The organism is Massilia sp. FBCC-B171, assembly GCF_059134155.1.
The window spans coordinates 3,189,620-3,245,693 of the sequence record NZ_CP101443.1; the positions used below are offsets into that span (position 1 = coordinate 3,189,620).

Here is a 56,074-nt window from a genome sequence, read left to right on the forward strand (position 1 = left end):
TGCAGACCAGGGTGGCGACCACCAGGCGCCGGCGGCCCGAATAAGTGACCGTGCTCATGCGGCCAGGTCGCCGAGCCGGTAGCCTACCCCGCGGATGGTCTTGATCACCTCGGCGCCGAGCTTCTTGCGCAGGTGGTGCACGTGGACGTCGATGGTATTGCTTTCGGCGCCCTCGCCCCAGCCGTAAAGCGACTCCTCCAGCTGCGCGCGGTTGAACACGCGCTGCGGGTTTTCCGCCATCTGCTTGAGCAGCATGAATTCGAGCCGCTGCAGTTCGACCGCCTCGCCGCGCCAGGTCGCGCCCTGGCTGTCGAGGTCGAGTACCAGCGTGCCGAGCTCGATCCGGTTCACCGGACGCCCGCCGCGGCGCCGTGTCAGCACGCGCAGGCGCGCCAGCAATTCGTCGAGCTCGAAGGGTTTCACCAGGTAGTCGTCCGCCCCCAGGTCGAGGCCGTCGATGCGGTCGCGGATCGCGTCGCGCGCCGACAGGATCAGGATCGGGATCCCGTCGCCGGCGGCGCGCACGGCCTTGAGCACCTCGGTACCGTCCATGGTCGGCAAGCCCAGGTCGAGCACCGCCAGTTCGAACGCATTGTCGCGCAGCGCAGCCAGCGCCGCGCCGCCGTCGCTCACATGTTCGACCGTGTAATGGGCGCGCCGCAGCGCGACTTGCAGTCCGCTGGCCAGCAAAGCATCGTCTTCGATCAGCAATAGTCTCAAGTGGTGTGCCTCCACCCGGAGCTTATCATTTCCGGCCCGCCGCGATCTTTTCGAGCAACTGGGCGATTTCAGCGCGGCGGCCGTCGTCGGCCAGCTTGCGCCCGGCGCGCGGGGCGGCCTGCAAGGCCTTGCGCAGGTAGCGCTCGGCATTGACGGCGTCACCCTTCCTCAGCAGGTAGTCGCCGTAGAAGAAGTTCGAGTCGATCCCGTCCGGATTGACCGCCAGGCCCTTCCTGAGGTATTCCTCGGCCCTGGCGTCGTTGCCGAAGCCGATGGGCCAGCCCGGCACCTGGTAGTACAGGGAACCCAGGCTGGTGTAGGCTGACCCGGCCAGGGCGCCCGGTTCGATCGACAGCGCACGCTCGAGCGTCGCCTTGGCGTTCTTGACGTATTTCAGCGCGCCGATGCCGCCCTTGGCGCCGGCATAGGTCGATTCGATGATCCCGTACCAGATCAGGGTGTCGGCATTGCCGGGATTGCGCTGCGCGGCCTGCTCGGCCTCGCCGAGAAGACGCTCGAACTGCGCCTCCTGGGCAGCGGGCGGCACCTCGTATTTGATGTGCGCCCAGCTTTGCTGCAGGCGTGCCACGTCGTCAGTGGGCGCGGCCAGTGCCGGGCCGGCGGCCAGCACCAGGCTGGCCGCCAGCGCGGCCAGGAAGCGAACGATCATACTCATGGGGGTCTCCTCGATTAAATGAAACAGCTTCAGCGCGGCAGGTGCTTGCGAATCTGCACCAGCTGCTTGCGGATGGCGTTGTCGGGCAGTCCCGGCAACAGCTTGTTGAGCAGCACGAAAAAGCGCTCCTTGGCACCGACCGTGTGCTGCCCCGCCCTGCCCGCCAGAAAGCGCATGAAGGCTTCGGCGACGGCCTCGGGCGTGTCCTCCGCCGTTTTGAGTTCGCGGTTCATGGCGTCGACCGCGGCGTTGTTGATCGCCGTGCGCGTGGCGCGCGGGGAAAAATGGCGCACGTCGACGCAGGTGTCGGCCAGCTCGCGCCGCAGCGACTGCGAAAATCCGGCCAGGCCGGCCTTGGCCGCGCCGTAGGCGGCAAACCCGGGAAAACCGAGCGCGCCGAACACGGAACCGATGTTGACCACTTGCGCGCTTGGGGCCAGGCCCAGCTGCGGCAGCAAGGCACGCGTGAGCAGCATGGGCGCCACCAGGTTGGTGTCGATCAGCCTGCGGATCGCTTGCGGGTCCTGGGTCTCGAAGGCGTGAAAGCCGCTCACGCCGGCATTGTTGACCAGCAGGTTGACGCCGCCCCGCTGCGCCGCGGCCGCGACCGCCGCCACGGTGGCGTCCTCGCACAGGTCGCCGCAGACGAGCTCGATTCGAGCGCCGTGCAGCTGGGCCGCCAGCGCTTCAAGCGGCGCGCGCTGGCGCCCGACCAGGATCAGCAGCTCGGCCTCGGGCGCCAGGCGGCGTGCGATGGCCGCCCCGATGCCGCCGCCGGCACCGGTCAACACGGCGCGGTAACGGCCGCTCATGCCGCTTCCCCGAAGAGCTGGTCGCCGCGCGGCAGGGTGCGGAACACGTTGCCGTACAGGCCGTACATCATGCGCGCCATGTGGATTACCGCCTGCTTGTCGCCCTCGTCGTCGAGCCGGTTCATCAGGCCCTCGAAGAAGGCGACGTGGTCGAGGTCGAGGCTGCCGTGCGAGCTGAGATAGGTGAACGCTTCCGGCGGCAGCGCCAGCGCCGAGCGCATGGTGTCGGCCGCATGGGTCGCGAGCGCCGTGCTGGTGCCTTCCAGCACATGCACCATGCCGAAGAAGCCGACCGGGTTGCCGCGGTCGACCTGGTGGTAGGCGTAGGCCACCATCAGCTCGGTGTTCGGGTGCGGCCGCGCATGGCGCACGCTCTCGGAGTCGCCGCCGCAGGCCTTGATGTCGGACAGGATCCATTCCTGGTGTCCGACTTCTTCTTCGATGTATTCCGCGATCGCCTCGCGCAGCCACTCGCGGCTGCCGTCGAGACGGCTGCCGCAGGCCATCAGGAGCGGCACGGTGTGCCTGACATGGTGATAGGCCTGGCTCAGGAAGGCGATGTACTGGGAAGTGACGACCTTGCCCTGCAGCGCGTCCTGGATGACCGGGATCGAAAACAATTCCTGGCGCTGGGCTTCGGTCGCGCTCTGCAACTCGTTAAAAAAATTCATTGATTGGTTTCCTGTTGGTCGAAAAGGGAGGCGATCCCGGCCGCATGCTCGGCCTGGATCTGGACGCGCTTCGGGCGTCCGTTGGCGGTGGCCAGGCCGTTGGCCGGGGTGAAGGGTGCGACCGGCAGCCAGCGCCGGATCTGCGCGTAGTCGGGCAGACCGGCGTTGGCGCGATCGACCGCGCCCTGCAGCGTGGCCGCGTCGAGGCCAGCACGGGCCGGGACGATCAGGGCCGCCAGGTAGGCTTGCGCCTCGCCCACCACCAGCGCTTGCGCGATGTATCCGGTGCCGGTCAGCGCCGCCTCGGGCCACTCGGGCGAGACGTTGCGCCCGTAGCCGGTGATCAGGATGTCCTTCTTGCGCCCGCTGACGAACAGGAAGCCGTCCGGATCGAGGTGGCCGAGGTCGCCCGTGGCGAGCCAGCCGTCGCCGTCGGGTGCCTGGCCCAGGTAGCGCGCCACCGTGTTGCCGACCAAAATTTCGCCATCCGGGGCGATGCGCACCGCGCGGTTGGCCAGCGGCCGGCCGACGCTGCCGGCGCGCTCGGCGCCGGGCAGGTTCAAGGCCACCACCGAAGCGCATTCCGACAGGCCATAGCCTTCGAAGACGGGCAGGCCGCGCGCCCTGGCCGCGTCCAGCAGGGCCGGGGCGGTCTTGCCGCCGCCGACGGCCACGAAGCGCAGGCTGCGCAGGCGTGCATCGTTCGGCGCGGCCGCGGCGACCAGCGCCTGCAGCATCTGCGGCACCAGGATGATGCTGTGCGGGGCGTAGCGCGCAATCGCCTCCATGCATACCTGCGGGTCGAAGCCGCTGGCCCCGGAGAGGCCCGTCTCGGCCAGCGGCGGGCAGATCGTCTCCGCCCCGCTCAGCAGGGCCGTATAGGGTCCGGCAATGTTTTCCAGCAAAATCGCGAAAGGCAGCAGGCACAGGTGGCGTTCCAGACGCAGCGGCGCCAGGGCGTCGCGCAGGGCGCCGGCCAGTTCCCATTGCTGGGCACTGCTGAGGCAGACCCCTTTCGGCGCCGAGGTGGTGCCCGAGGTGAAGGTGATTTTCTGGACGTCCGCGAGCGGGTCGGCGGGCGCCGCCTGCGCGCTCTGGTACAGGCCGAGCGAGCCGCCGCAGTCGAGCGCGCCGTCGAAGCCGAGCGAGCGGGCCTGGTGCGGGTCGGCGCAGAAGATCGCCTGCGCCCCGCTCTCGCGCATCACGTGCAGCCACTGCTCGGGCGTGAAGAACAGCGGCAACGGCACCAGGGTCAGGCCCAGCGCCTGGGTCGCCAGGTCGGCCACGAGCCACTCGGGGTCGTTGTCGGCGAGGATGGCGACGGCGCCGTCCGGGACGCGGCGCGCGCGCAGGGCGGCCTTGACGGCCTCGACGCGCTGCGCCAGGGCGGCTCGGCCGAGTTCGCGCTGGCCGTTACTCAGCAATACGGTGTTGTCGGGCAAAGAGTCGAGCAAGTTGTTCATGTCCATATCGGATATCGCCAAACATCACTTGTGGCTGGGTGTCGTAATAGGAGCCCCAGTGCCGTCCGCCGCCGGGCAGGCGGGCGGGATCGGCCGGGGCCAGGAGTTGCGGCCGCAGGCGTAGCCGGCCAAAGGAGTTGAGCAGGCTGGCAGTGGCCGTGAAGGCAACCACGTGCAAGCCCATCTCGTACAGGAAATGCGTGGTACGGATGATCAGTTCGCGCGCCGCGCCGGCGTGGTCGGCGGCCAGGTTGCCGACCTCGACGATCTGGGCGCGGTTTACAGGCCTTCCCAGCCGCGCGCCGATTTCCACCTCGAGCGGCGCATCGAGGTAATGCTCGAGGAACAGCGGCGCGTCCTCGGCCAGCGAGTAGCCGAGCGCAGCGCTCCAGGCGCCGTCGTCGCCGCGGCAGCCAACCAGGGTGTCGCAGAAATGGCTGATCCGGGCGCCGTAGGTCTTCAGGAAGGCGTCCGCGATGAAGGCCTCGATCGCGGCACGTTCGGGGTCGTTGGGGCCGACGTGTTCGAGGAGGCCGCCGCAAGCGCGCACCGGCGGCTGCGGGCGTGCTGCGATTGGCTGGGCGGTGGCGAGGTGGTGCGGCATGGGCTGTGCAATAAGGGAATCGACGAGCACAGCCTAGCGGCGCAAGATTAACTCCAGATTAACCGCGCTGATTCCCCTGAACGAACACAGCCGTTGTGTTTTGATCTGCATCAAGGACCGGAACCGCCCGGCGCAGGATCCTTAAGCCAATCGCAAGGCCAACCGCGCAAGCAGACAGTCCCCGCCTGCACGCGCCCCCTGCGTTTTCCCGCCCACCGGAGCCCCTATGCGCTACAACACCATCCTGGTGCACGTCGACGACACCCCGCAGGCCTCGATGACGATCGCGCTGGCCGCGCGGCTTGCGCTTGCGTTCGACGCCCACCTGCTCGGCCTGGCGACAAGCGGCGTGTCGCGCTACTTCTACCGCGACGCCGGCGCCGACCTCGCGCGCACGGTCCTTGCGCCTTACATGGACGAGCGCCTGCGCGCGGCCGAGGCCCTGCTCGATCGCTTCGAGGCACTTGCCGCAGGCGCCGGGGTACGCTCCTTCGAGCGCCGCCTGATCGACGACGAAACCGGGGCCGCCCTGGCGCTGGCCACGCGCTACGCAGACCTGGTCGTCCTCGGCCAGCCCGACCCGGATCGCCCCGCCCCGCCCGGCGCCGCCGGCCTGCCGGCCAGCATGCTCTTCGAGGGCGCCCATCCGGTGCTGATCGTGCCGTACATCCAGGCCGACGCCGTGGCCGGACGGCGCATCCTGGTGGCCTGGAACGGCAGCACGCAGGCGGCGCGCGCCGTCAGCGCCGCCCTGCCCCTGCTGCGCGCCGCCGACGCCGTCGTCGTCGCCATCGTCGGTTCGCCCGCCCAACCAGCGCAGCCGGACGACGAACTGCTGGCCTGGCTGGCGCGCCACGACGTGGATGCGGAACTGGTCGCCGATACAACGACCCTCGATGCCGGCGACTGCCTGCTGTCGCTGGCGGCCGACCGCGGCAGCGACCTGCTGGTCATGGGCGGCTACGGGCACGCGCGCCTGCGCGAGCTGCTGCTGGGGGGCGCCACGCGCACGGTCCTGCAGGCGATGACGATCCCCGTGCTGATGGCGCACTGAGCCGTGAAACCCCTCGCAGCGGGAGCGCGCTCGATGGCCGTCTCCTGGCGCGAACGGCTGCTGCCGCTGGCAGCCCGGCAGCGGCTCGCGCCCGGGGACGAGGCGGCCTTCGGCAAGGAAGTCGACGGCGGCATCGAGCAGCTGCTGCCGGTATTCGGTCCGGCCTTCGGCATCTTCGTGGTGCTGTTCGGCGCCTGGGACGCCTGGATCGATCCCGTCCACGCCGGCACCACGTTCAAGCTGCGCGCGGCTCTGGTGCTGGCCGGGGCGCTCGGCTACGCCCGCAACCGGCTCGGCTGGAGCGTACCGGCACGGTTGGCCTTCGTCTACGCCACCCATGTCGGAGCGATGACGATCGCCGCCGCCCTGCTCGACGGGGGCCTGATGCTGGCCTTGCCGGGCATCGCGGGGGCGATGTTTCCATTGGCCCTGATCGAGCCGCGCCTGCGGCGCTGCGGCGCCGTCATGCTCGCTCCGACCTTGCTGCTCGCCGCACTCGCCGCCTGGTCGCTGCCGCCGAAGCTCTTCCTCAACAGCCTGTTCCTGTACGCTCTGTCGCTGCTGCTGGGCGCCACCGTGGCGCTGACCCAGGGCCGCCTGCGGCGTGCCGCCTTCCTGGCTGAGCAGTCCCTGCGCTACGAGTTCCGCCACGACAGCCTGAGCGGCGCCCTGTCGCGTTCCTACCTGACCGAGACGGCCATGCGCGACCTGGCCCTGGCACGGCGCCATGGCCACCCGCTGGCCGTGGCGATGCTCGACATCGACCATTTCAAGGCCATCAACGATCGCTACGGACACGACGTGGGTGACGCGGCGATCCGGGCGCTGGGCGCCACCTGCGGCCGTGCCCTGCGCGGCAGCGACTACCTGGGCCGGGTCGGCGGCGAAGAATTCGTGTGCGTCATGCCGGAGACGGACGCCGCCGAGGCCTTGGCCTGCGCAGAACGCATCCGCGCACTGGTCGAGGCCATGCGTGTCCCGGCCGAAGGCGGGCCGGTGCACTTCACGGTCAGCCTCGGCGTGAGCGTGCTCGATGCGGGCCATGCGGACTGGGACGCGCTGCTGCGCGACGCGGACCAGGCCCTGTACCGGGCCAAGTCGGGCGGGCGCAACCGCGTGGTGCTGGCAGAGCGGCAGGCCGCACCTGGTTAAAGAAATTTTTTGAATATTTGATCTGCATCAGGCGTCCGGCTGACATCGCATGGGTCCGGGCGTAGAGTCATTCGCTGGGGACAGCATGCCAGCCATTTTTTAAAGGAAAACGTCATGTACAAGACCATCCTCGTGCACGTCGACCGGAGCCCGCGCATGGACGGCCGCCTCCAGGTCTCCGCCGCGCTTGCCACTGCCCACGGCGCCCGCCTGGTGGGCGCCGCCATGACCGGGATGTCCTGGTCCTCGTACGCCTTGCTGACAGGATCGATGGCGGTCGTGCCGGTCGAAGAATTCGATGCCTTGCGCAGCGCCGCACGCACCGCCCTGGCCGAATTCACGCAGGCGGCGCACCGGCTCGGCGTGGCCGCCCCTGAGGAACGCCTGATCGAGGACGAGGACCGCCAGGGACTGCTGCTGCAGTCGCGCTATGCCGACCTCGTCGTGGTCAGCCAGGAGAGCGGCGACGGCCTGCTCCTGCGCGGTCTGCCCGAATACGTCGCCGTGCACGGGGCGCGGCCGGTGCTGGTCCTCCCCCCGGACTGGGCCGGGCAGGCGCTTGCCGGCGACGCCGTCGTCGGCTGGGACGGCAGCCTGGCCGCGATCCGGGCCATCGACGGCGCCCTGCCCCTCTTGTGCCGCGCCCGCAACGTGCGCCTGGCGCTGGTCAACCCCGAGCGCGAACCCGGCCTGCTCGGGGAGGAGCCGGGGGCCGACATGGCGCTCTACCTGGCACGCCACGGCGTGCGCGTCGAGGTGGTGGTCGAACGCAGCGTACTGCCGACCGGCGAAGTGCTGCTTGGCATGGCGCGCGCCAGCAATGCCTGCCTGCTCGTTGCCGGCGCGTTCGGCCACAGCCGCTTCCGCGAGATCGTGCTCGGCGGCGTGACCCGCATCCTGCTGGCACGCGCGCCGCTCCCGGTGCTGTTCGCGCATTGAGGACCAGTCCATGAACGAACCCATGCCTCCCGCCATGCAAGCCCTTCCCGCATCGGACGTCCGTGACCGCGACGCCAGCGCCTGGCAGGGCACGCGCCACCCCTACAAGGACACCGACGTCGCGCATGCGGCGGCCGATCTGGCACTGAACGCCTGGATCGGGCGCTTCACCGGCCACGTCTCGCCCGCGGCGCTGGGCCTGGCCTGGTTCGACTGGTGCAGCCACCTGCTGTTCTCGCCCGACAAGCAGGCCGAACTGGCAAGCCACGGCGGCACCACGCTGGCGCGCTGGCTCCAGTATTGCGCCGGCGGCGCCATCGCCGGCGAACCGGGTCCGGTGACGCCGCTGGCCCAGGACAAGCGCTTCGACGACCCGGACTGGCAGCGCTGGCCCTTCAACATCCTCAGCCAGGGCTTCCTGATGCAGCAGCAGTGGTGGCACCGCGCCACCCGCAGCGTGCGCGGCATGTCGATGCACCACGCCGACGTCGTCACCTTCGTGGCGCGCCAGCTGCTCGACTGCGCGGCCCCCTCGAACTTCGTCGCCACCAATCCCGTCGTGCTGCGTACCACCTGCGAGCGCGGCGGCATGAACCTGGTCGAGGGCAGCGCGCGCGCCGCCGCCGACGCCATGCGCGCCGCGGCCGGCGAGGCGGCCGCGCCGGTGTTCCGCCCGGGGCGCGAAGTGGCCGTCACGCCCGGCAAGGTCGTGCTGCGCAACCGCCTGATGGAGTTGCTGCGCTACGAACCAGCCACGCCGCAGGTCCATGCGGCCCCGCTCCTGATCGTGCCGGCCTGGATCATGAAGTACTACATCCTCGACCTTTCGCCGCACAATTCGCTGGTGCGCTACCTGGTCGGCCAGGGCCACACCGTGTACGTCATTTCATGGAAGAACCCGGAGGCCGGCGACCGCGACCTCGGCCTGGAAGACTACCGCCGCTTCGGCGTCATGGAGGCGCTCGATGCCGTCGGGCGCGACAGCGGCGCGACGCGGATTAACGCCTGCGGCTATTGCCTGGGCGGCACCCTGCTGGCGATTGCGGCGGCGGCCATGGCGCGCGACCACGATGCGCGCCTTGCCAGCCTGACCCTGCTTGCGGCCCAGGTCGACTTTACCGAACCGGGCGAGCTGTCGCTCTTCATCGACGAAAGCGAAGTCAGTTTCCTCGAGGCGACCATGTGGAGCCAGGGCTATCTCGATACACGCCAGATGGCGGGCGCCTTCCAGCTGCTGCGTTCCAACGACCTGATCTGGTCGCGGCGGCTGCGCCACTACCTGCTCGATGTGCCGGACCAGCACACCGACCTGATGTCCTGGAATGCGGACGCCACCCGCATGCCCTACCGCATGCACTCGGACTACCTGCGCCGCCTGTTCCTGAACAACGACCTCGCCAGCGCCCGCTACCAGGTCGACGGCAGGCCGGTCGCGCTGGCCGACATCGAAGCACCCATCTTCGCCGTCGGCACCCGCATCGACCATGTCGCGCCCTGGCGCTCGGTCTACAAGATCGGCCTGCACAGCGATGTCGAAACGAGCTTCCTGCTCACCAGCGGCGGGCACAACGCCGGCGTGGTGGCGCCGCCCGGGGGCACCGGGCGCAGCTACCAGATCGCGACCCGGGCGCCGGACGCGCCCTACATCGATCCGGAACGCTGGCAGCAGGAAACGCCGGTCCACGAGGGCAGCTGGTGGACCGCCTGGGAACACTGGCTGGCGCGCCAGGCCGGGCCGCTGGTCGATCCGCCGCCGATGCCCGCCGGGCTGGGCGCCGCGCCCGGGGAGTACGTGCTGGCGCCCTAGGCGCAGCTCAGAGCGCGCGCATCGTGCGCCCGAAGCGCACCAGCGCCAGCGCGAACAGCAGGCTGCCGATCACCAGCAAGGCCAGGCAGGCGGGCCAGACGACGCCGATTCCCGCGCCGCGAAACAGGATTGCCTGGCTCAGTTCGACGAAGTGGGTGGTGGGCGCGGCCAGCATCAGTTCGCGCAGGACGGCCGGGATGCTCTCGCGCGGAGTGGTGGCGCCCGACAGCATCTCCAGCGGCAGCAGCGCCAGGATCACCAGCAGCGCGAACTGGGGCATGCCGCGCGCCAGTGTCGCCAGCAGGATGCCGAGCGAGGTGGTGGCAAACAGGTGCAGCAAGGCGCCGCCAAGGAACAGCGGGATCGAGCCCTGCACGCCGACCTGCAACAGGCCGCGCACCACCCCGAGCAGGGCCACCACGGTGGCCAGCATGACCACCGCGGCCATCGACCACAGCTTGGCCAGCAGGATCTCCAGTGGGCGCACCGGCATCACCAGGAGGTGCTCGACCGTGCCGTGCTCGCGCTCGCGGATCAGGGCAGCGCCGGCCAGGATCACCGAGAGCATGGTGATGTTGTTGACCAGCTCCATCACGGCGCCGAACCACGAGGGGACGAGCGCCGGGTTGAAGCGGGCGCGCAGCGCCAGCGCCACCTGTGGCGCCGCGCTGCTGCGCACGCCGTGCAGGAAGGCCGCCACTTCGCCCAGCGCGATCTGCTCCACGTACAGGCTGCCGGTGAATGCCTGGTTCATGCGGGTGGCGTCGACGTTGAGCTGCAGGCTGGCGGCGCGCCCGGCCAGCACACGGCGCTGGAAGCCAGCCGGAATGACCAGCACGAAGGTGGCATCGCCGCGGTCCAGGCGCTCGTCGGCCTGGTCCAGGTCGACCAGTTCGGGCAGCACGAACTGGGGCGGGACGTAGGCATTGCGGATGCGCAGCGACAGCTGCGACTGGTCCTCGTCGACGATCGCCAGTGCCGCGCGGCTCAGGGTGTCGGGCTGGGCCGTCGCGGCGACGTAGACGGCAAGCGTGAAGGTGTAGACGATCAGGCCCAGCAGCACCGGATCGCGCGCCAGGCTCCACCATTCCTTGATGCCGAGGCGCCAGACCTTGGACCAGGACAGGCGCATCGTCAGCGCTCCTGTTTCGGCAGGGCGGCAATGGCCAGCCCCAGGATCACGGGAATCGCCGCCAGCAGGGCCAGCAGTTCGCCGCCGAGGTCCGCAAGGCCGAGCGCCTTGGCGAACACGCCGCGGCTGATGGTAAGCATGTGCGAGGCCGGATAGGCTTCGCCGATAGTCCGCCCTGCCCCTTCCAGCGCCGCCACCGGGTTGATCAGGCCGGCGAACTGGATGGCAGGAACCATGGTGCCGATCATGGTCGAGAAGATCGCCGCGACCTGGCTGCGCGTGAAGGTGGAGGCCAGCAGGCCAATGCCGGTCGAGCAGATGCAGAACAGGAACACGGCCAGGGTCAGCGCCGCCACGCTGCCCTTCAGGGGTACGCCGAACAGGGTCACCGCCACCAGGGTCATCAGGACGTAGTTCACCATCGCCAGCAGCACGTAGGGCGCCTGCTTGCCGATCAAGAATTCGCTGCGCCGCAGCGGCGTTACGTAGAGGTTGACGATCGAGCCCATTTCCTTTTCGCGCACCACTGCCAGGGCCGCTTGCATCGCCGGCAGGTTCAGCAGCAGCAAGGCGATGATCGCCGGCACCATGGCCGGCACGCTGCGCACGTCGGGGTTGTAGCGAAACCGGGTTTCGACGGCGACCGGCCCGCTGCCCGGCACGGCGCCGCCCGGTGCGCGCGTGGCCAGCCAGTGCTGGTGCATGCCCTGGACATAGCCGGCCACGGTTTCGGCGCGCACCGGATTGGCGCCGTCGATCCAGGCCCCGATCTCGACCGGCCGTCCACGCGCCAGCGCGCGCGCGAAGCCCGGCGGGATCTCGAGCGCCAGCGCCAGCTCGCCCGAGCGCATGCGGCGCTCGAGCGCCGCGTCGTCCTGCAGGGGCGCCTGTTCGACGAAATAACGCGAGCCCGCCAGGTTGAGCGCGTAATCGCGGCTGAGCGCGCTCTGGTCGCGGTCGAGCACCGCGTAGCGCAGATCTTCCACGTCCATGGAGAGGCCATAGCCGATGACGATCATCAGGAGCAGCGAGCCGATCATGGCGAGCGCGGCGCGCACCGGATCGCGCCGCAGCTCGAGCACTTCGCGCCGGCTGGTGCCGGCCGTGCGCCGCCACCAGCCGCCGGCCGGATCCCGCGGCGCCGGTGCCGGCGCCGCTTGCAAGGCGCCCCCCTCAAGGCCGCCTTCGGCCTCCCGCAGCCAGGCGACAAAGGCCGCTTCCAGGCTGGCACAGCCGCGCTCCCGCGCCAGCGCGGCCGGGGCGCCGGTGGCGAGCACCCGGCCGGCGTGCATCAGGGCCACGCGGTCGCAACGCTCGGCCTCGTTCATGAAATGGGTCGACATGAAGATCGTCACGCCCTCGTCCCGCGACAGCGCCAGCATCTCGGCCCAGAAACCGTCGCGCGCGATCGGATCGACGCCCGAGGTCGGCTCGTCGAGGATCAGCAATTCGGGACGGTGCACCAGCGCCACGGCCAGCGACAGGCGCTGGCGCATCCCCAGCGGCAGCGTGCCCGGCAAGGCGTCGAGTATCGCTTCCAGGCCGAAGCGCTGCGCCAGCGCCGCGCAGCGCTGGGCCGCGGCAGCGTCCGGAAGGTCGAACAGGCGCGCATGCAGCAGCAGGTTCTGGCGCACGCTCAGCTCCTGGTAGAGCGAGAAGCCCTGCGACATGTAGCCGACACGGCGTCGTGCGGCCACGGCGTTCTCCCCGGCGCGCTCGCCCAGCACCCAGGCCTGCCCCTCGCTGGGCGCGAGCAGGCCGGCCAGCATTTTCATGGTCGTCGTCTTGCCGCAGCCGTTCGAGCCGATGAAGCCGAAGATTTCGCCGCGGGCGATCCGGAAACTGACGTCCTGCACCGCCACGAAGCCGTCGAAGCGGCGCCACAGCCCGTGCGCTTCGACCGCCGCCGGTCCTTCCGGGCCTGGCGCCGGAGTGCACGGTGCCAGGGCTCGCTGGCCGGCGCGCCGGGCTGCCGGCAGGAGCGCGACGAAGGCGCGCTCCAGGTCCGGCGCGCCGGCCTGCTCGCGCAAGCCCTGCGGCGTTCCCGACGCCAGCACCCGTCCCGCGTCAAGCGCAACGAGCCAGTCGAAGCGCTCGGCTTCATCCATGTAGGCGGTTGCCACCAGCACCGACAGGCCCGGCCGCGCCGCGCGGATGGACGCAATCAGGGACCAGAACTGGATCCGGGCCAGCGGATCGACCCCGGTGGTGGGTTCGTCCAGGATTAATAAGTCGGGGTCATGAATCAGGGCGCAGCATAAGCCCAGCTTCTGCTTCATGCCCCCCGAAAGCTGCCCGGCAGGACGCGCCAGGAAGGGAGCCAGGCCGGTGCTGCGCGTCAGCGACGCGATCCGCGCACGCCGTTCAGGCGCATCATGTCCGAACAGGCGCGCGAAAAAATCCAGGTTTTCCGCCACCGAGAGCGTCGGATACAGATTGCGCCCGAGCCCTTGCGGCATGTAGGCGATGCGCGGGCAAATGCGGGTCCGGTGCGCGGCGCGCCGCATGTCGCCGCCCAATACCTCGACCCGGCCCTGCTGGATGCGGCGCGCCCCCGCCAGCACCGCCAGCAGGCTCGACTTGCCAACCCCGTCCGGCCCGATGAGTCCTGTCACTGCGCCGGCCGGCAGGACCAGGTCGATGCCGTCCAGGGCCCGGGTATGCCGGTAGCGCAAGCCCAACCCCGCGACGCGCACGACCGGCGGCGCCTTCATTGCTCCCCCCGCAAGGCCAGTTCCGGCGGCCAGGGCTGGCGCGGGTCGAGCCGGACCCAGGCCACGCCCGGCACCCCGGCCTTCACGTAGCCGGCGTAGCGCTCGAGCACCTGGCGCTCGACCTGCGCCTTGACCCGGAACATGAGCTTCTGGCGCTCGCTCGCCGTCTCGACCGACTTGGGCGTGAACTGGGCGCTGCTGGCGACATAGGTGATGCGCGCCGGCACGATGAAGCCGGGCGCCGCGTCCAGGCGCAGGCGCACTTCGCTTCCCAGTTCCAGGCGGCCGGCCGCCGTTTCCGGCACAAAAAAGCTCATGTAGACGTCGGTCAGGTCGATCAGGTTCAGCACCGTGCCGCCGCTGGCCAGCACCTCCCCTGGCTGGGCCACGCGGTACTGAATGCGCCCGGCACGCGGCGCGCGCAGCACCGCATCGTTGAGCTCGGCATCGATGCGCGCGGTGGTGGCCACCGCAACGTCGACCGCCGAGCGCGCGCCGACCACCCGCGCCCGCGCCGCTTCTACCGCAGCCAGGGCCGCCGCGCGCTGGGCCCGGGCGGCATTCACGCCCGCCTCGGCGCCGCGCACGCGCGCCGTGTCGTCGTCGAGTTCCTGGGAGGCGGTGGCCCCGGCCGCGGCCAGGGTCGTGGAGCGGCGAAGGCGCCGGCCGGCCGCGTCCAGTTCGCTGATGCGCTGGGCCAGCACGGCGGCGGCGGCGGCAGCGTCGCTCAGGCGCATCGCCACCTCCACCTCGGCGGCGGCGACGGCGTCGCGCGCCTGGCGTTCACGCGCCAACGCTTCGCCGCGCTCGGCCCGCAGCGCCGGCAAGTCCATCGTCGCCAGCACCTGGCCGGCGCTCACCAGGTCGCCCTCATCGACCAGGATCCGGGCCACGCGTCCCGGCGCGCGGGCGGCGATATCGATTTCGGTCGCCTCTACCCGTCCGTTGCCGCTGACGAGACCGGCGTTCGTCTGCTGCGGCCGCCACACGCGCCAGCCCTGCACGGCGCCGAACGCGGCCAGCACGGCGAGCAGGAGCGCGGCCAGGCGCCACGACAGGGTTCTTCCTGGCGGCAGCTTCATGCGCGCCCCGCCGCGCGCCGGTAAAAACGCGCCTTCGTCGCTTCGGCCGCCGCCACATAGGCCAGCGTCATGCCGGCAACGGCCAGCACCAGCGGCGCCGGCAGCGGCACGAAGCCGAACAGCGCGCTCAACGGCAGGTAGGGCAAGGCCAGGGCGACGGCGATCACGCCCAGGCTTGCCGCCAGCAAGGCCGTGCCGGGCCGGCTGCGCCAGAACGGGCGGCGCGTGCGCACCACCAGCGCGATCACCAGCTCGGTCAGCAGCGACTCGAGGAACCAGCCGGTGCGAAACTCCGCCGGCGCCGCCTGGAACAGCCACAGCAGCACGCCGAAGGCGAGAAAGTCGAACGCCGAGCTGAGCAGACCGAATACGACCATGAAATCGCGGATGAACACGGTGTCCCAGCGATGCGGCGTGGCCAGCCATTCCGGATCGACACGGTCGCCGGCAATCGCCGCGGCCGGGATATCGGACAGCAGGTTGTTCAGCAATACCTGCGAGGCGAGCAGCGGCAGGAAAGGCAGGAAGGCCGACGCCGCCGCCATGCTGAACATGTTGCCGAAGTTGGCGCTGATGGTTGTCAGGATGTATTTCAGGGTGTTGGCGAAGGTCCGCCGGCCCTCGTCGATGCCGGTGCACAGGGTCTGCAGGTCCTTGCGCAGCAGGACGAAGTCGGCCGCCTCGCGCGCCACGTCCACGGCCGAGTCGACCGAGATGCCGACGTCGGCATTGTGCAAGGCCAGCGCGTCGTTGATGCCGTCGCCCATGTAGCCGACCACGTGTCCCCTGCGCTTCAGGGCCAGGATGACGCGCTCCTTCTGGTTCGGGTCGACCTCGGCGAACACTGCAGTGCGCTCCACGGCGTGCATGAGTGCCATGGCATCCATGGTGTTCATGGCACCCCCGGTCAGCACGGCGCCCGGCGCCAGCCCGACCGCATCGGCCACCTGGCGCGCGATCTTGCGGTTGTCGCCGGTCACGATCTTGATAACGACGCCCCGGCTGGCCAGGGCCGCGATCGTGGCGCGCGCGTCGTCCCTTGGCTGGTCCAGGAAGAGCAGGAAGCCGGCGAAGCAAAGCGCGCGCTCGGCAGCCACGGGGGGCGGCGCCTGGTCCTGCCCAAGCGCGCGCGTGGCCACGCCCAGGACCCGGTAGCCGCGCGCGCTCCAGGCGTCGAAGCGCGCCGCGAGCGCGGCGCGCGCCGCCGCGTCCAGCGCCTGGCCCGCGTCAAGGGTGGCGCAGCGCTCCAGCACGTTCTCGAATGCGCCTTTGGTGACCAGGATGCGCTGGCCGGCCACATCGTCGACGGCCACGCTGACCGCCTTGCGCACGAAATCCCAGGGCAGCTCGCCGGTTTTGGTCCAGCCCTCGGTGACGATGTTCGCCTGCGCGAGCGCCGCCAGGATCGCCGCGTCGAGCGGGCTGTCGAGTCCCGACTGGAAGCGCGCATTCAGGCCGGCCAGGCGCAGCACCTCGCTGCTCGGCCGGCCCTGGGTATCGACGGCGGCCTCGAGCGCAATCTCGCCGCGCGTGAGCGTGCCCGTCTTGTCGGTGCACAGGACATCCATGCTGCCGAGGTTTTCGATGGCCGCGAGGCGGCGCACGATCACGCCCAGTCCTGCCATGCGCCGGGCCCCATGCGACAGGGTGATGCTGACGATGGCGGGCAGCAGCTCGGGCGTCAGGCCCACGGCCAGGGCCAGCGCGAACAGCAGCGATTCGATGGCGGGCTTGTCGAGGAAGATATTGATCGACAATACCGCGAGCACCATCGCCAGGGTGATGCGGGTCAGCATGTATCCGAAGCGCGCGATACCGCGCTCGAATTCGGTGACCGGCGCGGCCGCGGCCAGCCTGCCGGCGATCTGGCCGATCACGCAATCCGGCCCGGTCTGCACGGCGAGCATGCGCGCGGCCCCGGAACTGACTGTGGTTCCCATGAAGACACAGTTGACACGCTCGGCGAGGCCGGCCGCGGCATTACACACGCCGGCGTTCTTTTCGACCGGAAAGGTCTCTCCGGTCAGCACCGCCTGGTTCACGAACAGGGCCTCGGCTTCCAGCACCACCCCATCGGCCGGGACCAGGCTGCCGGCCCCGAGCAGCACCACATCGCCGGCCACAACCTGCGCCGACGGCAGCTCGCAGGTGCGCCCGTTGCGCACGACGCGCGAACGCAGCCTCACCCTCGCGTGCAGGGCCTGGACGGCGTGGTCGGCCCGGTATTCCTGGGCGAAGCCGAGCACGGTACTTCCGAGCACGATCGCCAGCACCACGCCTGCATCCGCCCAGTCCGTCGCCGCCAGGGACACGGCGCACGCGGCCACCAGCAGCAGCACCAGCGGGCTGTTGAACTGGCGGGCGGCCAGGACGAAGGCGTGCGCGCCGCGTGAACGCCGCTGCGCGACTGGCCGCTTGCGCCGCAGGCGCCGCGCGGCCTCCTCGTCCGTCAATCCCTGCGGGGTAGACCCGAGCGTGGCGAGCAGGCGCGAGGCGGGCTCGCTCCAGTAGGCCGCGGGTAGCGGCACGGTGCCGGTGCGGGAATGCCGGACCTGCCCCACTGATTCGCGTATCTGGTGCAATCTGTCCTCCGCGCGCGAGCAGGCGCCGCGCAGCCAAACCGCCTGAGCGTCCCGACCCTGCATCCTGTTTCGAGCTTACGTCCGCACGGGCGGCGCTGCATGACCATGGTTTGATTTGCGTCAAGTCGCCACGAAAAGCCGGCGGCTGCGGCATGGATCGACGAGGACCGGGATCAATTTGATCCATATCAAAACTTCCGAGTCTGACAGCGTTCTAGATAGGGATAAGCCATATGGCGCGTAGTCCAGCGCGGCAGCCATCGTTGACAAGGAGGGCACCATGTATCAACGCATACTCGTTCCTACCGACGGCTCGCAGATTGCCGCCGTCGCCGCGCAGGCCGCAATCGCACTTGCCAAGGCCTTCGGCAGCGAAATCGTCGCGCTCTCGGTCGTGCAGCCGGAACCCGTGGTGCCCCTGGCCGAGGGGACGGGGGTGATCGCGGGCCGTGGCCCGGACGCCCTCATGGAGGAGGCGCGCAAGCAGGTCGAACAGGTTGCACGCGCGGCCACCGAAGCAGGCGTCAAGTGCACCAGCCTGACCTGCTATGGCGATTCCCCTGCCGACGAAATCGTCGATGCCGCCAAGCGCACCGGATGCGACCTGATCTACATTGCCTCGCATGGACGGCGCGGCCTGAGCCGCCTGATCGCGGGCAGCGTCACGCAACGCGTGCTCGCCTACGCGCCGGTGCCGGTCCTGGTGTACCGGCCGCAAGCGACTGCCGGCGGCCCGGCTGCATGAGCCGGTACCTCAGGCGAGATACTGGCCGCCATTGACGTCGAAGGTGGCGCCCGTGATGAAGCCGCTTTCCTCGGCGGCCAGGAAGGCGACCACACGGGCAATGTCTTGCGGCGTGCCAAGACGCCCGACCGGAATGGCCGCGACGATGGCCTGCATTGCCTCGGGCGGCACTGCCGCCACCATCGCCGTGTCGCAATAGCCGGGCGCGATCGCATTGACCGTGATCCTGCGCCCGGCATTCTCCAGAGCCAGCGCCTTGGTGAAACCGAGAATGCCGGCTTTGGCGGCCGCGTAGTTGCATTGTCCGGCCTGGCCCTTGCGGCCATTGACCGAGCTGATGTTCACGATCCGCCCGTACTGCCGGTCGCGCATCCCGGTAATCACCTGGCGCGTCATGTTGAACATGGCGCCGAGATTGGTCTGCAGGACGCGCCACCACGCGTCTTCGCTCATTCGGTGGCACATCGCGTCGGCCGTGATGCCGGCATTGTTGACCAGGATATCGACCGGGCCGAGCGCCGCCTCCACCTCCGCCACGCCGGCGCGGCAAGCGTTGAAATCGGCCACATCCCAGCGAAATACGGCAACGCCACGCTCCTGCACCGCTTGTGCCGCCTCCTCGTCGCTGTGATAGGCCGCCGCGACCCGATGGCCGGCCTCGTGAAGGGCAAACGTGATCGCTCGGCCGATGCCCCGCGTTCCACCAGTCACCAATGCAGTCCTGGTCATGCCCGCCCTCCGCATCACGTCCTGTTACTGGATTTGCAGCTGCTTCGGCGCGGTGCCGGGCTTCTTCGGCAGCGTCAGCTCGAGGATGCCGTCATTGTATTTGGCCACGGCCTGGGCATCGTCGACCTCCTGCGGCAAGGTGAAGCTGCGCGACTGCTGGCCGTAATAGCGCTCGCTGCGCAGCATGTTCTGGTCCTTGGTTTCCGATTCGCGCCTGATCTCGGCGCTGAGCGTGACCTGGTTGCCGTCGATCGCCACCTTGATGTCTTCCTTCTTGACACCGGGGATTTCCGCCTTCAGCGAATAGGCCTGGTCGCTTTCCGTCACCTCGATCCGGATCGGCGGCGCGGCTTCTGCGCCGCGCCATGCGGGCACCAGGCGATAGTCGCGCATCAGGTCTTCGATGTCGCGAAACGGGTCGAAGCGGGAAATAGCGTTGAAGGGGTCGTAACGCGTCAGGTTAGCCATGATTTCCTCCATTTCCATGAAAACGCCGGAATGACGAATGAAGTTTCAATGTAGGGCCGCATTCGGGCGTCTGTGTGAGATAGATCAATGTGGTGGAGGTCTGGCTTGGCAAAGCAGGATTGCCGCGTCAGGATCAAGCACGAACCCAGCCCGCAGGCGCACGCGCATCGTGATCCCACCCGCCCCCCATGTCACGCTCGAGTCGAAGCTCGCCTTCCTGCGCCAGCCCGGCAGCTACGCCGGGTGCGCCGAACGGGTCGAAGCGATCGAAACGCACATGTCCTGGGTGTTCCTCACGGACAGGCATGCGTACAAACTCAAGAAGCCGGTGCGCCAGGATTTGTTCGACTTTCGCAGCCTCGGCGCGCGCCGCCATTATTGCGAGGAAGAGTTGCGCCTGAACCGGCGCCTCGCTCCGGACGTCTACCTTGGCATCGACCCGCTGAGCGTCGACGCGCTGGGCCGTCTGCACCTCGGCCCGCACGGGACCGTGGTCGACTGGCTGGTCAGGATGCGGCGCCTGCCGCGCCAGCACATGCTCGACCATGCGCTTCGGCATGCCAGTGCCGGCGCCGAGGACATTCGCCGCGTCGCCGCCCGGCTGGCCCTCTTCTACCGCGGATGCGTCCCGGTGTTGCTCGACCCCGCCAGTTACCGCGCCGGCTTCCTGCGCTCGATCGCGCTCAACCTGCGCGAACTGAGCCGCCCCGCTTACGGCCTCCCCGCCGCGCGCGTGGCTGCCCTGTGCCGGGCCCAGCGCGCGGTGCTCGAGGACAGGCGCGACTGGTTCGACCAGCGCGCGCGAGCGGGAAAAATCGTCGAGGGGCATGGCGACCTGCGTCCCGAGCACGTCTTCCTGGGGCCGCCGGTGAGCATCATCGACTGCCTCGAGTTCTCGCGCGCGCTGCGCCTGATCGATCCGCTCGACGAACTCGGTTTCCTGGCCCTGGAATGCGAGCGCCTGCGCGCGCCCGCCGCGGGCGCCCTGCTGCTGCGCACGTATGGCGAGCTTTCCGGAGATGCGCCCGAAGCCGCGCTCGTGCACTTCTATCAGGGCTATCGCGCGAGCACGCGCGCCCGGATCGCGATCCGCCACCTTGACGAAGAACAGTTCCGCGATTCGCCCACCTGGCGGCGCCGCGCCCTGCGCTACCTGCGCCTGGCCGAACGCCATCAGGCTTCCAGCAATTCGGTGATCGAACCGCCGCCGTGAAGCCGTTCGATGGCCTGGCCGTACAGAGCGGCGCAGCTGAGCGTGCGCAGCTTGCCGGTGGCCATGGCCGCATCGAGCCCGGCCGGGGCCACCGTATCGGTGGTCACCAGTTCCTGCAAGGCGCTGCCCGCCAGCTGCGCCGCCGCGTCGCCCGTGAACAAACCATGCGTCGCGGCGCCGAACACGGCGTGCGCGCCGTGGCTGCGGCAGGCTTGTGCGGCGCGCGCCAGGGTCGCTGCGCTGCTGACCATGTCGTCGATAATGATCGCATCCTTGCCGCCGACGTCGCCGACCAGCAACTCGCCGCTCACGACGCCTGCGCTGCGGTGCTTCTCGCACAGGGCCGCAGCGACCGGTTTGCCGAGCGCGCGCGACAGACGTTGGCGAAAGCGCTCCATCCTGCCGAGTCCTCCCGCATCCGGCGCCACCACGACGATCTCGCGCTCGAGGCGCTGCGCCACAAAATAGTCCACGAACAGGGAGGTCGCCTCGAGGTGTTCGGTGCGGCAGCGAAACGCGTTCTGGAAAGCCGCCAGGTTGTGCACGTCGATCGTGACGACCACGTCGGTGCCCACCGCTTCGAACAGCCCGGCAACGTAGCGCGTCGTGACGGGATCGCGCGCCTTGGTCTTGCGGTCCTTGCGTGCGTAGGCCAGGTAGGGCACGAGCGCGGTGACCCGCGCCGCGGCCGCATCCTTGAGCGCGCCGATGAAAAACAGCAGGCGGCACAATTTTTCGTCGGCGCTGTGGCGCCGGTCGCCGTAGAGGGCATGAAGCACGTACACATCCCGGCCGCGCACGCTCTCCAGCGGCCGTGTCTTGTGCTCGCCGTCTTCGAATTCGCGCTCTTCATGCGCACTCAGGGCAAGGCCGATCCCATGCCCGACCCGTTCGGCGAATGCCCGGCTGCCTTCGAGCGCAAACAGCAGCGGCGCCGGGTCGCCTGCGGAGAAGCTGGCTGCGGAGGGTGGCGCCATCTGATCGTCCACTCAAGCGGTCGAAGCTGCGAGCCCGCTACCCGCTTTGGCGCTGCCCGGCCGGCACGACCAGGTGCAGGGGTTTGCCTTTGGCGCCGCGCCCGAGAAGCGCGGTACCCGATGTTGACCGCCCGTCGAATTTCCCACGGATGTGATAGCGCCCGCCCTTGGGCACATTCACCAGCATGATCGGTCCGTCGCAGGTGGTGTTCAACAGCGAACGACCGCGGGTGTCGGCGATATCGACCTCGACGTCGCTCAGGTAGTCTCCCTGCCTGGTTGCAAAGGTCACCATCAGATCGTACTTGCGTGCGGCCCGCTTCATCCTTTCGGCCTCGTCGCTACCGACCCCGCCGCAGACATAGGTGATGCCGTTCCGGGTATTTGCCTGGGGCAGTTCGCCCGTTTCTCCCGGGTTCGCTTGCTGGGCATGCGCGCCTGAAACCGAGCACATCAGGCTCACCAGGGCAGCGGAAATGTACCTGTGGTTCATGGCCAATCTCCCAAAAATCCGAGCGTATCGACGACCCAGCGCTCATCGCTCGCCTGGCTGTCGTTCCGGATGCTTATACGATGAACGACTACATGCACAAGTTTAGAATCTGGCCGTCGGATTTCAAGCAGGCTGTCATGCGACAAGCCTGCAAGACTGGCCGCCACACTGGTAATGAAGCCGGCGGCCATTCCGGTTACACTCGGCGCATAGCGCGGGCCGGCCGCCACGGCCAGGCCCGGCGGACCTGGGAGCGGACATGAAAAAACTGCTTGTACCATGCGACGGTTCGGAAAGCGCATTGCGCGCTGTCCGCCATGCCGCCGCCGAGGCCGCACTCGCGGGGCCGGCGGCGGAAATCCACCTGCTGCACGTGATCGAACCGATGACGCCGGTAACGCTGTCCGAGGCATTCTCGGCGCGGCGGCTCGACGAGCGCTTCCCGCCGCAGGCAGCGCAGGCCCTGGAGCCGGCCATCGCCATCCTGGCGCAGGCCGGTGCCAGGTATTCGCTCCATTGCCTCTTCGGCGAGCCTGCGGAGCAGATCGCCGCCCATGCGCGCGACGCCGGCTGCGACGCCATCATCATGGGTACACGCGGCAGGGGCGCCTTTGCCAGGCTCGTCATCGGCTCGGTCGCCACCCAGGTGGTGAAGCTGGTCGACATTCCGGTGACGCTGGTGAAGTAGAAGAGCTCAGGCCCGAATCATCCGCATGCGGTTCGATTTGATTCAGGTCAAAGATTACGGACCTGGATTCGATCTACATTGTCATTGGTGGCCACCTTTCCGTCACGCGGATCGGGCTGCGCGCACTGTGGAGCCAGACCGGATTGAAAACACACGCGCACCACGCGCAAGGCACTCCTTCCACGGCAGCGGCGCCGACCGCGCAGCGCGCCACGCAGGATGCCGCGCGCGGCATGGACACGGACACGTCCGCGCTGGCCGCAGCGGCTGCGCCGGCGACGATCTACACCTGCCCGATGCACCCCGAGATACGGCAAGACCATCCTGGGAACTGCCCCAAATGCGGCATGACGCTCGAGCCGCTCGTTCCCGCCCTCGAGGAGGAAGACAGCGCGGAACTGAACGACTTCAAGCGCCGCTTCTGGGTCACCCTGCCCCTGACGGTCGCCGTTGCCGTGCTGGCGATGGCCGGCCACCGCCTCGGCCTGCTGGCACCGCGCACCCAGGCATGGGTCGAACTGGCACTCTCGCTGCCGGTCGTGCTGTGGGCCGGCTGGCCGTTCTTCGTGCGCGGGGCCCGCTCCGTGGCCGCGCGCAGCCCGAACATGTGGACCCTGATTGCGCTCGGTACCGGCGCCGCTTTCGTCTACAGCGTCGCGGCCACGGCGGCCCCCGGATGGTTTCCGGCCTCCTTCCAGTCAATGGGTCGCATCGGCGTCTACTACGAGGCGGCCGCCGTCATCATCTCGCTCACCCTGCTGGGCCAGCTGCTGGAACTGAAGGCGCGCTCGCGCACCTCGGCGGCGATCAAATCCCTGCTCGGGCTGGCCCCGCGGACGGCGCGCCGCATTCTGCCCGGCGGGGCTGAAGAAGACGTGCCGCTGGCGCATGTCCACGTTGGCGACCTGCTGCGCATCCGCCCCGGCGAGAAGGTGCCGGTCGACGGCCTGGTGGTCGAGGGCAGCAGCGCCGTCGACGAATCGATGCTGACCGGCGAACCCATCCCCGTCTCGAAGCGCCCGAACGACAGGGTCATCGGCGCCACGCTCAATACGGCCGGCGCCCTGACCATGCGTGCGGAAAAGGTCGGGGCGCAGACCATGCTGGCGCAAATCGTCCAGATGGTCGCGGCCGCACAGCGCTCGAAGGCCCCGATGCAGCGCATGGCCGATCGCGTGGCCGGCTATTTCGTGCTGGGCGTCGTCGCCATTGCCGTGCTTACCTTCTTCGCCTGGGGCTTCTTTGGCCCGGCACCGGGCTGGCTATTCGGCCTGATCAACGCGGTCGCCGTGCTCATCATCGCCTGCCCCTGCGCGCTGGGACTGGCCACGCCGATGTCGATCATGGTGGCGAGCGGAAAGGCTGCCACCCAGGGCGTGCTGTTTCGCGATGCCGCCGCGATCGAGAAGTTTCGCGAGGTCGACACGCTGATCGTCGACAAGACCGGGACGCTGACCGAAGGCAAGCCGGCTTTCGAGCGGGCGGTCGCCGCACCCGGCTTCAGCGAGGACGAGCTACTGCGCCTGGCCGCCAGCCTGGATCAGGGCAGCGAGCACCCGCTGGCCGATGCCATCGTGCGCACCGCCCGCGAGCGCCGGCTCGCACTGGGCAAGCCGGACCAGTTCGAATCGGCCAGCGGCATCGGCGTGCGCGGCAGCGTCGAAGGCCGCCGGCTGGCGCTCGGCAACACGGCCCTGATGACCCTGGCCGGGGTCGATACCGCTTCCCTGCGTCCGGAAGCCGAGGCGCTGCGCGCCGAGGGCGCCAGCGTCATGCACCTGTCCGTGGACGGCGTGCTGGCCGGGCTGCTGGCCGTGTCCGACCCGGTCAAGCCGAGCACGCGCGAGGCGCTCGACACCTTGCGGCGCGCCGGGATGCGCGTCGTCATGGCCACCGGCGACGGCCTTACGACGGCGCGCGCGGTAGGGCGGCGCCTCGGCATCGACGAAGTGATCGGCGAAGTCAAACCAGCCGACAAGCTGGCCCTGGTCGAGAAGCTGCAGCAGGAAGGCCGCACGGTGGCGATGGCCGGCGATGGCATCAACGACGCGCCCGCGCTGGCCAGGGCCGACGTCGGGGTGGCAATGGGTACCGGGACCGATGTTGCCATGAACAGCGCGCAGGTAACGCTGGTCAAAGGCGATTTACGGGGAATTGCCACGGCGCGCCTGATCTCGGAGCGCACCGTGCGCAACATGAAACAGAACCTGCTGTTCGCCCTGCTCTACAACGCGCTGGGCATTCCGGTCGCCGCCGGCGTGCTGTACCCGGCCACCGGCTGGCTGCTCTCGCCGATGCTCGCCGCACTGGCGATGAGCCTGAGTTCGGCGTCGGTGATCGGCAACGCGCTGCGGCTCAGGTAGACAGCCCCCGCACCACGGATGACGCGACCGGCGGCGCACGCCGGAAAACACGAAACGGAGAAGATCATGTCGACAGCCCTACACCGAACAATCCACCGCACGGCGGCGCTCCTGGCAAGCCTGGCACTGGTTGCCTGCACCACGCCCGGCGGCAGCGGCGGCCATGCCGGCCATCATCCCGACCGGGCGGCACAGGGGACTGCGCAGGGCGGCGGCGCCGGCACCGGCGGGCAGGCAGGCGCGGCGACCATGTCCGGCGCGCCTTCCGGCCAGATGCAACCGGGACAGATGGACATGCGCGCGATGTGCGCCATGCACCGCGATATGCAGAAGATGCCGCCCGAACAGCGCCAGGGAATGATGGATGAAAAGATGAAGGGAATGACCCCCGAGATGCGTCAGCATCATATGGACATGATGCAGCACGAATGCCGGTGACGCAAAGAACGCAGGACGCCCGCCCGCGCACGTAACCGGTGCAGCGCGAACAGGCCCAGGGCCGTTGCCAGCATGGGAAGCCGTGGCAGTTCGGGCACCGGTGGAACGGCCTCGAGCAGCATGGTGCCGTAGCAAAACACCCCGGCCCGATCGCAGGACCTGGCCAGGATCTGCCCCTCGTTGTTGATGTCGCTGGCCGCCGTCAGCAGCAGGTCCGCCGCGGGATCGACGAAGCGGTTCAGGTCCACCAGCTGGCCGCCGGCGTAGAGGAAGGCGCGGTTGTCCATGCTGCCGACCACCTGGCCCAGGTCGTTGAGGTCGAGCGCGGTGGCGTTCGCGGCCAGCGGGGTCAGGTCGGTCATGGTCTTGCCGTCGTAGAGCCAGGCGTGCAGGCGGCCGTCGGCCGTGCTGCCGTAGCCGCTCACCCAGCCGGCCTCGTTGAGCGCGCCGCCGAGGACGTGCGCGCCGCCCAGCGTCGGCAGGTCGCTGAACTCTCCGGCGCGGTACACGGCCGTGCGGCTGCCCTGCCCCTGCGGTGCATACTCGACCAGGATATCGCCCGACTCGTTGATCTCGCCGGCGACGCTGTTGGGCGGCCCGAAGACCTCGGCGCGCCCGCTCCTGATCACCATGGCGCGCTCGCCCGGCGCCTGGCCGGTGACGTCGCCGCGGTCGTTCAGCGCAGCGGCCCGCTCGATGCCGTAGACCCTGCTCAGGTCGTGCATGCGGCCGGACGAATAAAAGAAGGCGTGCATGGCGCCCTCGGCCGTGGTCGAGGCGCCGACGGCTTCGCCCTTGTTGTTGAGTGCGGCAATCCTGCTGATACTGCCGCCGAGGCTGCCGATATTCTCCGGCTCGGGGCCGCCGCCGATGCTCGCCAGCTCAAACGGAATTTCGGGTCCGAAGTTGTTCACGGCGTATTGCCCTGCGTCGTACAGGGAAAACGCCAAGGAATATCTCCCGCTGACCGGCGTCGCGGACAGCCAGGCAGGCGCGGCGCCTGCGGCCACGGATTGCAGGCCCAGCACCGCTGCCATCGAGAGCATTGCCCACAGCGGTTTCATGATCTCGCCCCCTGCGGCGCCACCTGCGGCATGCGCCGATCGACAGGCTACCGATTCTGGCACGTCGCGGCGGCAGGTCCGGTAGACCGGCGTCGCGGGCCATCGCGTGTTTGATTTGCATCAACGATGTGACAGGTCTTGGCGTCCAATGCACATGCGGCTCGAAAAAGCCAACTCTGCGGATCGACCGGACTATAATTACTGACTCGAACATCCTTCGTCACCCCGATGAGCCAAGGCAATCCATCCCCAGCCACGGTACCGATCAGCCTCGGTGCCATCAAGGCCAGCTGCAGCGCATGCAGCATGCACCAGCTGTGCCTGCCGATGGGGCTGGAAGAAGCGGACATCAACCGGCTCGACCAGATCATTGGCCGGCGCCGGCGCCTGGTGCGCGACGAGCGCCTGTATGCCATGGGAGAGCCCTTTCGCAACCTGTACGCGGTGCGCTACGGCCACTTCAAGACCTACCAGGTCAACGCGTCGGGCGAACAGCAGATTACCGGTTTCCAGATGGCGGGCGAACTGCTCGGCATGGACGCCATCAGCGGCGACCGCCACCACTGCGACGCCGTCGCACTCGACGACGGCGAAGTGTGCGAGATCCCCTTCGCGCGCCTGGAAGAATTGTTCGGCGAGGTCCCGGCGCTGCTGCGCCATTTCCACCGCATCATGAGCCAGGAGATCACGCGCGAACAGAACGTGATGCTCCTGCTGGGTAACATGCGGGCCGAGCAGCGCTTCGCGGTCTTCCTGGTCAACCTGTCGGCGCGTTATGCCGCGCGCGGCTATTCGCCGACCAGCTTCGGCTTGCGGATGTCGCGCGAGGATATCGGCAACTACCTCGGGCTGACCATCGAGAGCGTCAGCCGCCTGCTGTCGCGTTTCAAGAAGCAGGGCTGGATCGAGGTCGACAAGCGCGAAGTGCGCCTGCTCGAGCCGGCCCGGCTGAAGGCCATCGCCGCCGGCACCGAACAGTGCAGCCCGATGGCCTGAGTTGCGCAAACGCATTTTTCTACCCGTTCGCCCTTGCCTCGCTCCATGTCGTCACGGCATCGGGTCGGCAACGATGTCGAGCCGGTCCATCGATGCCGGGCTCCAGCCGCGCGCCAGGCGCCACGCGCGCCCTTCGTCCTCGACGGCAACGCGCCAGTGCGTCATCTCCAGCGCCGGCAACCGGACCACGGCAAGGCCACGCGCATCCGGCCGGGCGACGAGTACCAGGTCTTTGCGGGGCAGCGTCGGATGCGCCAGCAAGATCCGGAAAGGCGCGCGCATCGGGCGGCCGAAGCTCTCCAGCCGGCCCATGAGCACGCCGCCCCCGGCATCGTAGTGCGCGGTAAAAGCCAGTTTCAGCGCCGTCGCCGCGCGGTCGCGCCGCAGGTCCTGGTTGATCGCCTTGCCGCGCTTGTAGTAGTCGTCCACGACCACCGCGTCCGGCTGCCTGAGCGCGAGCAGGACCGTCACCGCGGTGGCGAGCATCACGGCGACCGGGCCGAGCATGATGAACCAGGGCCAGCGATGGCGGTACCAGGGCGCCACGGCAGGCTGGGGGAACAGGGGTGAAGGGATCGGCATGGTGGGTTCCTAACGCGGTACGATGAAAGCGGCCTCTTCGCGCACGGCAACTGCTGCGTCGTCGAGCGCGCGGATGGTAAATGCGATCCGGTGCGACCCGGGCTCCGTTCCCGGCGGGATGCGCACCCGCAGCGGCAGCGCGCGCGTACTGGCGCCGTCGAGTGCGACGACCGCCTGGTCCGCGATGACCGCCCCGGGCAAGCCTTCGACCAGCAGGTGCAGCCGGCGCGGCGTTTCGCTGGTATTCATCAGCTGCAGGCGGTAGACATTCTCGATCCAGCCCTGTTCCACTTCGCGCCCCATCGATCCGCGGTCGCGGATCACGTCGACCTTGAGCGGCACCCGCAAGGCCAGCGACGCCGTCATCGCCGCCAGCAGCAGCGCCAGCACGGCCGTGTAGGCCAGCACGCGCGGGCGCAGCAGGCGCCGCCTCACCTGCTGCGGCCCCCATCCCTGCGCCAGGGCGTTCTCGGTGGCATAGCGGATCAGGCCGGCCGGCTTGCCGATTTTGTTCATCACGCCATTGCAGGCGTCGACACAGGCAGCGCAGCCGATGCATTCGTACTGCAGGCCGCGGCGGATGTCGATGCCGGTCGGGCAGACCTGGACACACAGGGTGCAGTCGATGCAGTCGCCCGCGCCTGCCTGCGCCGTGCCGCCAAGCGGCGCGCGCGGTTCGCCACGGCCGCGGTCATAGGTCACGATCAGGGTGTCCTTGTCGAACATGGCGCTCTGGAAGCGCGCATACGGGCACATGTACTTGCAGACCTGTTCGCGCATCCAGCCGGCGTTGCCGTAGGTGGCGAAGCCATAGAACAGCACCCAGAACGCTTCCCAGGGACCGAGCTTCCAGGCGAGGATCTCGCCCATCAGCGAGCGCACCGGCGTGAAATAGCCGACAAAGGTAAAACCCGTCCACAGCGCCACCAGCAGCCAGGCGGCGTGCTTGGATGTTTTCTTCGCGATTTTTTCGAGGTTCCATTGTTGGCGGTCGAGGCGGATGCGGGCACTGCGCGCGCCCTCGATCCTGCGCTCGATCCAGAGGAAGAGCTCCGTGTACACGGTCTGCGGGCAGGCGAATCCGCACCAGACCCGCCCCGCCACTGTCGTGACCAGGAACAGCCCGTAGGCGCAGACGATCAGCAGGCCGGCAAGATAGATGAAGTCCTGAGGCCACAGTACCAGGCCGAACAGGTGGAACTTGCGCGCGCCAAGGTCGAACAGCACCGCCTGGCGGCCGTTGTAGCCTATCCATGGCAGGCCGTAGAACAGCAGCTGGGTCAGCCAGACGCAGACCCAGCGCAGCGTCGCATAGCGGCCCTTTGCTTCGCGCGGGTAGATTTCCTCGCGCGGCGCGTACATCCTGACGACCGCTTCCCCGGGCGCGCTCATTTGGCAGCGACCGCGGGTGCTTCGGCCGGCGCACCGGCCGGATTCGACAGGCTCCAGACATAGGCGGCCAGCACATGCACCTTGGCCTCGCCCAGGAACTCGCCGAAGGCCGGCATGGTGTTGGTGCGGCCCTTGCGGATCGTCTCCATCACCGTCTCCGCGCTGGCGCCGTAGAGCCAGGTCTTGTCGGCCAGGTTGGGCGCGCCCAGCGCCTGGTTGCCGGTGCCGGCGGCGCCGTGGCAGGCGATGCAGGCGGCGTACCTGGGCTTGCCGAACACGACCTTGACCGGGTCGGCCGTCAGGCCCGACAGGTTGCGCACGTAATGCGCGAGCGCCTCGACGTCCTTGTCGGAACCGACCGCCGCCCCCATCGGCGGCATTTGGCCGATGCGCCCGCCCATGATGCTGGCCTTGATCGTGTCGGGCGCGCCGCCGTGCAGCCAGTCGCCGTCGGTCAGGTTCGGATAGCCCTTGTTGCCGCGCGCATCCGAACCATGGCATTGGGCGCAGTAGTTCAGGAACATGCGCTCGCCGATCGCGCGCGCCTGCGGGTCGGCGGCGACCGCCTTGATGTCCCGGCCGGCGTAGCGCGCGAACAGGGGTCCGAAATCCTGGTCGGCCTGTTTCAGTTCGGCCTTGTACTCGCCTGCCGAATGCCAGCCGAGCTTGCCCGCATAACTGCCCAGGCCAGGGTAGAGCACCAGGTAGGCGACGGCGAAGACGATGGTCAGGTAGAACAGCCACATCCACCAGCGCGGCATCGGCGTGTTCAGTTCGGCCAGGTCCTCGTCCCACACGTGGCCCGTGGTTTCCTGCGGCTGGCCATCGGCGTCGAGCCTGACGCGGTGGATCGACTGCGACCATAGCAGGATGGCGCAGCCGGCGATCGACAGCAGCGTGATGAGGACGATGTACCAGTCCCAGAAGCCGCTCGTGAAATCAGCCATGGTCCGCCTCCTCGTCGGCGAAGGGCAAGGCGGCGGCCGCCTCGAAGTCGGCGCTGCGGCGCAGCAGGAAGGTCCAGAGCAGGATGCCCATGAAAGCGGCAAACGAGAGCACGGTCATCACGCTGCTGGCGCGGTCGAAAATGGTGTCGATGGACATATCAGTTCCTTGTCTTGATCTGGGTGCCGAGGCCCTGCAGGTAGGCGATGAGCGCGTCCTGCTCGGTCTTGCCCGCCAGCTCGGCCGGCGCGTTCCTGACCTCCTGCTCGCTGTAGGGCACGGCGAGCGCCTGCATGGCGCGCATCTTCGGCACGATCGTGGCCGGATCGAGCCTGGTGGTGGCCAGCCACGGGTAGCCGGGCATGTTCGATTCCGGCACCAGGTCGCGCGGGTTGTCGAGGTGGGTACGGTGCCATTCGTCGCTGTAGCGCCCGCCCACACGCGCCAGGTCAGGCCCGGTGCGCTTGCTGCCCCACTGGAAGGGGTGGTCGTAGACGAACTCGCCGGCGACCGAATAGTGGCCGTAGCGCTCGGTCTCGGCACGCAGGGGCCGGATCATCTGCGAGTGGCAGTTGTAGCAGCCCTCGCGGATGTAGACGTCGCGCCCGGCCAGCCGCAGCGGCGAATACGGCCTCAGTCCAGCCACCGGCTCGGTGGTCGACTTCTGGAAGAACAGCGGCACGATCTCGACCAGGCCGCCGACGGAGATCACCAGCAGTACCAGCCCGATCAGCAGCCAGGGGTTCTTTTCGATCCATTCATGGGTAAAGTTTTTCATTTGTCCGGTCCTTCGATGTCAGGCGTGCGTCGGCACAGGGGTGGCGCCCGCGTTGGCGGCATGCGGCTGGCGTGGCGCTGGGATCGGCGGATCGACGCTCACCGTGCCGGCCAGCGTCTTCCAGGTATTGAAGGCCATGATCGCCATGCCCGAAAGGTAGAGCAGCCCACCCGTGAAGCGGATCACGTAATAGGGATAGGTCGCCTTCACGCTTTCGGCGAAGGTATAGGTCAGGGTGCCGTCGGCATTCACTGCGCGCCACATCAGGCCCTGCATCACGCCGGCGATCCACATCGACGCGATGTAGAGGACGATGCCGATGGTGGCGACCCAGAAGTGGGTCTCGACCAGCACCAGGCTGGCCATCTGCTTCTTGCCCGCCAGCCGCGGGAGCAGGTAATAGATCGATCCCATCGTGATGAAGCCGACCCAGCCCAGGGCGCCGGCGTGCACGTGGGCGACGGTCCAGTCGGTGTAGTGCGACAGCGAATTGATGGTCTTGATCGACATCATCGGCCCCTCGAAGGTGGCCATGCCATAGAACGACAGCGAGACGATCAGGAACTTCAGGATCGGGTCCGAGCGCAGCTTGTGCCAGGCGCCGGAGAGCGTCATCACGCCATTGATCATGCCGCCCCAGGACGGCGCCAGCAGGATCAGCGAAAAAACCATGCCCAGCGACTGGGTCCAGTCGGGCAGCGCCGTGTAGTGCAGGTGGTGGGGGCCGGCCCACATGTAGGTGAAGATCAGGGCCCAGAAGTGCACGATCGACAGGCGGTACGAATACACCGGGCGCTCGGCCTGCTTCGGAATGAAGTAATACACCATGCCCAGGTAGCCGGCGGTGAGGATGAAGCCGACTGCGTTGTGGCCGTACCACCACTGGATCATGGCGTCCTGCACGCCCGCGTACACGGGGTAGGACTTGAAGGCGGAGACCGGGATCACCGCGCCGTTCACCACGTGCAGCACGGCCACGGCGATGATGTAGGCGCCGAAGAACCAGTTCGCGACGTAGATGTGCTGGACCTTGCGCTTGACGATGGTGCCGAAGAAGACCACTGCGTAGGCAAGCCAGACGACGGTGATCAGGATCGCGATCGGCCATTCGAGCTCGGCGTATTCCTTGCCGCGGGTGAAACCCATCGGCAGCGTGATGGCGGCCGCCACCAGCACCGCCTGCCAGGCCCAGAAGGTAAAGGCGGCAAGCCTGTCGGAAAACAGCCTGACCTGGCAGGTCCGCTGCACCACGTAGTACGAAGTGGCGAACAGGCCGCAAATGCCGAAGGCGAAAATGACGGCATTCGTGTGCAGCGGACGCAGGCGGCCGTAGGACAGCCAGGCGATGTCGAAATTGAGCGCGGGCCAGGCCAGCTGGGCCGCGATGAAGACGCCGGCGGCCATGCCGATCACGCCCCAGACGACGGTGGCGACGGCGAACTGGCGCACGACTTTGTAGTTATAGTTCAGACTGCTTTCCACGATGTTCTCCTGATGGGATTCCTTTAGTTGACAGCAGGAGAGTAGTTTTCTGAACTTTAAAAATCCTTGATGTGAATCAAAATGTTCAACAACGCGGCAATTCAGCCGCCGGCGCTGTCGTCGTCGTGCAGGATGCGCAGGCCCGGTCCCTCAAGGTCCTCGAACTGGCCGCTGTGCGCGGCGCCGAAAAAGATCCAGGCCGCCAGCGCGACCAGCATCAGGCTCAGGGGAATGAGGAGGTACAAGGCTTCCATGGCTAGGTCCTCAGGCGCAGCGCGTTGAGCACGACGATGGCGGAACTGGCGGCCATCCCGATGCTCGCTGCCCAGGGCTCGAGCAGGCCGGTGGCCGCGGCGGGAATCGCGACCAGGTTGTAGGCGCTGGCCCAGGCCAGGTTCTGGCGGATGATGCGCAGGCTGTGGCGCGCCGTGTCGGCCGCCGCCTGCAGCGGCGCCAGGCTGTCCCCGAGCAGGATGGCGTCGGCGTGCAGCTGGGCCAGCGCGGCGCCGCCGCCCATGGCAAACGAGACGTCGGCGCCGCGCAAGACGGCGGCGTCGTTGATGCCGTCGCCCACCATCGCCACCACCGCCCCGCCCTCCTGCAGGCGCCGCACGTAATCGAGCTTTTGTTCGGGTAGCCGGGCGCCGGCGGCATGCCGGATGCCGAGCCGGGCGGCGACGGCCGCTACGGCGCCGGCCTCGTCACCGCTCAGGAGCACCACGGTCTTGCCGTGGGCCTCCAGGCGGCGCACCAGCGCGCCCGCTTCCGGCCGCACGGTGTCCGCGATGTCGAAGCGCGCCAGCCAGCTGCCCTCGCGGCCGAGCCAGACGGCGCTGCCCTCCGCCGCGGCCAGCCACGGCGGCGCGCAGCCCGCCAGCACCGCCACGAAGGCGGCGCTGCCGAGCCGGTAGCGCTGTCCGTCGACCAGGCCTTCGATGCCTTGCCCGGCCGTGTGATGCAGCGCGCGCGCCTGCCGGGGCGGCGCTGCCTGCGCGGCCGCGCGGATCGCCTGCGCCAGCGGATGGGCGCTGCCCTCTTCCAGCGCCGCCGCCGTTGCCAGCGCGGCGGGCGCGGCCGCCGCCCCGAACACCTGTGTGGCCCGAACCTGCGGCCGCCCCAGGGTCAGGGTGCCGGTCTTGTCGAACACGACATGGGTGGCGCGCTCGAAGGTTTCGAGCGTGTGCGCTCCGAGGGCCAGCACGCCGCGCCGCAGCAAGCTGTCGGTTGCGGCCGCCAGTGCCGTCGGCGTGGCCAGCGACAGCGCGCATGGACAGGTCACGACCAGCACCGCGATCGCGGCCGGCCAGGCCCGGGCCGGATCCACGGCATGCCAAGCCGCGAAAACCAGCACGGTCAGCACCAGCAGGGCTGCCACCGACCAGGCCGCGACCCGGTCGGCCCACAGGGCGAGCTGCGGCTTGCCCTGGCCCGCGCGTTCGGCCAGGCGCACCAGCATGGCGAGCGTGCTGTCGCGCGCCGCCGCGCCGACCCGCAGCACGATCGCCTGGGCCACGTTGACCGCGCCGCCGGGCAGGCTGTCGCCCGGTCCCACGGGCCGCGTGCGGCTCTCTCCGGTGAGCAGCGCCAGGTCGGCCTCGGTCTCGCCTTCGACGATCACGCCGTCGGCCGGCACCGCCTGGCCCGGCGCCACCAGCACCATGTCGCCCGGCTGCAGCGTGGCGGCGGGCACCAGCTCGGCCGCGCGCGTGGCGGGATAGCCGCCCATGCGCTGCGCCGCTGCAGGCAAGCCCGCCTGCAGCGACTCCAGGGCACCGGCCGCGCGCCGGCGCGCCGTCAGTTCCAGGTAGCGGCTGGCCAGCAGCAGGAAGACGAACATCGTGACCGAATCGAAATAGACCTCGCCTTGTCCGCGCACCAGGGCGGCGGTGCTGCCGGCAAAGGCGGCGCCGATTCCAAGCGCGACCGGCACGTCCATCCCGGGCAGGCCGCGGCGCAGGTCGCGCCAGGCGCCGAGGAAAAAGGGCTGGGCCGAATACAGCACTGCAGGCAGGGTCAGCAGCAGCGAAGCCCAGCCCATCAGCGCCGCCATGTCGGCGTCCATCGTGCCGTCGTCCGCCAGGTAGACGGGAACGGCGTACATCATGACCTGCATCATCGCCAGGCCGGCGACGAAAAGCTGGCGAAACAGCGTGCGGCGGGCCCGTTCCAGCTGCTCGCCGTGGCGCTGCGCGTCATAGGGGTAGGCCGCGTAGCCGAGCGCGCGCAGCGCGCGCACGATGGTGCTGGCCTTGCAGAGGTCCGGATTCCAGCGCACCCGGAGGCGCTCGGTACTGACGTTGAGCGTTGCTTCGACGACGCCCGGCAGTGCCTGGATGCGGCGTTCGATCAGCCAGACGCAGGCCGCGCAGCGCATGCCCTCGACCGTGAAACTGCCTTCGCCCGGATTGCCGGCCGCGTCGACCAGGTCCAGTTCCGGCGCATCGCCGCCGGCGACGGTGCCGCCGTAGCTGGTCCGGGTCGCGTAATAGCCTGCGCAGCCGGCATCGACGATCGCCTCGGCCGCGGCCGCGCAGCCGGGACAGCACATCGGACGGCTGATGCCTCCGATGGCTGCCGACCAGCGCTGGACGGCGAGCGCCTGGCCGCAATGGAAGCAGGCTTCCCCGGCGCCGGCGTCGTCCCTCATGGCGCCATCCCCGGCGTCAGGCACAGCGTCCCCAGCCAGCTGGCCGGCAGGCCGCCCGCCGCGCGCGCGAGGCCAGCCAGGCCGAAGGCGAGCACGGTCGCGCCGCAGGCAAGGCGCACGGCGCGCAGGCGCAGCCAGCCGCGCAGGCGCGCCCCGGCCAGGCCGAGCGCCAGCATCATCGGCAGCGTGCCGAACCCGAAGGCCAGCATCACCAGCGCACCGGAAGCAGCGGAACCGCTCAGCATCGCCGTCACCAGCACGCTGTAGACCATCGCACAGGGGAGCCAGCCCCATAGTGCGCCCGCGGCGAGCATCCGGCCCGGCGTGTCGGGCGGGCCGATGCGCGCGATAAGCGGACGCACATGCCGCCACAGCAGCTGCCCGCCGCGTTCGATCCGGGCGATGCCGGCCCACGCGCCCATCAGGTGCAGGCCGAGTGCCGCCAGCAGCAGGTTGGCCGCGACATAGGCGAATCCCTGCAGCACAGGCAAGGCGGCCAGGTGCGACGCGCCCTGGGCCAGCGCGCCGGCGAGCGCGCCGGCCGCCGCGTAGCTGGCGATGCGCCCGGCATTGTAGGCGGCAGCCTGCAGGCCCGCCGGCGCCGCCGCGACCGTGCGCAAGGGGATGACGATGCCTCTCCTGCGAACGCGCGTCGGCGCCAGCGACAAGGCGCCGACGATCCCGCCGCACATCCCGGCGCAGTGGACGCTGCCGAGCAGCCCTACCAGGAACACGGGAACCAGGCTCACGCTCATCGTCATGCCGTGCGCGAGTAGCGTGGCGCGGCGCCCGGCGCCGCCAGGTAGCGGTCGAACACCATGCAGACGTTGCGGATCAGGAGCCGCCCGCGCATCGTCACCGTGATCCATTCGCCGTCGAGCGTGACCAGGCCGTCCGTTTCGAGTTGGCGCAGCTGTGCCAGCTCGGGCGCAAAATAGTCAACGAAACAGATCGGGAACGCCTGCTCGATCACCGCCACCGACAGCTCGAACTGGCACATGAGCTTTCCGATGACGGTGCGGCGCAGGATGTCGTCCATGCCGAGCGCCACCCCGCGCACGACCGGCAACTCGTTGTTGTCGAGTGCCTCGTAATAGGCGTCGAGCGTCTTCGCATTCTGGCTGTAGGTGGCGCCGACGGCGCCGATGGCCGACACCCCGCAGGCGATGAGGTCGCTGTCGGCATGCGTCGAATAGCCCTGGAAATTGCGGTGCAGGCGGCCCTGGCGCTGGGCGACGGCCAGGTCGTCGCCGGGTTTGGCGAAATGGTCCATGCCGATGTACACATAGCCAGCGCCGGTCAGGCGCTCGATGCACAGGGCCAGCATGGCCAGCTTCTCGGCGCTGGCGGGCATGTCCGCCTCCTGTATGCGGCGCTGCGGCTTGAACAGGTGCGGCAGGTGGGCATAGTGATAGAGCGCGATGCGGTCGGGACTGGCGTCGATCACCTTGTCGATGGTGGCCGCGATGGTGGACAGATTCTGTTTCGGCAGGCCGTAGATGAGGTCGATGCTCACCGAGCGGAATTGCGCCTCGCGCGCGGCGGCGATGATGGCGCGCGTCGCCGCTTCCGGCTGCACGCGGTTGACCGCCTGCTGGACGTCTTCGTCGAAATCCTGCACGCCCAGGCTGATGCGGTTGAAACCCTGGCGGCGCAGGCTGTGCACGCGCTCGCGCGAGACGGTGCGCGGATCGACCTCGATCGAATACTCGCCGCTCTCGTCGGGTGCGAACCTGAAGTTGCGGCGCAGGTGGGCCATCAGTTCGCCCATCTGTGCATCCGACAGGTAGGTCGGCGTACCGCCGCCGAAATGCAGCTGCCCGATTTCATTCGCGCCTGCGAACAGCGCGCCCTGGATTGCGATCTCGCGCTTCAGGTAGCCGAGGTAGGTCGCCGCCTTCTCGCGGTTCCTTGTGACGATCTTGTTGCAGGCGCAGTAATAGCAGACGGTATCGCAGAACGGAATGTGCAGGTACAGCGACAAGGGACGCAGCGCGCCCCGGGTCCTGGCCGAGGCAACGGCGTGCAGGTAGTCGCGGTAGGTGAAGCTGTCGTCGAAGCGGTCGGCGGTCGGATAGGAGGTGTAGCGCGGACCGTTTTTGGCGAGACGCGCGACGAATCCGGCGTCGAAGTCGACGCCCGTTGCGAAGGGAACCGGCGCATCGCGCGCCGCGCCGGCAAGAATTGGTTGCTGCGACATCTGGAATACTCCTGCTGCCTGCCGGGCCACGGGGTGCGGCTCGAACTGGGAGGAGTTTATTGATGCGACTAAGCAAAATCCTTGACTTGCATCAAATTTGGCCGCTTCGGCCGCCCTAGCCGAGCAGCAGCCCTCTGAAATATTTTTTCATTTCCGGCCGGCGAACGACAGAATATTTCATGTTTAGCTGGCTGGTGCGAATACCGGCCAGTCCGGCCGTGCCGCGGACAGTGCCCGCAGCCTCAGCGGCAGCCTTGCACGAAGGCCCAGCGCGCTGGGCGCGCGGGTGAAGGCCGCGCTCATCGCGGCGCCGCCAGGGCGAGGCGCGGCGACGCCGCCGGCGCCGTTTCGCTCTCGAGGCGGAACGCGCCCACCAGCCTCACCAGCGTGGCCGCCTGTTCCTGCAGGCTTTCGGTCGCCGCCGCAGCCTGTTCGACCAGGGCCGCGTTCTGCTGGGTCGCATCGTCCATCTGCACGATGGCCTGGTTGACCTGGCCGATGCCGGTGCTTTGTTCGGCGCTGGCGGCGCTGATTTCGCTGACGATGTCCGTCACCCGGCGCACGCTCTCGACCACCTGCTGCATGGTCTGGCCGGCTTCGGCCACCAGCATCGAACCCATGCCGACCTTGTCGACCGAGTCGCCGATCAGGCCCTTGATTTCCTTGGCGGCAGCGGCGCTGCGCTGGGCCAGGTTGCGCACTTCGCTGGCGACCACGGCAAAGCCGCGGCCCTGCTCGCCGGCCCGCGCCGCTTCGACCGCCGCATTCAGGGCCAGGATATTCGTTTGAAACGCAATGCCGTCGATGACGGCGATGATGTCCACCACCTTGCGCGAGGAAGCGTCGATCGAGGCCATGGTCTCGACCACTTGGGCCACCACCTGGCCGCCGCGCACCGCCACCTGCGAAGCCGACGCCGCCATCTGGTTGGCCTGGCGCGCATTGTCGGCGTTCTGGCGCACGGTCGAGGTCAATTCTTCCATCGAGGCGGCCGTCTCTTCCAGCGCGCTGGCTTGCTGCTCGGTGCGCGCCGACAGGTTGGCATTGCCCTGGCGGATTTCGAGGCTGGCCCCGGCAACGCTGTCGGAACTGCCGCGCACGCTGATCAGGACCTCCTGGATCTTCGCGACAAAACTGTTGAAGCCGCGCGCGATGGTGGCCAGTTCATCGTTGCCGCGCACCTCGAGGCGCGCCGACAGGTCGGCATTGCCGCCGGCAAGGCCGGTCATGGTGGCGGCCAGCGCGCGCACCGGGCGCATCAGGCGGAACAGCACGCTGACCATGGCAAAGGCGGCCAGGACCGCGCAGGCGAGCGAGACGAACAGCGAATAGGTCATCAGCTCGCGCGCCGAGGCGGTGGCCACCGCATGCGGGAAGCTGAGCTGGACCGCCCACGGCGCCATTTCAGGATGCGGGCGCAGCGGCTGCAGCAGGCGCACCATGCCTTTGTCGTCGATAAATTGATAGGGCTTGCCCTGGCGGATACTGTCCAGCGCCGCGGCCGGGATATCGTCGGCCTTCTTGCCATTGCGCGCCGCCTCCGGATGGCTGGCGTACAGGCCGCCGTTCGACACCAGCGTCAGCACGCCGCCTTCGATCGGCTTCATGCCGGCCAGGATGTCTGAGAGCTTCGAGACCATGATGTCGCCGGTGGTCGCGCCCTTGAACTTGCCGTCGACCATGACAGGCACGACCAGCGAGGCGATCAGCGCATCCTTGCCGTTGATTGGATACACATAGGGCTCGGAGAGATAAGGCTTGCCGCTGGCCTTCGGGATGTCGTACCAGCTGTCGGTGGCGGGCACGCCCGTGAAGACGATCGGCTCGACGCGGATCGTACCGCCTTCGCCACGCGTCCAGTAGGGCATGAAGCGGCCGGTGTCGTCGTATTCGGGCTTCTTGCCGGCGAACTCGGCGTCCTTTCCGTCGAGTGCGTTCGGTTCCATGGCGATGGCGCTGCCGACCAGGTCGGGCGCGTGCTGCACAACGGATTTGTTGATGGCGCCGAGCTGGGCACGCGCCAGCGGCTCGCTGCCGGCAATGCTTGCGGCAACCGCATTCGACAGCACGTCGACCGCCTTCAGGTTGCTGCCGATGCGCCCTTCGAGCACGCTGGCCGTTTCGCGTGCGGCCGTCTGCGCCAGGCGCATCGCCGCAGCTTCGGACGCTTCGCTGCCCTTGAAGCCGATGACGCTCGAGGTGATGCCCAGGCTGAGAACGACGAGGACAGTGGCGGTGGTGCAAATGCGCGCATTGAGCGAAAGCGCGAAACGCGCCGGACGTGCGGTGGTGTCGGGAGTGGTCATGGGAGTCTGGGTAGGTTGCGGGTCAGAAGCTGCGGGCCAGGGTCAGCACGAAACTGCCCTTGCCGGGATTGGAATAGGCGATGCGCCCGGCGCTGTCAGGCACGCCGGTCGTATAACGCTCATAGGCATGGGTGGTGCTGAAGGCGCGGGTGTAGGCGCCGGCAAAGCTCCAGCCATCGCCCAGGCTGCGCGTGACGCCCACTTTGAGGTCGCGCCAGTTCCAGTAATCGTTGCCGGCGCCGGCCACCCGGCCTTGGCCCGCATGCAGGTTGAGCGTGGTCGCCTCGTCCAGCGCGAGGTTGGCGCCGCCGTCGAAATAGCCGGTGCCGCGCGCATTGGCGATGCCGAAAAAGTCGCGCGTGAGCGTGTAGTTGTATTTGGCGTAGACGGATTTGTAGCTGATGCCGGCGGAGAGCTCGCCGTAGTCGTAGCTGGTCCGGCTTGCCTGGATGAGCGCTCCCGGGTACTTGTAATAGAGCGCCGTCAGGTTAATGCCAAGCGCGCCAAGCGTACCGCTGTAGCCGCCGTACACATCCCATTCCAGCTTGCCGTTTTCGACATAGCGCTCGCTCACGTTCGACACCCAGCTGCCCGCGCTCCAGCCGCTCGCATGGCTGATGTCGATGCCGGCCTGGGCGGCAGGCTTGCCCCAGGTCTGGCGAAAGCCGCGCGATACGTATTGGGAAGCAATTGCCGCATTGCCGCTCACGTTCCAGGCGGAGGCGCTCTTGCTGATGGTGGGGGTTTGGTCGGCGTACGCGTACGGCAGTGCGAACAGGGCAAGGCAGGCGAGCGGCAGGCGCCGTCGGGTAGGGATCGTCATGGGTGGCGGTAGGGCGCAGGGCGCCGCGGTGAGAGGCAAAAGATTCTGTAGGGCAAATTTCCTACAGGAATTCTATTCGCATCAGTCCGCTGAACCGCCAAACCATGCCGGGATTTACATTATATTTTTGTGCGCTGCATCATCGGTACAACACTGGTGTCAGGAAGACATTTGAGAATAATAATGCCGCCCGGACAACACCAGTGCGGAATAGGAGAGCCTGCAACAGGCGGCCCCTGCAGCTAACTGCCCTGGTAGACCAGGACCGCGCAGGCAGCCGCGCCGACCACGAGCAAGCCGTACAGGAAATAGCGCATGGCGACGGCCAGGCCAGTCACCGCCTTGTCGGCATCCTTGCTGAGCATGCCGCGCTTGCGGCCGGAATTCATCAGCATCGCAATGAAGACGAAGCTGGCGAACAGGATCAGGACAAATTTCATGGCCGAGCGATCAGGTGCGGGCCAGCACCAGGCTCAGGGCCACGATCGCCAGCACCCCGGCCGCCGCGGCGGTAAAGCCGATCAGGGTCAGGCGCTCGCGCGCGGCCTGCAGTTTCGCCACGAGCTGGCTGTTCTGGTCGGCCAGCTCGGCAATGAGCTTCGAGGCGTCGCGCATCTGGCCCTGCAGGCGCGTGATCGCAATGTCCTGCTGCTCCACCTGGGCCGCGATCAGCGCCATCCCGTCGTCGACCGGCATGTGGGCCACAGCTTCGTCGAGCTCGGTATTCGGCAGGTCGATGCCCTTGCGGCCGACCGTGTCCCACAGCCTGCGCGCGCTATTCGCCACCTGGGGCGCGGCCGAGATGACCTCGCTCCACGGAACGGACTTCAATACTTTCAGCCATGCTCCTGCCATGTTTGCACCCTCCTATACTTGTCGTTTATGCAGCATAACACCAGCGCCGCCCTGCCCCGCCTGCCGGGCGGCGCCAATCGTGCGGCGCGCGCATTGCAGTACCATGGTTCCATGTGTGGACGATTTGACCAAAGCCAAACGGCGAGATTCTATGCGAATGTCTTCGGCTGGGCCGATGCCGTGTTCGACAGCGAATCGACGCCAGCCTATAACGTGCCGCCCGGGACGTATCGCCCCGTCATGCACATCCAGGATGGCGAGCGCCGCATCGACGACGTATTTTGGAGTTATCGGGCTAAATGGGCGGAGGGCAAGCTTCCGATTTCCATCAATGCCCGCCTCGACAAGCTGAGCAACCGCTACTGGAGCCGCCTGCTGAAGAACGGCCGCGCGATCGTGCCGGCCGACGGCTGGTACGAGTGGACCGGCGAAAAGGGGAAGAAGCAGCCCTGGCATATCCACCGCAAGGACCGTGCGCCGCTGTTCATGCTGGCGCTGGCGAACTTCGGCGAATTCGTCGAGAACCGCGCCGAAGCCGGCTTTGTGCTGGTCACGGACGCCGCCGCCGAAGGCATGCTCGACATCCACGACCGGCGCCCGGTCGTGCTCGAGGCCGCGGACGCGGCGCTCTGGCTCGACCCTGGCATCAGTCCCGAGCAGGCGCTCGAACTGGCGCGCCGGGCAGCGTTGCCGCCCGATGCCTTCGCGTGGTTCAAGGTCACGCCCCAGGTAAACCGCGCAAATGCCGACAGCCCCGAGATGGCGCTGCCGCTGCCGGAATAGGCAGGCAGAAGCGCCTGCCTGCCCTGCTTACTCCAGGACCGTGAGCAGCGCCACCAGTCCCAGCGACATCCCGATCAGCACGCCCGCGCGGCTGCGCAGGCGCTGCCCGCGCTCGACCACCTGCTTGGCGATATTGCGGCGCGGACGGCCGCCCTTGGATTGCATCTCTTGATTCGATTCTTGTTGCGTGTTCATCTGTACGATATCCATGTGGTAAATCCGGAAAACTGACAAAAGCTGACAAAAGCCGCCGCCGGGCGGCACGCGATTGGGGGATGCTCGGGCACGACGCGCCGCGTCGGCCGAGCCTCAGGCATGCCGGGCGGGATACCCAGGTCCGGAAACGACAACGGCGCAGGCAGTCGCCGCGCCGTCAAAGGACGTGAAACCGAGCGACTCGTGATGCGCAGTGCGTGACATTTCAGGTACCGTATTCGATCTGCTGCCGGGAACGCCATCCGTCCCGATCCACATTATGAAAAAATTGATTCTACACGAAGCATTCCGCAGTTCAATACGTATTTGCAATGCATCTTTGCGCCAGATCAACACACGTTGGTTTTGGGTCACTCATCGGTAAGGGTGAGCGCTAATGCGGGGCGTTCCGGCATGCGATTCTCATGAAATCGAACAGAACCATGATCCATGTCGTGTTTGACGCGGCAACTAAAGCCCAGCGGCGCCTGTCATATCAGTTATCACCAGATACCGACGCGCGAGGACACCGATGGGCATTTATATGCAACTACGAGAAACGCTGAAGGAAGGCGAACACTACGCCGGCGTCATCCTTGGCAAGGGGGGCCAACCCGACCACCACCTGATCCTGCTGCCCGGCGAGGCTGCCGACGTCGGCTGGCCGGGCGCGCTCGAATGGACAGCGGCACAGGGCGGCGAACTGCCGAACCGGCGCGAGCTGTCGCTCCTGTTCGCGAACCTGCGCGAGCAATTCGAGCGCGAGTGGTACTGGTCGTCCGAACCGCATGAAACGCGGGCGCAACTGGTCTGGGGCGAGAATTTCGCCAGCGGCATCCAGACCGTCTATGGGCGCCCTTTCCGTGGGCATGCACGTGCCGTCAGGCGCGTCCTGATCGAATAAGCAGGCAGTTCGGGCTGACGCTGCTGCGACACGGCACGATGCGAGTCGTGCCGCTGGTCAATTCGCGCCGCATCGGCACATCCGGCCCTTAGCGGGCAGGCACGGCCGCGCGGCCAATCGGTTCCTCGACATTCGCCAGGAACCAGGCCGTGGCCGCCATCAGGGCCACGTGGCGGCGCAGGTGGGCGGGATCGACCTTGTCGAGCGTATCGGCTGCCGTGTGGTGGTAGTCGAAGAGCCGAACGGGCGCCCTGCCCCATTGTCGCTTTCGATCGCGCCGACATGGCTGGCGGCGTGGCCGTGTTCGCCTCTAGATCGGTGCGTGCGCGGCGCGTGCCGTTTCCTCGTTATCCAGGCGATCATGCGGATCGTGCGGTGCGGACGGTAGTCGAGCTTCCTGAGCAGGTCCAGCACGGCCAGGTGGCGTCAAGCCGGCACAAGGCGCAGCAGGGTGATTTCCGAGGGCGCCCCGAAGCGCTTCGGCGGCCCCCAGTACCCAGTGCCGCGGCTGGTGTACACCCACAGGCGCTTGACACGGTGCAGGCCGGCGACAAAGGGCTGCTGCAGCGGAACGAACAAATTCCACGGAAAGAACTGACCGCCGTGCGTATGGCCCGACAGCTGCAGGTCGAAGCCGGCCGTGGCGGCGGCGCTGGCGCTGCGCGGCTGGTGCGCAAGCAAAATCCGCACGGCCAGGCCAGGCGGTGCGCCGGCGGCGGCTTGCTGCGGGTCGCTGCGGTGGGCCGGATTGAAATGGTGGGCCGAAAAATCGGCCACGCCGGCAATCATCAGCGTCGCCCCGCCCCGCTCGCGCACCACGTGCTGGTTCAGCAGTACGGTCAGGCCGAGGCGGCGCAGTTCGGCGATCCACTCCTCGGCGCCGGAATAGTATTCATGGTTGCCGGTCACGAAGAAGGCGCCGTCCGGTGCGCTCAGCAGCGCCAGGGGCTGGGTATGGCTTGAGAGGCGCTGCACGCTGCCGTCGACCAGGTCGCCGGTGACGGCGATCGCATCGGCGCCGAGCCCGTTGACGCGCTCGACGATCGCCTCCAGATAGGGGCGCTTGATGGTTGGGCCGACGTGGATGTCGGAAATCTGCGCGATCGCATAGCCATGCAGCGCCGCGGGCAAGCCCGCGATCGGCACGTCGACCTTCACCACACGCGCCACGCGCCGCGCATTGACGAAGCCGATGCCGGTCACGGCGAGGGCCAGCAGCGGCACGGCCAGCGCGCTGTAATAATTGAGCGCGGTGCTGCCAAAACCGCTCACGACGACGGCGAGCAGGAACAGGTCGCGCAGGAAGGTCAGCACCAGCAGCGAGGAAAACAGCCCCATCGCCAGCAAACCGACCCAGGCCAGCTGCTCCGACCAGCGCCGGCGCTTGAGCGACGACGACAGCAGCCCCACCGGCACCAGGGCGGCCGACAGCAGCAGGCCGGCACTGCCGGCCAGGATGCCCAGGAGACCCAGGCCGAGGTCGGGCATCAGGCGCAGCCCGATGTAGACGTGCAGGAGGACCAGCAGGGAAAGGACGACAAGCAGGTTGCGGCGTGCGGACATGTAGGGGGGATTTCGATGGACGTTGCGAACTAGATGGGGAGTTGTGGTCGATCTGCAAGGCTTGCCACGATAATGTTACCGAGGACGGATCAGTTGTAAGAATCTGTATTAACTGGTGCCTTGCTGCGCTCGCCTGTCTATAGTTCATTCCATGCCCCGGCGTCACAGCGATCATGTCGATCCTCGTTGCGGCAAAAAAGGAAAAGCCATGTTGAATAAAAAATGCTTTGGTGCGGTGATCCTGGCCGCTGTCGCCGTCTCGCCCTCGGCATTCGCTGGCGACCGCGGAACCAATACGGCGGTCGGCGCAGTGCTGGGCGCTGCGATCGGCGCGACTGCGGGTGGTGGTGGCGGGGCCTTGGTGGGTGGCGTCCTGGGCGCCGCGGTAGGCAACTCGATCGGTGGTGGTTACGACGGCCGCCGCCACTACGACAACCGCGGCTATGCCTCGGTGGGCTACTACCAGCCGGCGCCGGTGTACGTCCAGCCACGCCCGGTCTATTACGAGCAGCCACGCTATTACCGCGAACCGGCTGTCGTGTATGTCGAGCAGCGCGGTCGCCGTCACCACGGCTACCATGGCGGCTACAACCGTGGCTGGGACCGCGGCTGGGACCGCGACGGCCGTGGCCACCGCGATCACGACGGTTACCGCGACGGCTACCGCGATCGCGACGGCTACCGCCGCTGATCCCCCGCTGTCACAAGAACCGCGTCCCCGGACGCGGTTAATGAGATGGTCACCCTCCACCCTATAAGTTACTAGACTTGTAGGGGTGTTGTTCTTTCTGGACGGAGGCCATCATGCAAGACGTTACGCTCATCGGCATCGACCTCGGCAAGCACAGCTTCCATGTGCATGGCCAGGATCGCCAAGGTAAAGCCCTGCTGCGCAAGAAGCTCAACCGCAAGCAGCTCATCGAGCTCCTCGCAAGGTTCCATGCTTGTACGGTTGTGATGGAAGCCTGCGCCGGCGCCCATCACATGGCGCGGCTCCTTGCTGGCTACGGCCACCAGGTCAAACTGATCTCCCCGCAATTCGTGCGTCCCTTCGTCAAGAGCAACAAGAACGACTTCATCGACGCCGAAGCTATCTGCGAGGCTGCCTGCCGTCCTTCCATGCGTTTCGTGACACCGAAAACCGAATCCCAGCAATGCCTGTCGGCACTGCACAGGGTGCGCGAAACGCTGGTGCGCGAGCGCGTCAAGGCAAGCAACCAGATTCATGGATTTCTTCTCGAGTTCGGCATTAGCCTGCCGGTCGGCCATGCCGCGATTCGACATCTGCCTTCCGCGCTGGCGGAGCAAGCTCTGCCAGCGCGGCTGGTGGCCTTGCTCGAGCGGCTACACAGCCATTTCAAATATCTCGACGAGCAGATCGCCGATATCGAGAAGGAGCTGGGCCGGCAACTGCAGGACGACGACCTGGGGCAGCGCCTGATGTCGATACCGGGCGTGGGTCCGATCACGGCCAGCGTACTTGCTGCCGAAGTGGGCGATGGCAAGCACTACCACTGTGGCCGCGACTTCGCCGCATCGATCGGCTTGGTGCCGCGGCAGTACAGCACGGGTGGGAAAAATAGCCTGCTCGGCATCAGCAAACGCGGCGACAAGAACATCCGGCGCCTGCTCGTGCAATGCGCCCGAGCGTACATGCAGCGCCTGGAGCGCCAGACCGACCGCATGGCGCCTTGGGTACGCTCCATGCTGATGCGTCGGCACTCGAATGTCGTTGCCTGCGCCCTGGCCAACAAGCTGGCGCGCACGGCCTGGGCGATCGCTGCACATCACACGGAATTTAAACGACAAGAGGCCGTCATGCCATCATGACGGCCTCTTGCACTTGCTTTTGAACACCTACCTGGTTTTGCGACTGCTGAAATTGGATGACGTGAACGGCACACCGGCCTGACGGATAACCTGACGAAAAATCCGGCTCTTGCAAGCCGAGCGGTTTTTTAGGACCGACAGGCGCGACTCTCATCGTGGCGCGGAGCAAGTCTCCAAACAGACGCCGGATAGATTTGAGCAAGCCACTACATCATACAAAAATCAGGGTTGCAAAAAGGAGGGTGACCATAGATTTTTTTCGTCCCGCGCTTTTTCCGGGCGCGTTTGCCCTTCCCCCCGCTATCTGTGCGCAGCGGCAGCCTGGCCGCGTTCATTGGGGGAAGCATGATGCAAAGCGGCGACATCGTGACGCTGGGCGCGGGCCAGTACCGGCTGCGCAAGCAGCTGGCCGGCTCGAGCTACGGCCTGGTCTGGCGCGCCGAGCGCGAAGGCTTCGCCCAGGTAGCCCTGAAACTCGTCAACCGCGCACAGATGGAACGTGCCGAGCCGGGTTTGCGCGCACGCTGGAGCGAATGCGCGGCGCGCGAAATCGCTTTCCTCTCGGCCCTCTCTGCCTGGGATGCGCGCCACATCGTGCGTCTGCTCGACCATGGCATGGCCGACGGCTTGCCGGCGCTGGCGCTCGAGCTGCTCGACGGCGACCTGGCCGCGCACATGGCCGCGCAGAATGCGGCCGGCCGCCGTACTGGCCTCGCGCAAGCACTGGCCTGGACCGCGCAAGTCAATGCCGCGCTGGCGAAAGTGCACCAGCAGGGCTGGCGCTATCTCGATTTAAAACCGGCCAACCTGCTGGTCGACCTGGCCGGCGCCAGCCTGAAACTGGCCGACTTCGGCACCAACCGCAGCCTGCTCGACAGCGGCGCGCATTCATATGCGGGTACCGCCAGCTGGCAGGCGCCCGAACAGTTCTTTCCGGCAGATAGCGGCGCGTCGGCCGGCTATGTCACCGATGCGCGCGCCGACTATTTTTCGCTCGGCGCCCTCTTCTATTACCTGGTCACCGACGGCGCCACCCTGCGTTACTGCGGCGCCTGCGGCGACGCCTTCCGCGCGCGTGGCCGCGCCGGCGCCGCGCTGCTGCACGCACAGCTGCCGACTATCCTGGCCGGCGACGAAGCCGCGCGCTTCCTCGCCTGCGCCGAGGGCGAAGGCGATGGCGAGGCCGCCCTGGCGCTATTGCGCGCCCTGCTGGCTCGCCGCCCGCAAGACCGCCCGCCGCATGCGCTGGCGATCAGCCGCCTGATCGCGTCCGCGCAGGGCGCCCCTTTGCGGCGGGCCGCCTGATGCGGGCGCCCGGCATCAAGATCCTGGCCGCGGCCGCCTTGGCGTTGCTGTGCTTCCTGCAGGCGCTGGCCCTGCTGCGCACGCCGCCGGCCTGGCTGCCGGCAGAAATCAAGCTGTCGCTGGCGCCCGGCGCCGAACGGGTGCTGGGCCGCGCCGAACTGGCCTCCCCCCAGGCCGGCGAGCGCCACCTGCGCCTGCGCCGCGACGCCGCCGGCGCCTGGTTCGCGGCCAGCGCCGACGGGATACAGGGCCTGCGCTTCGAACGCGGCGCCGATCGCATCAAGAGTGGCGTGCGGTTTGTCACGCCCGGCACGGCCTTCCAGCTGGGCGCCGCGCGTTACCGCGTCACCGCAGCCAAGGACGGCGCGGTCGCCTTCAGCGACGGCCGCCACAACTGGCGCTACGACGGCGCGTCCCTGCGCCGCGACGGCGAATCGCTCGGCGCCTGCCCCGGCGCGGGCCCGGGCGCGCGCCTGCTGGCGCTCTGGAACCGCGCCGCGCCCGGCGCGCTGGCCGTGCAGCGTCCGCTGCGCTTCGGCGGCAACCTGTCCTGCGGCACCCAGGTCGGCAATCCCGGCGCGCCGGCCGGCAGTGCGCAACTGTTTTTCGACGAGGGCCTGCCGCTGCTGGCCGCCCCCAGCGCGCTGGAACGTGCGCCGCTGCTGGTCGAGGGACAAGGATTGATGCGCGACCTGGCGCTGGCCGAACAGCCGCTGATGGGCGTCACCGCGCTCACGGTCGGGCGCACACGCCTGCTGGCGCGCTTCGACGACAACACCCTGCACCTGCAACCGGTGCAGCGCGTTGCCCTGTTCCATGAGGCGCGCAGCGAGCTGCCGGCGGGCGTGGAATGGCGCTGGGAGCGGCGCGCCGCCTGGGCCTGGCCGGCTGGCGCGAGCCTGTGGCTGGCCGGCGCCGCGGCGCTTGGCCTGCTGGCAGCCGTCCTGGCCGGCCGCACGCGCTTTCGCAAGGATCTGCCGGGCGCCGCGCAACTGGGCGCCGGCCTGGCGCTGGCTTTCGCCGGCCTTGGCCTGCTGCTGGCCCAGCGTGGCGGCAACGCCCCGGGCGTGCTGCCGTCGCTGCTGCTGTGCTGGGCGGCGCTCTGGTTTGCCCTGCTTGGCCGGCGCACGGGCGCGGTGATGGCGCTCGGCGTCCTGCTGCTGGCCGCCGGCCTGCTGCTGCAACTGGAACTGGGCACCGGCGCGCCCGACACCGCCTGGCTGCGCCATTTTCAAAAGACGGCCGCCGCCAGCACGCTGGGCCTGGGCCTGGCCGGCGTGGCCGCCCTGCTGGCGGGAGCCCAGGCGCCCGGCCAGGCGCGGATCGAGCTGCTGCTCCTGCTGCTGGCCGGCGCGGCGCTAAGCGCGCTGCTGCTGCAGGTCGGCTGGGGCAACGAGACCGGCGTGTTCGACCTGCAGCCGGTGGAGTTCGCCAAGCTGGTGCTGACGGTCCTCACGGCCCACTGCATCGCCCTCGGGCTGGGCAGCCTGGATGCGCGCGGCGGCCAGCTCCTGCGCTGGCTGCGCCTGGCGGCGCCTGCCCTGCTGTTCATCGTGCTGCTGGCGGTGGCACTGGTGCAGGTCGACGATTATTCGCCCCTGATCCTGCTGCTGGTCTGGGGCGCGGCCATGCTGCTGGCCTGGTCCTGCGCAGCGCGCAAAACCGGGCCGGCCCTGGTCGTGGCGGCGCTGGTAGCTGCCGGCATGCTAAGCCTGGTGCTCGTGCGCGGCGCGGCGCCGGGCGAGGTGGCGCAATGGAGTTTTTACGGCGAGCGCTTCGGCGTCTGGCTCGATCCGGCAGCGCACCCCCACACGGGCCAGCAGCTGCTGCTGGGCGCGCAGGCGATCGCCAGCGGCGGCTGGCTGGGCGCCGACGGCATGCTGGGCCTCGCGGCCATCGGGCATGGCGCGCTGGAGGCACTCGCCATTCCGGCGGTGCAGGACGATTTCGCGCCCTCCTTTTTACTGCAGCGCCATGGCCTCGTGGCCGGCCTTGGCCTGTGGGCGCTGCAGGCGCTGTTCCTGTGCGCGCTGCTGCAGGCCGCCGCGCGGGCCTGGCAGCTTGGCAGCGCCGCGCGCGACTACCGCCAGGCCTGGCTGGGGCGCTTTCGCTGCTTCGTGCTCTGTGGCGGGGCGGCCTTCGTGTTCGGCCACTTTCTGCTGTCCTGGGGTACCAACCTCGCCTTCTTTCCCATCATGGGCCAGCCGATGAGTTTCCTGTCCGCCGGCGGCTCGCACCTGCTGTTTTTCATCTTCCCCCTGCTAGCCTTTGGAGCCACAGGCGCCCCATCAATCGAGGAGAATCCATCATGCCGGTCTACGTCCAACACGAAACCCTGAACCGCATCAGCGACGTGTTCAATGCCGAAGCCCTGTGGCAGGCGCCGGGCCTGGCGCTGCTCAACCGCCGCCCCTTCCTGCGCGACCTGCTCGAACGCGCGCCGCGCGAACAGCGCGGCCGGGCGGCCACGCGCTGCTTCTCGCACGTGACCCTGGTGCTGCCCCAGGAAGAGGTGGACGACGACCGCCACCTGACCCGCGGCGCGCGCGTGCGCGACCTGGCGGAGACGCTGCAGGCCCTGCACCAGAAGGATTTCGGCGACCTGCTCGGGCTGGACGACGTGCGCTACCACGTGCTCGGCTCCGACACGCTTTCCCCAGGCCAGGTCGAGGTCAAGTTCGGCCACGCGGTCTACCTGCCGGCGCAGGACGAGCAAGTGCTGCATACGGTGAGCGTCTCGCGCGACAGCGCCATCTGGCAGCCGGTCTGCCCGGTCTACCCGAACCAGCGCCTGACGGTGCTCGGCGCCGACGCGTCCAGCGCCACCCATGCCGTGCCTGGCTGGCCCTTCGCGGTCGACGCCAGCATCCTCCTGATCAACGACGGACCCGATACGCCCATCGAAGTGCAGGTAAGGCCGAAGGACGCCTTCGAATGCAGCCTTGATGCTGCCAGCGGCTATTACACGATCCGCGCCCGCGCGACCGATGCGACCGGCACGGCGCCGCGCCTGCTCCTGAAACTGGCCTCCAGCCAGGCGCCAAGCGCTGGCGCGCCGCGCGTGGAGAGCGCGCCGCCCGCCGCGCGCGCGCCGGCGGTCTGGAAAACACGCGTCCGCTCGCCGGACGATGCCGACCTGACTGCCGTGCCGGTCCTGCACCGCGCCGCGCCGCAGGCGATGCCAAACCAGGACGCCACCTACGCGCCCGTGATGCGCCAGCGCGTCAGCCTGGCCGCGCTGGCCTTGCCGCGCCTGTCGCGCTACCGCGATACCGGCGCCACCGGCATCGAGTTCGGCATCGGGCGCGACCTGGCGATCGGTCCCCTGCAGGCCGATTGCCTGCTCGGCTTCTCGGTCGATGCGTCCGACGCCGTGCACGCCGTCACGCCCGACGGCCGCCAGCGCATCGCGGTGCCGAACCGCTTCGCGCCCAGCGACGGCGTCGACGTGCGGGTGCTGGCGCCCGCGCCCCAGATGGCCGATCGCTACGGCGCCATCGTCTGCCTGCCGCAGGCGCAAGGCATGCCGGTGATAGGCGGCGCGCGCCATGTGTTCGGGCGCAGCGCGCCGATGCTCTCGAACCTGCGCGTGCTCGATGGCGCGACCTGCCTGCGCGGCGCCGACGGGATGGACGCAGGGGGCGCCGACCGTCTCGGGCTGTCGCGCAATGCCTTCGGTTTCGAGGCCGCACCGGACGGCTACCGCATCACGCGCGAGTCGCCGACCCAGGCCCTCTACCACCTCGACGAGCAGCTCGGCTTTGTCGCCGCGATCGAAGCGGCCACGCCCGACGAGCCTTACCTGGTCCCGGTCGGACACCACATCGTCGCCGGCCACTACGTGCTGCGCGTCGAGGGGTGAGCATGCCGAGCGCCGCTCTCGCCCTGGCCTGCTTCGGCGGCGCGCTGCTGGCGACCCTGGTGCTGGCGGCACGCGTCACGCCGCAGGCGTGGTGGCGCCGTCCGAATGCGCGGGCGCTGGCGGTGCTGGCGCTCGGCACAAGCCTGCTGGGCGGCGCACTGTGGCTGTGGCTGGCGCCGCCTGCGGCGCCGGTAGCAAGACTGGCGGCGCCTCACGTCTTGCCCTTTGATACGCCGCTTGCCGGTCGCAGCTATCGCGTGGCCGACGCGCTCAATTTGCGCGCCGAACGCGGCGTCGGCGCGCGCCGGGTGCTGGTGCTGCCGGCAGGGTCGCTGGTGCGGGCAACGGGACGGCGCGACGGCGACTGGTGGCAGGTCAGCCTGGAGGCCGATGGCCAGCGCTTCGAAGGCTGGGCCAGCAGCCTGTGGCTGCGCCGCGCCGACGAGCGCCAGCGCTGACTGTTCAGGCGGGGACGAAGCGCATCGGATTGAAGTACAGACCCTTGACGCACTGGGTCGGCGCGGTGCGCAAGAAACCGAAGGCTTCGTACACCGGCACGGCATAATTGGAAGCGTTTACGGTAAAGCTGCCGTCGCCGCCGCGCTCGACGCTGGCGGCACGCGCAACTTGCCACAGGCGCCGTGCCAGCCCCTTGCGCTGCCAGCGCTTGTCGATGAACAGGTGGAAGACATGGCTGTTGTCGCGAATCCCGATGAAGCCCGCGATCTCGCCGGCCTCGATTGCAACGTGGTACACATGGCCGGCGGCGACATAGCCGCGCATGCCGTCCTCGTCGTTCTCGCGCAGGAAAGTACATGCCCCGGCCAAGCTCGATTCGTGGACAATGAATTCGCTTGCGCTCGCCTGCAGCAAATGCGCGCAGGCAGGCAGGTCGGATGCATCGAGCGGGCGAATCAACATGGCGTGCGCGGCTTTGGAAAAACCATAACTTACCATAGGCGATACCGGTGCTGCGAGCCGGCGCAGGAGAAGGAAGACGATGCTGACAGGTGCACATGGGAGCCGCCCACTGGAGCTGGCCGCGCGCAGCGAGATCGGCGCCGGCCCCGTGCAGCGGGCCGAGAACCAGGATAACTTCCTGGTGATCGACGGCGCCGGCCGCGCCAGCTGGCTTTCCGGCGGCCTGCCGCAGTCGCGCCGGATCGACGGCTGGCCGCCGGGCCAGCTGCGCCTGGCCGTCATGGACGGCATGGGCGGCCATGGGCACGGTCGCGAGGCTGCCGAAGGCGTGGCCGCCGGCCTGCTGGCGATTCCCGCCTGCGCCGATGTCGACAGCCTGACGCGGCATCTGGAGCGCCTGCACGCGCAGCTGCAGAAGCGCTTCGACGACCTGCACGAGGCCGGCCCCCGTCCCGGCACCACGCTCACCATGCTCGAGATCGCCCCAAGCGGCAGCGCCCTGCTCTGGCATGCCGGCGACTCGCGCCTGTACGAAATCACGGACCAGGGCGCGAGGCCGCTGACGGTCGACCACGTGCCGGCCACCGTGCTGGCGATCGCCGGCCTGCTGAGTGAGGACGCCTGGTGGCGCCAGGTGCACGGCGGCCACGCGCCGCAAATCGCCCAGGCCTTCATCCTCGGCAATACCCTGCTGGCCCCCGCACACCTCGACGACCACCTGGTGGCGCTCGATGCATCGACGCTGCCGCCCTGGCTGCGCGACCTGCCGGACCGGCGCGCCGTCCAGTTGCGGCCCGACACCACCTATCTGCTGGCCACAGACGGCTTCTGGTCCTGCAGCGACCCGGCCGAATTCGTCGCGCGCTGGCCACGCCTGTTCGCGTCCGGGGACGCGCAAGCGGGCCTGGACGCCTTGTTCGACGAGCTGGCGCAGCACCCGCCAGTCGGGCTGCAGCCGGATAACCTCACCGCCATCGTGCTGCGCCTGCCCGCCGGCGGCCGCGACGAGACGGCGCTGCCGCAAACTACTTGAACGCCGGTTATTGATTTACAATAGGAAATAGTGCGGTAAATCAACTTCAGCCGGCCGCTGCCGCGCGCCACGGCTGGGCAAATCCGCGTAAGCTTTCCCGGTCCACAAGGCCTTTCCCATGAACCGTTGCAGCCATCCCGATCATCCGCATTGCACCGTCTGGGTGATGCCAGGAGAGAACGCCTGCGCGCACGGTCATGTCCAGCCCGCCACGCCATCGGCTGTCACCGAGGCCGTCCCCGCGCTGGAAACCCTGCCCGCCAGCGCCCCGATCGCCGCCCCCGCCGCCATGCGGCCGCATCTGCACGTGAGCGGCTTCGACCCCCGTGCCGCCGGCGGCCGCCAGGTCTTGAAACTCGACCTGCGCGGCATGCCGGCCGATTGCGCCGCCCAGGTGACCCTGCTCGCCAGTTCGCGCCTGCAGCTGGAAAACGGCGAGCGCCACAGTTTCAATCGCACCGTGCGCGGCGACTGGCTGCCGGTTTTCCTCGAATTTTCCTCGCGCGGGCTGGAACATGGCCAGTACCGCATCGAGGCCGAACTGCACAGCCGCGCAGCCGGCAGCGCGCGCACCTGGGTCGCCACCCTCTTGATCCTCGCGCCGCGCGCCGACGCCAGCCTGCACGACATCCACCAGACCTTCCTCGCCACCCACAAGAACGTGCGCGTGCATGCCGACGACGCCTCGATCGCGCGCGTGCGGGCTGGGTTCGCAAGCGGCGGCGGGCGCCTCGACATCGACGTCCATGCCAGCAATGCCGGCATCGCCCACCTCGACCTCGACGCGCGCGCCGGCAAGATCGACCTCGGCTTTTCCAGCATCGCCTGGGACGAAGACCTGCTCGAAATCGACGTGCCGGCCCAGGCCGCGGCCCACCCCTGCCCGGCCAGCACGGCCTGCCTGGTGCTGGGCGCCGGCGGCGAGGCACAGCCGGCGCAGCACCTGCCACGCCACCTGCGCCTGTTCGCCCTCGACGAAGTCGTCATCGGGCGCAGCGAACCGGGCGCGATCGATGCCGACATCCGCCTCATGCACCATGGCGAAGCGGGTCCCGTCCTCGAGGGCCTGACGCGGCGCATCTCGAGCCGCCATGCGCTGGTGCGGCGCGCGCGCGACGGCTTCGAGATCGAGGACGTGTCGCGCTATGGTTTGCTGGTCGACGGCGTCTGGCCCGGCAAGCACGCCCCGGTCGCCCTGCGTCCGGGCATGCGCATCGAGCTGACGGCCAGCATTCCCGGCGTGGCGGTGCTGGAAGTGACGGCCTTGCTGCCGAACGGGATCCTGCTGCACCGGCTCGACGCCGGCATGGAGCACGAAGCGTTTTACCTGATGGATCCGGAGCGCGCCCTGGCCGCCACGCTGCGCCTGGCGGCGCTCGGGCTGCAGCTGCTGTTTCACCGCGACGGCGGCTTCTGGCATCTCGACCCGGTCAGCGGAGAGGAAACGGCGCTCACGCCCGCGCTGGTTTTCCAGGGATTGCGCGGCTGGCCGCAAGGGGCGCGTTTTGCCGCCCGGCCCTATCCGGAATACCGCAATGGGCCGGCCACGCTGGTGCTGCGCAGCCAGAACCAGTCGCAAAAACGTGCCGCGCACGACGACCGCGGCCTCGATGCGGGCGCTTGATCCGCGTTCAGCTCGCCAGCAGCAGGAAGATCAGGCTGCAGCCGGCCAGCAAGGCCGCCTGCAATGCAAAAACCATGGCGGGAATACGCAGCTCTTCGGGAATTCTCATGACGCGCCCTCCTGTGGGCGATAAAAAAATCCGGTAACTGCGATCAGCTTACGCCTGGCGCGCGGGGGCGTACACACGCTACCTTCGAGAAATCGGCTTCAGGAAACGTCGTTCTCGTCCGCCGCCGCCGGCAGTTCGCGCACCACGCGAAAACCCACGATATCGTTCGCCATCACGGCCGAAAAGCCATTCCGGAGCGCCGAGCGCAGGTAGCGCGGGTTGTACAGCCAGGAGCCGCCGCGCAGGATACGGCGGGCCCGTTCACCGCCCGTTTCCCAGGCGCTGCCATCAAGCGGGGCGCCCTCGTAACTGTCGTGCATCATGTCCTGCACCCATTCCCACACATTGCCGTG

General features: G+C 68.5%; 54 protein-coding genes (2 of these 54 cut by a window edge). 20 read left to right on the forward strand and 34 right to left on the reverse strand.

Translation table 11 applies throughout. The annotated features are described in order from the left end of the window. The 7 genes in view from NMB41_RS14425 to NMB41_RS14455 are tightly spaced (at most 29 nt apart) and all read right to left on the reverse strand, a layout consistent with a single transcriptional unit that may run on beyond the window. Positions 1-58, reverse strand: partial view of a sensor histidine kinase gene (locus tag NMB41_RS14425; protein ID WP_494378504.1) — the start only. 1,355 nt of this gene lie to the left of the window's left edge; only the first 58 of its 1,413 coding nucleotides appear in the window; the start codon lies at positions 56-58; its stop codon lies beyond the left edge, outside the window. Beyond that, complete coding sequence (locus NMB41_RS14430) at positions 55-720, reverse strand: response regulator (protein WP_494378505.1); 666 nt, start codon at positions 718-720, stop codon at positions 55-57. The genes NMB41_RS14425 and NMB41_RS14430 overlap by 4 nt, the downstream gene beginning before the upstream one ends. Before the next feature lie 25 nt (positions 721-745). Then, the gene (locus NMB41_RS14435; protein WP_494378506.1) at positions 746-1,396 is read right to left on the reverse strand and encodes a tetratricopeptide repeat protein; all 651 of its coding nucleotides are present in this window, start codon (positions 1,394-1,396) and stop codon (positions 746-748) included. 29 nt (positions 1,397-1,425) lie between these two features. Further along, positions 1,426-2,208: an SDR family oxidoreductase gene (locus NMB41_RS14440; protein ID WP_494378507.1), complete on the reverse strand. Its 783-nt coding sequence runs from the start codon at positions 2,206-2,208 to the stop codon at positions 1,426-1,428. After that, positions 2,205-2,879, reverse strand: a complete 675-nt coding sequence (locus NMB41_RS14445) for an iron-containing redox enzyme family protein (protein ID WP_494378508.1) — start codon at positions 2,877-2,879, stop codon at positions 2,205-2,207. Before NMB41_RS14445 ends, NMB41_RS14440 begins: the two co-directional genes overlap by 4 nt. After that, a complete protein-coding gene (locus tag NMB41_RS14450; protein WP_494378509.1) occupies positions 2,876-4,342 on the reverse strand; it encodes an AMP-binding protein in 1,467 nt (488 codons plus the stop codon). Before NMB41_RS14450 ends, NMB41_RS14445 begins: the two co-directional genes overlap by 4 nt. Beyond that, complete coding sequence (locus NMB41_RS14455) at positions 4,293-4,946, reverse strand: thermostable hemolysin (RefSeq protein WP_494378510.1); 654 nt, start codon at positions 4,944-4,946, stop codon at positions 4,293-4,295. The genes NMB41_RS14450 and NMB41_RS14455 overlap by 50 nt, the downstream gene beginning before the upstream one ends. 226 nt (positions 4,947-5,172) lie before the next feature. On the opposite strand from NMB41_RS14455, the gene NMB41_RS14460 reads away from it, so the two are divergent. The 4 genes from NMB41_RS14460 (at position 5,173) to NMB41_RS14475 (ending at position 9,898) form a co-directional block, all read left to right on the forward strand. Continuing rightward, the gene (locus NMB41_RS14460) at positions 5,173-6,000 is read left to right on the forward strand and encodes a universal stress protein (protein WP_494378511.1); all 828 of its coding nucleotides are present in this window, start codon (positions 5,173-5,175) and stop codon (positions 5,998-6,000) included. 3 nt (positions 6,001-6,003) lie between these two features. Continuing rightward, positions 6,004-7,152, forward strand: coding sequence for a GGDEF domain-containing protein (locus NMB41_RS14465; protein ID WP_494378512.1), 1,149 nt, complete (start codon positions 6,004-6,006; stop codon positions 7,150-7,152). Between the two features lie 114 nt (positions 7,153-7,266). Next, positions 7,267-8,091, forward strand: a complete 825-nt coding sequence (locus NMB41_RS14470; RefSeq protein ID WP_494378513.1) for a universal stress protein — start codon at positions 7,267-7,269, stop codon at positions 8,089-8,091. A gap of 10 nt (positions 8,092-8,101) precedes the next feature. After that, complete coding sequence (locus tag NMB41_RS14475) at positions 8,102-9,898, forward strand: PHA/PHB synthase family protein (protein WP_494378514.1); 1,797 nt, start codon at positions 8,102-8,104, stop codon at positions 9,896-9,898. A 7-nt stretch (positions 9,899-9,905) separates the two neighbouring features. Here the strand turns inward: NMB41_RS14475 and NMB41_RS14480 are convergent, their stop codons facing one another. From NMB41_RS14480 to mgtA, 4 genes are read right to left on the reverse strand one after another with little or no spacing between them, the layout of a single operon-like run. Further along, positions 9,906-11,030: an ABC transporter permease gene (locus NMB41_RS14480; protein WP_494378515.1), complete on the reverse strand. Its 1,125-nt coding sequence runs from the start codon at positions 11,028-11,030 to the stop codon at positions 9,906-9,908. Between the two features lie 2 nt (positions 11,031-11,032). Further along, positions 11,033-13,744 (reverse strand): ribosome-associated ATPase/putative transporter RbbA, encoded by a 2,712-nt coding sequence (gene rbbA, locus NMB41_RS14485; protein ID WP_494378516.1) that lies wholly within the window; start codon positions 13,742-13,744, stop codon positions 11,033-11,035. Then, positions 13,741-14,826 carry an HlyD family secretion protein gene (locus NMB41_RS14490; RefSeq protein WP_494378517.1) on the reverse strand — a complete coding sequence of 362 codons (1,086 nt, stop codon included), beginning with the start codon at positions 14,824-14,826 and terminating at the stop codon, positions 13,741-13,743. The genes rbbA and NMB41_RS14490 overlap by 4 nt, the downstream gene beginning before the upstream one ends. Further along, positions 14,823-17,408, reverse strand: a complete 2,586-nt coding sequence (gene mgtA, locus NMB41_RS14495; RefSeq protein ID WP_494378518.1) for a magnesium-translocating P-type ATPase — start codon at positions 17,406-17,408, stop codon at positions 14,823-14,825. The genes NMB41_RS14490 and mgtA overlap by 4 nt, the downstream gene beginning before the upstream one ends. A 280-nt stretch (positions 17,409-17,688) precedes the next feature. On the opposite strand from mgtA, the gene NMB41_RS14500 reads away from it, so the two are divergent. Next, positions 17,689-18,153 carry a universal stress protein gene (locus NMB41_RS14500; RefSeq protein ID WP_494378519.1) on the forward strand — a complete coding sequence of 155 codons (465 nt, stop codon included), beginning with the start codon at positions 17,689-17,691 and terminating at the stop codon, positions 18,151-18,153. Between the two features lie 9 nt (positions 18,154-18,162). On the opposite strand, the gene phbB is transcribed toward NMB41_RS14500, so the two are convergent. Both phbB and NMB41_RS14510 read right to left on the reverse strand, forming a co-directional pair. Next, positions 18,163-18,882 (reverse strand): acetoacetyl-CoA reductase, encoded by a 720-nt coding sequence (gene phbB, locus NMB41_RS14505; RefSeq protein WP_494378520.1) that lies wholly within the window; start codon positions 18,880-18,882, stop codon positions 18,163-18,165. 24 nt (positions 18,883-18,906) lie between these two features. Further along, on the reverse strand, positions 18,907-19,350 hold the full coding sequence (locus tag NMB41_RS14510; protein ID WP_494378521.1) for an Hsp20/alpha crystallin family protein: 444 nt from the start codon (positions 19,348-19,350) through the stop codon (positions 18,907-18,909). 169 nt (positions 19,351-19,519) lie between these two features. Here NMB41_RS14510 and NMB41_RS14515 point away from each other — a divergent pair, with 169 nt between their 5' ends. Then, positions 19,520-20,563, forward strand: coding sequence for a hypothetical protein (locus NMB41_RS14515; protein WP_494378522.1), 1,044 nt, complete (start codon positions 19,520-19,522; stop codon positions 20,561-20,563). Here the strand turns inward: NMB41_RS14515 and NMB41_RS14520 are convergent. Next, positions 20,524-21,540, reverse strand: a complete 1,017-nt coding sequence (locus tag NMB41_RS14520) for a ribose-phosphate diphosphokinase (RefSeq protein WP_494378523.1) — start codon at positions 21,538-21,540, stop codon at positions 20,524-20,526. The two genes, NMB41_RS14515 and NMB41_RS14520, sit on opposite strands and share 40 nt — an antisense overlap. 37 nt (positions 21,541-21,577) lie before the next feature. Beyond that, entirely contained in the window at positions 21,578-22,033 is a 456-nt protein-coding gene (locus NMB41_RS14525) for a carboxypeptidase regulatory-like domain-containing protein (RefSeq protein WP_494378524.1), read from the reverse strand. A gap of 259 nt (positions 22,034-22,292) precedes the next feature. Between NMB41_RS14525 and NMB41_RS14530 the strand changes: the two genes are divergently transcribed. The 3 genes from NMB41_RS14530 (at position 22,293) to NMB41_RS14540 (ending at position 25,522) form a co-directional block, all read left to right on the forward strand. Continuing rightward, positions 22,293-22,721 (forward strand): universal stress protein, encoded by a 429-nt coding sequence (locus NMB41_RS14530; RefSeq protein WP_494378525.1) that lies wholly within the window; start codon positions 22,293-22,295, stop codon positions 22,719-22,721. 233 nt (positions 22,722-22,954) lie between these two features. Beyond that, positions 22,955-25,084: a copper-transporting P-type ATPase gene (locus NMB41_RS14535; protein ID WP_494382847.1), complete on the forward strand. Its 2,130-nt coding sequence runs from the start codon at positions 22,955-22,957 to the stop codon at positions 25,082-25,084. Positions 25,085-25,150: 66 nt separating this feature from the next. Further along, the gene (locus NMB41_RS14540; protein ID WP_494378526.1) at positions 25,151-25,522 is read left to right on the forward strand and encodes a hypothetical protein; all 372 of its coding nucleotides are present in this window, start codon (positions 25,151-25,153) and stop codon (positions 25,520-25,522) included. Here NMB41_RS14540 and NMB41_RS14545 read toward each other — a convergent pair. Continuing rightward, entirely contained in the window at positions 25,489-26,586 is a 1,098-nt protein-coding gene (locus NMB41_RS14545) for a hypothetical protein (RefSeq protein ID WP_494378527.1), read from the reverse strand. The genes NMB41_RS14540 and NMB41_RS14545 overlap by 34 nt on opposite strands. A 228-nt stretch (positions 26,587-26,814) precedes the next feature. On the opposite strand from NMB41_RS14545, the gene fnr reads away from it, so the two are divergent. Continuing rightward, a complete protein-coding gene (fnr, locus tag NMB41_RS14550; protein ID WP_494378528.1) occupies positions 26,815-27,582 on the forward strand; it encodes a fumarate/nitrate reduction transcriptional regulator Fnr in 768 nt (255 codons plus the stop codon). A gap of 51 nt (positions 27,583-27,633) precedes the next feature. On the opposite strand, the gene NMB41_RS14555 is transcribed toward fnr, so the two are convergent. The 14 genes from NMB41_RS14555 to NMB41_RS14620 form a co-directional block, all read right to left on the reverse strand. After that, positions 27,634-28,164 (reverse strand): FixH family protein, encoded by a 531-nt coding sequence (locus tag NMB41_RS14555; RefSeq protein WP_494378529.1) that lies wholly within the window; start codon positions 28,162-28,164, stop codon positions 27,634-27,636. A 9-nt stretch (positions 28,165-28,173) separates the two neighbouring features. Further along, on the reverse strand, positions 28,174-29,556 hold the full coding sequence (gene ccoG / locus NMB41_RS14560; RefSeq protein WP_494378530.1) for a cytochrome c oxidase accessory protein CcoG: 1,383 nt from the start codon (positions 29,554-29,556) through the stop codon (positions 28,174-28,176). Continuing rightward, positions 29,553-30,503 carry a cytochrome-c oxidase, cbb3-type subunit III gene (gene ccoP, locus NMB41_RS14565; RefSeq protein WP_494378531.1) on the reverse strand — a complete coding sequence of 317 codons (951 nt, stop codon included), beginning with the start codon at positions 30,501-30,503 and terminating at the stop codon, positions 29,553-29,555. The genes ccoG and ccoP overlap by 4 nt, the downstream gene beginning before the upstream one ends. After that, complete coding sequence (locus tag NMB41_RS14570; RefSeq protein WP_494378532.1) at positions 30,496-30,660, reverse strand: cbb3-type cytochrome oxidase subunit 3; 165 nt, start codon at positions 30,658-30,660, stop codon at positions 30,496-30,498. The genes ccoP and NMB41_RS14570 overlap by 8 nt, the downstream gene beginning before the upstream one ends. Position 30,661: 1 nt before the next feature. Continuing rightward, complete coding sequence (ccoO, locus tag NMB41_RS14575) at positions 30,662-31,279, reverse strand: cytochrome-c oxidase, cbb3-type subunit II (protein ID WP_494378533.1); 618 nt, start codon at positions 31,277-31,279, stop codon at positions 30,662-30,664. Positions 31,280-31,297: 18 nt separating this feature from the next. After that, positions 31,298-32,761, reverse strand: coding sequence for a cytochrome-c oxidase, cbb3-type subunit I (gene ccoN / locus NMB41_RS14580; protein ID WP_494378534.1), 1,464 nt, complete (start codon positions 32,759-32,761; stop codon positions 31,298-31,300). 101 nt (positions 32,762-32,862) lie between these two features. Next, the gene (gene ccoS, locus NMB41_RS14585) at positions 32,863-33,015 is read right to left on the reverse strand and encodes a cbb3-type cytochrome oxidase assembly protein CcoS (protein ID WP_494378535.1); all 153 of its coding nucleotides are present in this window, start codon (positions 33,013-33,015) and stop codon (positions 32,863-32,865) included. A gap of 2 nt (positions 33,016-33,017) precedes the next feature. Next, positions 33,018-35,408 (reverse strand): heavy metal translocating P-type ATPase, encoded by a 2,391-nt coding sequence (locus NMB41_RS14590; protein ID WP_494378536.1) that lies wholly within the window; start codon positions 35,406-35,408, stop codon positions 33,018-33,020. After that, positions 35,405-36,163, reverse strand: a complete 759-nt coding sequence (locus NMB41_RS14595) for a sulfite exporter TauE/SafE family protein (RefSeq protein ID WP_494382848.1) — start codon at positions 36,161-36,163, stop codon at positions 35,405-35,407. The genes NMB41_RS14590 and NMB41_RS14595 overlap by 4 nt, the downstream gene beginning before the upstream one ends. Positions 36,164-36,165: 2 nt before the next feature. Continuing rightward, positions 36,166-37,608 carry an oxygen-independent coproporphyrinogen III oxidase gene (gene hemN / locus NMB41_RS14600; RefSeq protein WP_494378537.1) on the reverse strand — a complete coding sequence of 481 codons (1,443 nt, stop codon included), beginning with the start codon at positions 37,606-37,608 and terminating at the stop codon, positions 36,166-36,168. Positions 37,609-37,907: 299 nt separating this feature from the next. Further along, positions 37,908-39,914, reverse strand: a complete 2,007-nt coding sequence (locus NMB41_RS14605) for a methyl-accepting chemotaxis protein (RefSeq protein WP_494378538.1) — start codon at positions 39,912-39,914, stop codon at positions 37,908-37,910. Positions 39,915-39,936: 22 nt separating this feature from the next. Continuing rightward, positions 39,937-40,737 (reverse strand): TorF family putative porin, encoded by an 801-nt coding sequence (locus tag NMB41_RS14610; RefSeq protein WP_494378539.1) that lies wholly within the window; start codon positions 40,735-40,737, stop codon positions 39,937-39,939. Between the two features lie 242 nt (positions 40,738-40,979). Next, a complete protein-coding gene (locus NMB41_RS14615) occupies positions 40,980-41,177 on the reverse strand; it encodes a hypothetical protein (protein WP_494378540.1) in 198 nt (65 codons plus the stop codon). Positions 41,178-41,187: 10 nt separating this feature from the next. Beyond that, positions 41,188-41,592, reverse strand: coding sequence for a hypothetical protein (locus NMB41_RS14620; protein ID WP_494378541.1), 405 nt, complete (start codon positions 41,590-41,592; stop codon positions 41,188-41,190). 27 nt (positions 41,593-41,619) lie between these two features. On the opposite strand from NMB41_RS14620, the gene NMB41_RS14625 reads away from it, so the two are divergent. Next, the gene (locus NMB41_RS14625) at positions 41,620-42,375 is read left to right on the forward strand and encodes an SOS response-associated peptidase (RefSeq protein ID WP_494378542.1); all 756 of its coding nucleotides are present in this window, start codon (positions 41,620-41,622) and stop codon (positions 42,373-42,375) included. A 27-nt stretch (positions 42,376-42,402) separates the two neighbouring features. Here the strand turns inward: NMB41_RS14625 and NMB41_RS14630 are convergent, their stop codons facing one another. Then, a complete protein-coding gene (locus tag NMB41_RS14630; RefSeq protein ID WP_494378543.1) occupies positions 42,403-42,570 on the reverse strand; it encodes a hypothetical protein in 168 nt (55 codons plus the stop codon). 544 nt (positions 42,571-43,114) lie between these two features. On the opposite strand from NMB41_RS14630, the gene NMB41_RS14635 reads away from it, so the two are divergent. Next, complete coding sequence (locus NMB41_RS14635; RefSeq protein WP_494378544.1) at positions 43,115-43,474, forward strand: Lcl C-terminal domain-containing protein; 360 nt, start codon at positions 43,115-43,117, stop codon at positions 43,472-43,474. Positions 43,475-43,900: 426 nt separating this feature from the next. Here NMB41_RS14635 and NMB41_RS14640 read toward each other — a convergent pair whose 3' ends face one another. Further along, positions 43,901-45,037, reverse strand: a complete 1,137-nt coding sequence (locus NMB41_RS14640) for a metallophosphoesterase (RefSeq protein ID WP_494378545.1) — start codon at positions 45,035-45,037, stop codon at positions 43,901-43,903. Positions 45,038-45,245: 208 nt separating this feature from the next. Here NMB41_RS14640 and NMB41_RS14645 point away from each other — a divergent pair, with 208 nt between their 5' ends. The 6 genes from NMB41_RS14645 (at position 45,246) to NMB41_RS14670 (ending at position 52,492) form a co-directional block, all read left to right on the forward strand. Further along, complete coding sequence (locus NMB41_RS14645; protein ID WP_494378546.1) at positions 45,246-45,728, forward strand: PXPV repeat protein; 483 nt, start codon at positions 45,246-45,248, stop codon at positions 45,726-45,728. A gap of 113 nt (positions 45,729-45,841) precedes the next feature. Next, entirely contained in the window at positions 45,842-46,867 is a 1,026-nt protein-coding gene (locus NMB41_RS14650; protein WP_494378547.1) for an IS110 family RNA-guided transposase, read from the forward strand. A gap of 345 nt (positions 46,868-47,212) precedes the next feature. Continuing rightward, positions 47,213-48,172, forward strand: coding sequence for a protein kinase domain-containing protein (locus NMB41_RS14655; protein ID WP_494378548.1), 960 nt, complete (start codon positions 47,213-47,215; stop codon positions 48,170-48,172). Next, a complete protein-coding gene (locus NMB41_RS14660; protein ID WP_494378549.1) occupies positions 48,172-50,511 on the forward strand; it encodes an FtsW/RodA/SpoVE family cell cycle protein in 2,340 nt (779 codons plus the stop codon). Before NMB41_RS14655 ends, NMB41_RS14660 begins: the two co-directional genes overlap by 1 nt. Beyond that, the gene (locus NMB41_RS14665) at positions 50,481-52,034 is read left to right on the forward strand and encodes a hypothetical protein (RefSeq protein ID WP_494378550.1); all 1,554 of its coding nucleotides are present in this window, start codon (positions 50,481-50,483) and stop codon (positions 52,032-52,034) included. The genes NMB41_RS14660 and NMB41_RS14665 overlap by 31 nt, the downstream gene beginning before the upstream one ends. Positions 52,035-52,036: 2 nt before the next feature. After that, positions 52,037-52,492, forward strand: a complete 456-nt coding sequence (locus NMB41_RS14670) for an SH3 domain-containing protein (protein WP_494378551.1) — start codon at positions 52,037-52,039, stop codon at positions 52,490-52,492. A 4-nt stretch (positions 52,493-52,496) separates the two neighbouring features. Here NMB41_RS14670 and NMB41_RS14675 read toward each other — a convergent pair whose 3' ends face one another. After that, positions 52,497-52,955, reverse strand: a complete 459-nt coding sequence (locus NMB41_RS14675; protein ID WP_494378552.1) for a GNAT family N-acetyltransferase — start codon at positions 52,953-52,955, stop codon at positions 52,497-52,499. 79 nt (positions 52,956-53,034) lie between these two features. Between NMB41_RS14675 and NMB41_RS14680 the strand changes: the two genes are divergently transcribed. Then, complete coding sequence (locus tag NMB41_RS14680) at positions 53,035-53,988, forward strand: PP2C family protein-serine/threonine phosphatase (protein WP_494378553.1); 954 nt, start codon at positions 53,035-53,037, stop codon at positions 53,986-53,988. Positions 53,989-54,106: 118 nt separating this feature from the next. After that, complete coding sequence (locus NMB41_RS14685; protein WP_494378554.1) at positions 54,107-55,612, forward strand: FHA domain-containing protein; 1,506 nt, start codon at positions 54,107-54,109, stop codon at positions 55,610-55,612. A gap of 207 nt (positions 55,613-55,819) precedes the next feature. Here NMB41_RS14685 and NMB41_RS14690 read toward each other — a convergent pair whose 3' ends face one another. Further along, a protein-coding gene (locus tag NMB41_RS14690) for a bifunctional serine/threonine-protein kinase/formylglycine-generating enzyme family protein (RefSeq protein ID WP_494378555.1) crosses the window boundary here: on the reverse strand, positions 55,820-56,074 show its 3' end. It continues 1,992 nt past the right edge of the window; 255 of the gene's 2,247 nt are visible here — the last part of the coding sequence; its start codon lies beyond the right edge, outside the window; the stop codon is at positions 55,820-55,822.

Coding starts and splice junctions, on each gene's coding strand:
- NMB41_RS14615 (WP_494378540.1), bottom strand. CDS start 41,177: ATGAAATTTGTCCTGATCCTGTTCGCCAGCTTCGTCTTCATTGCGATG.
- NMB41_RS14610 (WP_494378539.1), bottom strand. CDS start 40,737: ATGACGATCCCTACCCGACGGCGCCTGCCGCTCGCCTGCCTTGCCCTG.
- fnr (WP_494378528.1), top strand. CDS start 26,815: ATGAGCCAAGGCAATCCATCCCCAGCCACGGTACCGATCAGCCTCGGT.
- NMB41_RS14455 (WP_494378510.1), bottom strand. CDS start 4,946: ATGCCGCACCACCTCGCCACCGCCCAGCCAATCGCAGCACGCCCGCAG.
- NMB41_RS14480 (WP_494378515.1), bottom strand. CDS start 11,030: ATGCGCCTGTCCTGGTCCAAGGTCTGGCGCCTCGGCATCAAGGAATGG.
- NMB41_RS14625 (WP_494378542.1), top strand. CDS start 41,620: ATGCAGCATAACACCAGCGCCGCCCTGCCCCGCCTGCCGGGCGGCGCC.
- NMB41_RS14530 (WP_494378525.1), top strand. CDS start 22,293: ATGAAAAAACTGCTTGTACCATGCGACGGTTCGGAAAGCGCATTGCGC.
- NMB41_RS14510 (WP_494378521.1), bottom strand. CDS start 19,350: ATGGCTAACCTGACGCGTTACGACCCCTTCAACGCTATTTCCCGCTTC.
- ccoS (WP_494378535.1), bottom strand. CDS start 33,015: ATGGAAGCCTTGTACCTCCTCATTCCCCTGAGCCTGATGCTGGTCGCG.
- NMB41_RS14675 (WP_494378552.1), bottom strand. CDS start 52,955: ATGTTGATTCGCCCGCTCGATGCATCCGACCTGCCTGCCTGCGCGCAT.
- ccoP (WP_494378531.1), bottom strand. CDS start 30,503: ATGGCTGATTTCACGAGCGGCTTCTGGGACTGGTACATCGTCCTCATC.
- NMB41_RS14475 (WP_494378514.1), top strand. CDS start 8,102: ATGAACGAACCCATGCCTCCCGCCATGCAAGCCCTTCCCGCATCGGAC.
- NMB41_RS14450 (WP_494378509.1), bottom strand. CDS start 4,342: ATGAACAACTTGCTCGACTCTTTGCCCGACAACACCGTATTGCTGAGT.
- hemN (WP_494378537.1), bottom strand. CDS start 37,608: ATGTCGCAGCAACCAATTCTTGCCGGCGCGGCGCGCGATGCGCCGGTT.
- NMB41_RS14685 (WP_494378554.1), top strand. CDS start 54,107: ATGAACCGTTGCAGCCATCCCGATCATCCGCATTGCACCGTCTGGGTG.
- NMB41_RS14535 (WP_494382847.1), top strand. CDS start 22,955: ATGGACACGGACACGTCCGCGCTGGCCGCAGCGGCTGCGCCGGCGACG.
- NMB41_RS14590 (WP_494378536.1), bottom strand. CDS start 35,408: ATGAGGGACGACGCCGGCGCCGGGGAAGCCTGCTTCCATTGCGGCCAG.
- NMB41_RS14525 (WP_494378524.1), bottom strand. CDS start 22,033: ATGAACCACAGGTACATTTCCGCTGCCCTGGTGAGCCTGATGTGCTCG.
- ccoG (WP_494378530.1), bottom strand. CDS start 29,556: ATGAGCGCGCCCGGGGAAGCGGTCGTCAGGATGTACGCGCCGCGCGAG.
- NMB41_RS14555 (WP_494378529.1), bottom strand. CDS start 28,164: ATGCCGATCCCTTCACCCCTGTTCCCCCAGCCTGCCGTGGCGCCCTGG.
- NMB41_RS14635 (WP_494378544.1), top strand. CDS start 43,115: ATGCAACTACGAGAAACGCTGAAGGAAGGCGAACACTACGCCGGCGTC.
- NMB41_RS14460 (WP_494378511.1), top strand. CDS start 5,173: ATGCGCTACAACACCATCCTGGTGCACGTCGACGACACCCCGCAGGCC.
- phbB (WP_494378520.1), bottom strand. CDS start 18,882: ATGACCAGGACTGCATTGGTGACTGGTGGAACGCGGGGCATCGGCCGA.
- NMB41_RS14440 (WP_494378507.1), bottom strand. CDS start 2,208: ATGAGCGGCCGTTACCGCGCCGTGTTGACCGGTGCCGGCGGCGGCATC.
- NMB41_RS14540 (WP_494378526.1), top strand. CDS start 25,151: ATGTCGACAGCCCTACACCGAACAATCCACCGCACGGCGGCGCTCCTG.
- NMB41_RS14665 (WP_494378550.1), top strand. CDS start 50,481: ATGCCGGTCTACGTCCAACACGAAACCCTGAACCGCATCAGCGACGTG.
- NMB41_RS14500 (WP_494378519.1), top strand. CDS start 17,689: ATGTATCAACGCATACTCGTTCCTACCGACGGCTCGCAGATTGCCGCC.
- NMB41_RS14670 (WP_494378551.1), top strand. CDS start 52,037: ATGCCGAGCGCCGCTCTCGCCCTGGCCTGCTTCGGCGGCGCGCTGCTG.
- NMB41_RS14680 (WP_494378553.1), top strand. CDS start 53,035: ATGCTGACAGGTGCACATGGGAGCCGCCCACTGGAGCTGGCCGCGCGC.
- NMB41_RS14650 (WP_494378547.1), top strand. CDS start 45,842: ATGCAAGACGTTACGCTCATCGGCATCGACCTCGGCAAGCACAGCTTC.
- NMB41_RS14595 (WP_494382848.1), bottom strand. CDS start 36,163: ATGAGCGTGAGCCTGGTTCCCGTGTTCCTGGTAGGGCTGCTCGGCAGC.
- NMB41_RS14605 (WP_494378538.1), bottom strand. CDS start 39,914: ATGACCACTCCCGACACCACCGCACGTCCGGCGCGTTTCGCGCTTTCG.
- NMB41_RS14545 (WP_494378527.1), bottom strand. CDS start 26,586: ATGAAACCGCTGTGGGCAATGCTCTCGATGGCAGCGGTGCTGGGCCTG.
- NMB41_RS14445 (WP_494378508.1), bottom strand. CDS start 2,879: ATGAATTTTTTTAACGAGTTGCAGAGCGCGACCGAAGCCCAGCGCCAG.
- NMB41_RS14520 (WP_494378523.1), bottom strand. CDS start 21,540: ATGGCGCCACCCTCCGCAGCCAGCTTCTCCGCAGGCGACCCGGCGCCG.
- NMB41_RS14490 (WP_494378517.1), bottom strand. CDS start 14,826: ATGAAGCTGCCGCCAGGAAGAACCCTGTCGTGGCGCCTGGCCGCGCTC.
- NMB41_RS14655 (WP_494378548.1), top strand. CDS start 47,213: ATGATGCAAAGCGGCGACATCGTGACGCTGGGCGCGGGCCAGTACCGG.
- NMB41_RS14620 (WP_494378541.1), bottom strand. CDS start 41,592: ATGGCAGGAGCATGGCTGAAAGTATTGAAGTCCGTTCCGTGGAGCGAG.
- NMB41_RS14435 (WP_494378506.1), bottom strand. CDS start 1,396: ATGAGTATGATCGTTCGCTTCCTGGCCGCGCTGGCGGCCAGCCTGGTG.
- NMB41_RS14645 (WP_494378546.1), top strand. CDS start 45,246: ATGTTGAATAAAAAATGCTTTGGTGCGGTGATCCTGGCCGCTGTCGCC.
- ccoO (WP_494378533.1), bottom strand. CDS start 31,279: ATGAAAAACTTTACCCATGAATGGATCGAAAAGAACCCCTGGCTGCTG.
- NMB41_RS14470 (WP_494378513.1), top strand. CDS start 7,267: ATGTACAAGACCATCCTCGTGCACGTCGACCGGAGCCCGCGCATGGAC.
- rbbA (WP_494378516.1), bottom strand. CDS start 13,744: ATGAAGGCGCCGCCGGTCGTGCGCGTCGCGGGGTTGGGCTTGCGCTAC.
- NMB41_RS14630 (WP_494378543.1), bottom strand. CDS start 42,570: ATGAACACGCAACAAGAATCGAATCAAGAGATGCAATCCAAGGGCGGC.
- NMB41_RS14570 (WP_494378532.1), bottom strand. CDS start 30,660: ATGTCCATCGACACCATTTTCGACCGCGCCAGCAGCGTGATGACCGTG.
- NMB41_RS14640 (WP_494378545.1), bottom strand. CDS start 45,037: ATGTCCGCACGCCGCAACCTGCTTGTCGTCCTTTCCCTGCTGGTCCTC.
- NMB41_RS14660 (WP_494378549.1), top strand. CDS start 48,172: ATGCGGGCGCCCGGCATCAAGATCCTGGCCGCGGCCGCCTTGGCGTTG.